Source organism: Synechococcus sp. H70.2 (assembly GCF_047462275.1).
GTDB lineage: Bacteria > Cyanobacteriota > Cyanobacteriia > Thermostichales > Thermostichaceae > Thermostichus.
On sequence record NZ_JANSIU010000002.1, the window covers coordinates 223093 to 277433 of the forward strand.

Below are 54341 nucleotides of genomic sequence, written 5' to 3' on the forward strand. Positions count from 1 at the left end.
GGCCAACTGGCGGCCTTGATTGCTGGCTCCACTCTGCTGCTGTGTACTGATAGCGCCCCCATGCACCTGGCGGTGGCTACGCAAACTCCGCTGGTGGCTCTGTTTGGCCCCACCGATCCAGAGCGGCTGCTGCCTTCTGAAGGGCCCTTCCGCGCCGTCAAGGCAGCCAAGGGGGTGATCGGCTCGATCCCTCCTGAGCAGATTCTGCAGGTAATCTTCCCCGGATAGAGGGCTTGCCATGCGGACGAAGGGACTTGAACCCTTACGCCTTGCGGCACTAGATCCTAAGTCTAGCGCGTCTGCCATTCCGCCACGTCCGCAACGGCGGGATCCCGCTCACCTATGCTAACCCAAGCTGGCTCCAGCTAGCTCGGCAACTGGCTAACGGCAACCTTCAGTTCTTCTGTGGCGTCCAAAACCCTCCAGCTCTGCCCCGCTGTCCGCTGCCACAGCTCAAAGTGCAGGTGCGGCCCGGTAACTGCTCCTGTCGCCCCTACATAGCCAATGATGGATCCCTGCCGAACCACTTCTCCTGGGGTGACAGCTACTTTAGACATGTGACCATAGCGGGTGCGCCGGCCACCGGCATGCTCCAGGACCACCGTGATCCCCAGATCTCCTAGGGATCCGGCACTCACCACCTTACCAGTCAGGGCAGCTAGGATTGGCGTACCCAGGCTGGCCCCCAGATCTACGCCGGCGTGAAACTCCAGCTGACCCTTGAGGGGGTGAATCCGCAAGCCAAAGCCAGAGGTGATCGGCACGGGGTGGGGCAGAGGATAGAGCAGTTGCTCCTCACTTGGGATCGATGGGGGCCAGGTCGGCGGTGGCGGCTCAGGGGTTGGGGGCGGGCTGGGATCCTCAATGCGAAGCTCTTCCCCTGGCAGGAGAAGGATGCGGCGACCGGAGCTGCGCTCCAGCAGCACTACTGCTACCCCACTTTCCGGCTGAGTCTCGGTAACCTTTGTTGGCTCGATAACGATTTCCCGGCCCACCTCGGTGCGGAGAGCCTCGCTGGGTTGCAAGAGCAAGCCTGGGGTTCCTGGGCTAGTTTGCGGCAGGGGAATGGCGCCATCCAGGACCAGGGCCTTTGCTGCAGGGGTATCCAGCGCTGGCCCGACGGGGGGAGGAGGGGGTAGGCGCGTCTGTGCCAACAACGCTGGGGGAGAAAACCAGAGCAGGCTTAGCCCTAGGCCTAGAGTTAGCCCCAGCCGTCGCAGCTGTCGCCCTCTGGCGGCCCAACTGCTGCCTAGCCAAGAGAGAAGACGCTGCCCAAAAGAGGTGGAATCCATCACGCAAAGGAGGAGCTGCTGGCAAGAGACACTTGATAGCTTAGGCGCACCTGCTCGGGAGAGAGGACGAGGATCTGTCCCCCCTGAGTTTGTACCCGCAGCCTGCCATCCTCGGCAAGGCCCAAAACCGTAGCCGACGCCTCCCCGGGGAGCGATTGAATTTGCGGCTGCACTGTCCAGGCTTCGTACTCGGAGCGCACAGGAGCAAACCCCTCCTGCAGCCAGCTCTGAAACCCCCGCTCCATCCCCTGCAAAACCCAGGCAGCAACGGCAGTGCCATCCTGGCGGGATCCCAAGATTTCGGCCAAATTGATTCCCTCAGCGGGCACGGGATTGTTGATATTTACACCCACGCCAGCCACCAACCCCAGCAACTGTCCCCTCTCCCCAAAGCGGCTTTGCACCAGGATCCCCCCTAGCTTGCGCAGAGAACCAGGTCGCTGCTTGTCCGGCACCACCAGGTCGTTGGGCCATTTCAGCCGCAGCGGGATCCCCAGTCTCTGGCGCAAGCTGCCCGCTATACCCCAGGCCAAGGTTAGGGTCAGTTCCAGCAAAGAATGCCGCAGGGGAGGGGATCCCAGCCAGACCGACAGGTACAACCCCCCCGCTGGCGATTGCCATACTCGCCCATGCTGGCCCTGTCCTGCCCGCTGGCGGGTACTCACCAAAACCGTGCCCAGGGGCAGCGGCTGAGGGAAGCGACGACCCCAGTCCAAGAGCAGCCGGTTGGTGGAATCGGTTACTGCCACCTGGAGAAGGTGATGCCCCCAGGCCCCCCGACCCACCAGGGATCCCAGCCGCGCAGGGGAAAGCATGGCTCGGCCCTAGCTCAACACAATGTCTTCTGCGGGGCGCTGGGCCAGCCGCTTCAGGTTTTGGTAGCGCAGCATGTCCAACAGGTCGTTGCCAGAACGCCCCTCCAGACGGGCCTCTAGGTGCAGCGCCTGCCCTAAGGCCTCCACCGCCTGCAGCCGCGGAACTCCGCGCAAGACCAGCCGGTCCACAGCGTAGGCATCGGCAGCCAAAAGACGGCGGTCGTTGGTCTGGTCGCGGCGCAACTGCCAGAGAGCCAAGCCGCTCAAGCCACCGGAAACCGTTGCCCCCACCGGATCCTGCTGCACCGCCTCGAAGATTAGGCTCAAGCCTCCCAAGGCAGCAATAGCCAGGTAAAAGTCAATCTGTCGCGAGGCCGCCCGGCTGTAGTAGCCTACTTTGTGCAGAAACAAGCTGGCCCGCTGCAGCGGGGTAAACTGCCGCCACTCGTAGGGCTTAACAAAAAGCCGCAGCTGCCGCTCCCAGGGCAGTTGCCGGCGGCCTTTGATTACGACTGTCTGCTGCTCCGAGGCCGGCAAGATCTTGACGCTCTCCCGCATGCTGGCCGGCAGCAGATCCAGCAGGCGGTCGATCTCAGCCTGGTCGAGAACGTAGTTATCGTAGCCGTTGTCGTAGCCGTAGTACTCCGAGTTCATGCCGGGCCTACTCCTAATCCCATCGCCTGACGCATCTCCCGCACCGCCCGATCCAACCCCACCAGCACCGCTCGACTGATGATGCTATGGCCAATGTTTAGCTCCTCCATGCCCGGGATCCGCGCCACCGGGCCCACATTCCAGTAGGTGAGGCCGTGCCCAGCATTGACCCGCAGCCCCAGTTGAATGGCCTGCTGGCTGGCTTGCTGCAGCTGGGCCAGCTCCACCTCCCGTTGGGCTTCTGAAGAGGCCTCGGCATAGCGCCCGGTGTGCAGCTCCACCCAGCGGGCCCCCACCTGGGCAGCGGCGGCAATCTGGATGGGATCTGGATCGACAAACAAGCTGACGGGAATGCCGGCTCCTTGAAGTCGGTCAACCACTTCACTTAGGCGCGAAACCTGACTGGCCACATCCAGTCCCCCTTCGGTGGTAATCTCTTCCCGCCGCTCAGGAACCAGCGTGACATAGTCGGGCTTGATCTCTAAGGCAATGGCCACCATCTCATCCGTTGCCGCCATCTCCAAGTTCAGGTGGGTGCGCACCGTCTGCCGTAGCAGCCGCACATCCCGTTCCTGAATGTGGCGGCGATCCTCGCGCAGGTGCACCGTGATCCCATCGGCGCCTGCCAACTCGGCAATTACAGCCGCGGCCACTGGATCCGGTTCGACGGTGCGGCGGGCTTGGCGCAGCGTGGCCACGTGGTCGATGTTAACTCCAAGGCTGACCAAGGCTACCGTTCTCTCGTTGCAGAAGATCCTAAGGGATGCTTCTAGTATTACATTATTCAATTTTGGACTGCTTGGGGGAGGGCAAGACAGAAACCCCGCAGGCCGAGGGCCTATGATCAAAGACGACGCTTTCCCCCTCCTGGATCCCCTTCAGGCTTGCCATGACCAATCCAGATGCCTCTTTGGCGGTGGAACACCCCTCTCTAATTGACCGGGCACGGGTGGCAGCCCTGATTGCCCAATACTTGCCGGTGGAGATTTGTATCTACTACCAGGTGGTGCCTTTGGCACTGGATATGGACAGCTTGATCCTGGGCATGGTGGATCCCCAGGATTTGGCAGCCCTGGACTACGTGAGCAAGATGCTGGCCTATTCCCAGATTACGGTTGAGCCAGTTCCAATTACGCTCGAGCAGCAGCAAGAGTTAATTGCCTACTACTTCAGTCATCCCCCTAGCCCGGCAGAGGTGGAGCGGCTGCGCCTCCAGGCCCACGCCAGCCGTACCACTCGGGAAGTCCCTGCTCCCGTAGCTGAGCCGCCCAGCCGACCAACTCCCACCCAGCCGCTGCCGGCACGGCCAACTGCTCCGCCTGTTCCTGCTGACGAAGCGGAAGAGACCGTGCAGCAGCTGCTGAACTCGATGCTGCGGCGGGCTCTAGACGAGAAAGCAGAGCAAATTTTTGTGGAACCCCAGGAGGGAGTGGTGTGCCGAGTGCGCTATCGCCAGCAAGGGATCCTGCGGGATCTGTTCAAGGATCTCTCAGAACCGATCCGGGCTAGGCTGATTGCCGCCATGAAGCGGATGATGGCTCTCGATCCTGCCCTCATCGGAGAGCCGCAGCAGGCGGAGGCGGAGCGGCTGTACCGGGGGGAGCCGCTGGTACTGCAGTTGCGCATCATTCCCCAGCCCTCTAAAACCGGACCGGGCTCCCCTCCTAGGGAAGGAGCCATCCTCAGCATTCTGCGAGGAGAAGCCCTCCAGAAGTATCAGCAAAGCCAGAACCGCCTCCGCGTCTCCGAGACCCTGGCCTTGGCCCAACAGACGCACCAACTGCTGCAGCAACTGCAAGTGGCCCTCAGCAGCACTCTCGGGAAGCTCAAGCAGTATCCCACTCCCCCTGACAGCAACTGGCCCCTGATGGCAGAAACGTTGGCGGCCATTCAGGCCCAGGCCCAAATGCTCGCCATCCACCAGCAGGACTGGGAAAAACTTAATTGCGGCAGTTGAGCCGCTGGTTGACACTCCCCTGACTAGAGTCGGGGGATGCTTACGCAGTCCACCGTTGGACTCGTAAGGGCGCTGTCAAGACGCCCCTAGACGGTTCCTAGTTCCGCTTACTTACTGGCTTTCGGCACTGTCCGGGGTAGCGGGACGGAGGGTTACCAAGCTACTCTGCTGGGTTACCGGAAAGGGGAAAGATAGACGGGACAAGCTGCTTCGCTACAGAGTTGTGGTGGCAGGCGCTTTGTACAAGCAGGCTGTAGCTGCGGCTGCCAGGATTGCAAACCACTGTTATCGGTAGCAGGCCACTGCCTCGATTTCCACCAAGGCATTCAGGGGCAGGCCAGCTACTTGCACGCAAGAGCGGGCCGGCGCCGGCTCAGTGGCGAAAAACTCTCGATAAACCTCGTTCATGGCAGCAAAGTCTTTCATATCCGCCAAGAAAACCGTGGTCTTCACCACATTGGCCAAGCTCGTGCCCCCTGCTTCCAGCACTGCCTTCAGGTTCAGCAGCGCCTGGCGAGTTTGCGAGGCAATGTCTTCCCCCGCCAGCTTGCCGGTTCTGGGATCCAGGCCCACCTGGCCAGCAGCAAACAGAAAGGGCCCCGAAGCGACAACGCCCTGGCTGTAAGGGCCGACAGGAACAGGAGCAGCCTCGGTTTGCACCTCCCGAGGGCCTGGCCTGGTTTGACCCTGGGGGTGGCCCATCTCTGCCCTAGCCAGATCAATCGGCTCCATAGAGGTTTGCCCCAGTGAAGAGAAGCTCTTCCGCTACGCTACCACAGGCGGATCCCAGAGAAGACGAACCCGCAATGCCAAAATAGGCTTGTCGGGAAGAAAAAGTACTCATGCCTTTGATCAAGTTGCAAACCTCTCTGCAGCCAGAACCTGCCGCCGTGGCAGACCTACTCAAGTTCCTCTCTGCTGCTCTGGCCAAGCAGTTGGGCAAGTCGGAAGCCTACGTGATGACTGCTTTTGAAGGAGGGATCCCGATGACCTTTGCCGGCAGCGCCGATCCCTGCTGCTATGTAGAGATCAAGAGTATTGGGCAGTTTTCCGCCGATCAAACCCGATCCCTGAGCGAGTTTTTTTGCAGCACCATCGAGGACAAATTGGGGATCCCCAAGAAGAGGATTTACATTGAGTTCGGCGATGCCAAAGGCTATCTTTGGGGATGGAACGGCACGACCTTTGGGTGAAAGCTACTTCGCACAAGTCAAGCCTCTCCTCGCCTGGCTGCTCCAGCCTATCCAACAAAGCGGCAGCTTCTACTGAAGTTTGCCAGTAATTTGGGTGTGTCCGTTCTTGTCTTTTGGGCAGCCCATCGATTGGGATGCTTTGCAAGACTGATTTGCCGGGGCCCTGGTGGAAGACTTGAGGCCGCTGGGGCCAATGATTGTGGCGACGGTGCCGCCTCTGCCGGCTTCGCTACTGACTTGGACGCAGGAGCTGTGGGGCTCGGCAAGCCCTACGGGAAGTGGTGAAGCAGGGCTAGGCCAACCTAAGTCAAAGTGGCCTTGTGCAGAGGCTTAGCCAACCAGTTGGCAGAGGGTCTCCTGCCTTTCTCGGTCTTGTTCGGCCAGTTCCTGGATGGCCCGTTGGTACACCTGGGCGGGTGTGGATCCCTGGTTGACCTGCTTCAGCCAGCGCTGGGCTTCATTGCCTTCCTGGAGCAGGGTTTGCAAGGGAGCCAAGAAGCAACCCAGCCCTTGGGGCTGGCCCAGGCGCCACGCTTCAGTCAGCAGCTCTTCAATCCACTCCTGGGCTAAGCGTTCGCGGCCGGTGCGCCAGTCAATCAGCCGAGCTTGCAGAGACTCACGGGCAGCAGCCTGCTCGTTGGCCTCGCAAAGACTCTCCAGCTCCGCTGGGGTAAAGGGCCCCCCCAAGGGATCCAGGGCCTCCGGGTGGGACAGCAATTGCCAAAGGCGGGCCTCCACTAAGGCGGCGATGGCCAGGATCATCACCGGATCTGCCACCAGGTCGCAGATGCGCAGCTCCACTCGGTTGAGGTGATAGGGCCGCTCCGGGCCGTTGGGCCGTACAGAAGTCCAGAGGTGGCGCACATTCTGCATCGTGCCCAGGGCCAGTTGCTCCTGCATCCAGGCGATGTAGTGGGCGTGATTCCGGAAGAAGGGCACCTGGGCCGGCGTTTTAGGAAACACCTGCCAACGGCTGGAATGATAGCCCGTTACCTGGCCGTCCAGGAAAGGAGAAGAAGCGCTCAGGGCCAAATAAAGAGGGGCTTCCGCCCGCAGCAGGCGACAGGCGAGGAAAATGGCCTCCGTATCTGGCAGACCGACATTGATGTGGATGCTGGCGGTCACCACCCGCGTGCCGTAGGTGCGCTCGATGTAGTCGTGGTAGGGGTTGCCCGGATCCGAGCGCTCGAAGTGGTCGCTGCCGCCCAGAGCCAGGGTGCTCCCCGGCAGCAAGGTGTAGGGGCCAAGACGGCGCAAAAACTGCCGCAGTTGCAGGCGAGGCCGAAGCAGAGCACAGAGCAGGTCTTCGTAGCGGCGAAGGGGCGGGGTGATGTACTCGACGTTGCGCCGATCTGGTTCTCGCACAAACTCCGGCAAAGCTTGGCAGATGCGATCCGATAGGCCCACCACTTCCCCGGCGGCGGTGCCGGTGTACATTTCTACCTCAAAGCCCTTGGTCAACAGCACAGGCCAGCCTCCAGCCTCAGCCTCCTCAGTCTACCTTTTTCCTCCTCTACCCATTTTCCCAGTCTCGCCCCACATTACAATGTCGGCAGCACTTGAAGGCAGAAGTAAGGCGAGATGCGGGATCCCATCTATATCCTAGGGGCGGGGCCGGCGGGCATGGCGGCTGCCTATCGCCTGACCCAGCTAGGCTTCCCCGTGGTGGTGGTGGAACGAGAAGACAGGGTCGGGGGCCTGGCCAAAAGCATTCGCTACCAGGGGTTCATTCTCGACTATGGCCCGCACCGGTTTTTTACCAAGATCCCAGCGGTGCTGGAGCTGTGGAACCAGGTTTTGGGATCCGAACAAGTGACTGTCCGGCGGCTTACCCGCATCTACTACCGCAAGCAATACTTTCAGTACCCCATCCAAGCTTGGGAAGTCCTGCGCAAGGTTGGCTGGTGGGAAAGTTTGCTCATTGTCCTTTCCTACCTCTGGGCCCAACTCATCCCCCGCCCAGCTCCCCAGAACTTTGCCGACTGGGTCAAGGGAAAATTCGGCAGCCGGCTTTTTCAGATGTTCTTCAAAGGCTACACGGAAAAGCTGTGGGGGATCCCTTGTACCGAAATCAGCGCCGATTGGGCTGCCCAGCGCATCAAAGGTCTCAGCCTTGGGCAAGCCATCCGCAAGGCGCTGGGGTGGAAGCGCGGCTCCGTCAAATCACTAATTGAGCAATTTCAGTTTCCTCGTCTGGGATCTGGTCAGCTCTACGAAAAAATGCAGGAGTTTTTGCTGGCCGAGGGTCAAGAAGTTTGGCTAAATACGGAGGTCATCGCCCTTAGGCATGAGGGATCCCGGATTGTCGAGCTGCAACTGCGCCATCTTCAGGATGGAAGTGAAACCTGGGTCTCCCCCTCCCACGTCATCTCTTCGATCCCTCTGACAGTGTTGGTGCAGAGCCTGCGGGAACTGCCTCCCCCAGAAGTGCTGCAGGCAGCCCGCAACCTCAAGTTTCGCAACACGGTTTTGGTTTACTTGATTGTGGAGGGATCCCAGCTTTTCCCCGACAACTGGCTGTATATCAACGACCCAACAGTGCAGGTTGGTCGGGTAACCAACTTTGCCAATTGGTCACCGGCTATGCTCCCCAACCGGGAACAAACCCCCTTGTGCTGTGAGTATTGGTGCAACTTTGGGGATCCCTTGTGGCAAGCCCCTGAGGAGGAATTACTGACTTTGGCTGAGAAGGAGCTACGCCAAATTGGCCTGCTGCAAGGCCAGAAGATCTGCGGCGGCTTTGTGGTGCGCCTGCCCCGCACCTATCCTATCTATGCCGGCAGCTACAAAGAAGATCTAGCCATTTTGCAGAAGTATCTTGGCCAGTTTGAAAACCTGCAACTGGTGGGTCGCTACGGCTCGTTTAAGTACAACAACCAGGATCACAGTTTGCTGATGGGCCTATTGGCGGCGGAAAACGTCCTCCGCCCCGGCAGCCACGATCTCTGGCAGGTGAACTCCGACAGTGATTACCAAGAAGAGATCAAAGTGCCACCCCCACCTGCGAAGGTCCGACGATGAGTTTCTCTCTTAGCCATCTGTTGCAGCAAAGCCGGCAGTGTCTTACCCCTTTCTGTACCCAGGTTCTGCTGCCAAGCTTGGCCTTGACAGGGTTGCAGATCTTCTTAATCTCCTTTTGGAGCGAGGAGGATGACTATGCTTCCATCTTTAAGGGTTTAACCCAGTGGGATAGCCATTGGTATTTGGGGATTGTGCGGCAGGGCTATCAGTTTGTGGGCTTTGACAAGATTGCCTACGAGCAGAGCAATGTGGCCTTCTTTCCTGGCTACCCTCTAGCCGTTGCTGCCCTTAGGCGCTTGTTGCGGGTTGAGCCTGAGTTAGGGCTTTACCTGACCGCCCAGCTCTTTTGCTGGCTGATGTGGGTTTACCTTTTCCTGTTTTACCATCTCTGGCAGATCCCCTTGCTTTGGCAAGTCCTGGCAAGCTTGATGATCTTGGTCTATCCCAGCAGCTTTTACCTTGTCGTAGGCTACAGCGAGTCCCTCTTTACGGCCAGCCTGCTGGGTTTTTTCTATTGGTCGGCCCACTTGAATTCAATGAGGTCAGGGCTCCTAGCCGGGATCCACGGTCTGGTGATGAGTGCCACCCGCATTGTGGGTTTGCCGGTGGCGCTGGTTCCTCTACTGCGGCTATCCCGCCCTTGGTTTTGGACAGCCAGCGCCGTTGTTTTGGCCTTGTCGGGCGGGCTGAGTTTTTTCCTCTACTGTCAGCTCCGCTTTGGCCGCTGGGATCTCTACATAGAAATGCAGCGCTACTTTGGCCCCAGTTCTTTCGATTACCTGGCTATTATTCAACCTCGTACTTATGCCCCCCTCTTTTCTCTTGGGTACTGGCAGTCTTTGTTTTCCTTTTCCGAGGCTTTGGGGGATGGGATATGGGCCATTTCCCTCAGTCAACTGTTTGTTCCCCTCACCCTGGGATCCCTAGTTGTTACAGGCTTGCTGGATGGGTGGAGTGTCCTGGCCGGCAAGAGCCGGCGCTGGCAGGAGCGGCTGGGGCTCCATTTGGCTGCCTGGATTATGTTCTCCATTTCCGTGGCTGGCATGAGTGCCGTGGCCCAGAGAAGTATGATCCGCTACTGTCTGCCGATTCACACCCTGCAGGTGCTGGCCTGGTTGCATGGGATCAGATACACCGATTTCAGCTTCATTCCCCAACAGGTGCGTTTCTATCTTGGCAGTGTCCTGAGGCTGGGCTACTGGATCTTGGCTTTAGTCTTCTTTGCCCTAAACCAAATCCTCACCTGGCGCTACGTCCAGCATCTTTGGGTGGCTTGATCGAACCTTGGTGGTGAAGCTGATGAGTCTGCGTCCTGGCCCTCTGCTGCAGCAGATTCGCAAATGTTTAGTTGGCTTTTCTACTCGGATTTTTTTGCTGGGCTTAGCGCTGACTATCCTGCAAGTGTTGGCGATATACCTCTGGACAAAACGCGGCAGCTATGCTTCTGCTTTTATAGCCCTGAGCCAGCGCGATAGCTATTGGTACCTGAGCATTGTGGAGCGGGGGTATCAGTTTGTGGGCTTTGACAAGATTGCCTACGAGCAGAGCAATGCAGCTTTCTTTCCCGGCTATCCTCTGGCAGTGACCATAATGAGCCGCCTATTAGGAGTTGATCCGGAGCTGGGGCTTTATCTCACTGCTCAGTTCTTTTGTTGGCTGATGTGGGTTTACCTTTTCCTATTTTACCGCCGCTGGCAGATCCCCTTGCTTTGGCAAGTCCTGGCAAGTTTGATGATCTTGGTCTATCCCAGCAGCTTTTACCTTGTCGTGGGCTACAGCGAATCCCTCTTTATGGCCAGCCTGCTGGGTTTTTTCTACTGGTCGGCCCACTTGAATTCAATGAGGTCAGGGCTCCTAGCCGGGATCCACGGTCTGGTGATGAGTGCCACCCGCATTGTGGGTTTGCCGGTGGCGCTGGTTCCTCTACTGCGGCTATCCCGCCCTTGGTTTTGGACAGCCAGCGCCGTTGTTTTGGCCTTGTCGGGCGGGCTGAGTTTTTTCCTCTACTGTCAGCTCCGCTTTGGCCGCTGGGATCTCTACATGGAAATGCAGCGCTACTTTACTGGCGTGCAGGCCAATTACCAAGCCCTTTTCCAAGCTTCTACCTATGTTCTTTCCCCTGAGCGATGGCAAGTCTTGCGCTCTCCTTCTGCACCCGTGAAGGATCCTGGCCTGTGGTCTGATGCTCTCAGCCAACTGTTTGTGTCTGTTACGTTGGGATCCCTAGTTGTTACAGGCTTGCTGGATGGGTGGAGTATCCTGGCCGGCAAGAGCCAGCGCTGGCGGGAGCGGCTGGGGCTCCATTTGGCTGCCTGGGCCATGTTCTACATCGCTGTAGCCGGCATGAGTCCCCTGGGCCAGCGAAGCATGATTCGCTACTGCCTGCCGGTTCACGTCGTACAAGTGCTGGCCCTCCTGCACTGGGCCAAGCACACCGATTTGGGCTTTCTTCCCCTCTGGGCCCGTCCCCACCTGAGCAGAGTTCTCAAGCTGGGCTATGGGCTTCTGGCTCTCATCTTCCTCGTTCTCAACCAAATCTTGACCTGGCGCTACACCCAGCATCTCTGGGTAGCTTGACTCCACTTTCTTGAAGATAGGATGTGAAGGATCCCGACTTCTCCCCAACCAGGAGCTGTGGCCTTTTCTTCTCCTCGCAAGTTGCCTCGGCAGAAATCGTCCCTGCGGGTGGCTCAGCCCATTGAGCCCACCAAGATCTACCCCTGCCCGTGCTGCTACCAGGGTCAGTTGCGCCTGATTACCCTGACTGAGGCTTTTGGCTGTAGTCGTTGCCAGCATATTTTTGCCATCACCCCCGACCGCCTGCACATTGAGCAACTGGCGGTTTCCTACCCCTACCGCAAAATGTGGTTCTGGAACGGCCATCAGTGGGTGTTGCGGCGGGAAAGCGCCTTCCAGGGATCCACGCTCTTGGGCCTTACCCTTGGCTTGGGAGTCGTTCTGGTGGTGGGGTTTGTCGGAGCGGTGCTCTTCCCCAGCCAAACCCAGTTGCTCAGTTGGCTCATGATTCTTTGCCTATTGCTAGCGCTGTTGGCAGTGACGGCAATCCTGCTGCTGCGGCGGCCTTGAGATGCTTGAGATTTTCGCCGGCCATCGCGCCCCTAGAACCCCCACTTTGGCTCTTGTGGATCTAGCCATTTCTTGTTAGCAGTGGTCAGGAGCAGATCCGTCGTCGGTCAGCCAGGCAGGAGGGAAGCGAGTGACCGATTTTGGTTCAGCCTTTGACCTCAGCACCACCCTGCGCCAGGTGCGCCGCTTGCTGCCTCAGCTCCAGCGCTTGAGCGGCGAAACCAAACGGCAGGCCCTGCTGGCCCTCTCGCGCCGTTTGCTGGAGCGCTCCGATCTGCTCTTGGAGGCCAATACCCTCGACCTGGAAAGCTGCCGCGAACAAACTGTGCCGGAGTGGATCCTCAACGGCCTCAAGCTCACCCCCGAGCGCCTGCAGCGGTCTGCCCAGTTGCTTGCTCTCTTGGCCCAACAGCCGGATCCCATCGGCAGCCTGGAGAGGGGGTACCGTCAGGACAACGGGCTGTTTATTGGCCGCTACCGCGTCCCCTTGGGGGTGGTGGCTTTGGTCTATGAGATCTACCCCGAGTTTGCCCTCAACGGCATTGGCATGGGTCTCAAGACGGGCAATGGTGTGATCTTGGCCGGCAGCGGCCCCATCCAGAAAACCCACCAGGCTTTAGTTACCCTATTGGCAGAAACAGCCTACGAGCACGGGATCCCGGAAGGGGCCATTCAAGCCTTGCCCACCCAAGACCGGCCGGCGGATCCCCAAGAGGACTCGCTGCTGCTACTGCTGCTGCAGCAAACCCGCTACGTGGATCTGGTAATCCCCTGTGGCCGCCCCGGCTGGGTGGAGTTTCTCCTACAGGCTAGCAAAGTGCCGATCCTGGCTACCCACCTGGGCTATGGCCATGTTTATCTGGATCGCACTGCTCCCTGGCCTTTGGTGAAGTCAGCTTTGCTAGATCCCTTGGCTCGCTATGGCCGAGAAGGGATCCCCATCTACCAGCCCCTCACCCTCTGGCTGCTGATCCACGCCGACTGGGCCGCCAGCCATCTGCCAGCGCTGGTCGAAGCTTTGCTCAGTCAGGGGGAGGTCGATGTCCAGGCGGCCGCCCCAATTCTAGAGCAATTTCCCCAGCTCCAGCCGCTGGGAGAAGAGTTTGACTCCACCCGGCGTCCCCATCTGCGCCTCCAGCTAGTAGCGGATTTAACGGAGGCTATCGCCTGGATTAACAAAAACGGTTACCATCAGTCGGAAGCCATCCTCACTGATAGCCAGGCGGCGGCCCAGCGCTTTCTCCAGGAGGTGGATGCGGCCCTTATCCACATCAACACTACGCCCCTCTCAGCGGGCCGCGGAAGCGGGATCCCTACCTTGGGGGCGATTCGCGACCTATCCCTGGGCATTTCTACCCAGCGGCTGCATGTGCGCGGGCCCATCGACCTGGAAGCCCTGACAACTGTAAAGGTGGTGGCCCAGGGCGGCCTGTAGCAGCAGGAAGGTGGGATCCCGCTGGCCAAATCAGGCGAGACTGAAGATAGGGATCCACTCCCAGCTTGTCATCCCACAGAGCCCAAGCGACTAGGGGGGAACTCCTTTGGGGATTGACCTACGCAGCTACGTGTTTTTGGATCGGCTCCAGCCCCAGTACGCCGCCTATCTGGGCACGGTGGCCCAGGGCTTTTTGCCCCTGCCGGGAGACACTTCCCTCTGGGTCGAGATTTCCCCCGGCATTGAGATCAACCGCGTCATGGACATTGCCCTCAAAGCCACCTCGGTAAGGCCAGGACTGCAGGTAGTAGAGCGCCTCTACGGTCTTTTGGAGGTTCACTCCAGCAACCAGGGGGATACCCGCACTGCCGGGCGGGCCATCCTAGCGGCTTTGGGGGTGAGCGAACAGGAGCGTCTCAAGCCGCGCATCATCTCTAGCCAGATCATCCGCAACATCGATCCCCACCAAACCCAGTTGATCAACCGTTTCCGCCGCGGCCAGATGCTTCTTGCGGGCCAAACCCTTTACATCCTGGAGGTGCAGCCGGCAGGTTATGCTCCCCTGGCCGCCAATGAGGCAGAAAAATCGGCCCGGATCAACATCCTCGAGGTGATGCCTTTTGGTAGCTTTGGCCGCGTCTACTTGGGTGGAGAAGAGCAAGATATCCTGGCCGCCTGTCGGGCCGCCGAGGAAAGTCTGGCTGCGATTTCTGGGCGGGATCCCTTGCTCTTGCCTGAAGAGGTATAGCCAATGGCGGAATCGGATCCCAAGTCTTCGCCCAAAGCCAGCTTGCCCCAGGATCCGACGGCGGAGCGGGCGAGGCTGCTGGCAGAAGTGACCGCTCCCTACCGCAGTTTGCGGCGCTTTGTCTACCTGGCGGTGGGTTTTTCGGCTGGCGTTGGGGCATTTGTGTTTTTCTTTCGGGCCTTGGCAGGGCGGGATCTGGAGACTACCCTGCCCAGCTTGGCTCTACAGTTAGGGATCCTGGCCGGCGCCCTTGGCCTAAACAGGCTGGAAAACCGCTCCCAGCAAAAGCTGGTCAGACAGATGAGGCAGCGCCTTAGCAGCCCAAAAGAGTCGCCCCCTCCACCCAAGGGTGATCCCCTGTACCAGCGCAGGGACAGTTAGCCCGTCAATCGTCCCAGTCCTCTCGGCGGGGATCGGGGTCGTCCTCCGCATCGGCGCTCGGCAGATAGTGGCGATCCCTGGCGGGGGCTGCCTGGGGCCATTTTTGAACCATTTGGATGGCGAGAAAGGCAACAACGGCAACCACAACTGCCCAGGTGAGAATTGGAATCGCCAGGATCACCACCGTACCCAACACGTAGATAGCCACCTTAGGCAAGGAGGGATCCACCCTCCAGCCGCGGCGGTATACCCAGTTGGTAAGCTGCCGATCCCAGCGGCGCAGGCGAGGGATGTTCTCCTCATAGATTTCCTGCAAAATGCCGGCCAAAACGGAGCCCAGGCGGCGCAGCTGGCTTCGAGTTTGCCTTCTCCAATTCCGCACCGAGCGTCCCATTCGTAGGATCCTTGCCCTGCTCTTCCTCAGGCGATCCTAGCCCAACCGCGAGGGCGACCTTCCCGTCGGGGCGGCAAGGGATCCCTGGGGATGTAAATTTGTTTGAACATTTGGATCGGAGATTGGGGTGGCTGGGCAGGACTACAGTACACTGAGGGCACCTGTGCAGTGGTGTGGCTGCCACGCCAGAGGGGTAAACCTTTTTTAACCTTTCAAAGAGCTCGACTGGAGAACGCTAATGGCTCACACGGTCAAGATCTACGACACTTGCATCGGTTGTACTCAGTGTGTGCGGGCCTGCCCTACCGATGTGTTGGAAATGGTGCCCTGGAAGGGGAACAACAAGGCCGGCATGATTGCTGCAGCCCCCCGCACCGAGGACTGTGTTGGCTGCAAACGCTGTGAGACCGCTTGCCCCACCGATTTCCTGAGCATCCGCGTCTATCTTGGGCCCGAAACCACCCGCAGCATGGGCCTGGCTTACTAAGCCGCCGGCAGCTTGGGTTGCAATTTTTTGCGATTGCCCGCCCACTCAAGGAAACAGCACCTTCTAACTTCACTCTTTAGCCTCTCCTCCCCGGGAAAAAAAGTTGGGCAGGCCGTTGCTGTAGCCAATGGGTTGATTGGAGAGGAGGGATCCCTCCTCTTTTTTTCTTCAAGGGTCGAGATAGAGTCGGTGTTGGCGAATGTAGTGCTCCACAGCGGGGGGGACCAAGTAGCGGATGGATCCCCCTTTTTGGATCTGCTGGCGTAGGTAGGTGGAAGAGAGCGTTAGGGTGGGGGCGTCCAAGAGTGTCGCCCGAATGGGCAGCTTCTCAGCCACCGACCGCAGCACCTGGGCGGCGTCGCCAGCATCGAGGCGGGGGGCAACAATCCAGTGACAGAGGCGGGCCAATTCTTCCGCCTGGTGCCACTGGGGCAGCTCCTGCAGGGCATCCACACCGATGATCCAGTACCACTGGGTGTTGGGTTGCTCCTGCATCAGGCAGCGTAGGGTCTCAATGGTGTAAGAGGGGCCAGGACGGCGGATCTCCAAGTCAGAGCAGGCAAAGCGCTCATGGTCGGCAATGGCTAGCTTCACCATGGCCAGGCGATCCTCTTTGCTGGCGCCCCCAGCTAAGGGCTTGTGGGGCGGATTCCCTGCCGGTATCCACAGCACCTGATCCAAGTTGAACTGCCAGAGGGCCTGCTCGGCCATGATTAAATGGCCGTGGTGGACGGGGTTAAAGGTACCGCCGAGAATGCCAACGCGGCGCTGCTTGGGGGCTGAGCCACTCATGGCTGTTGGCTGAGGTAGCTGATGGCCTCGCGCAGCCAGTCTTCTGTTTGCCGAGACTGGGGTGGCAAGGCTTGCAGGGCTGCTTGGATTTCCTGGGGGCTATAGCCAAGGGCCAGCAAGGCCATTTCCACCTCTTCGCGGATAGGGGAAGGTGGCCCGCTCGACAAAGGCTGATTGGCATTCTCCAGGCCTTTTCGCCAGTGGGCCAATTTGCTTTTCAGCTCCAGCGCCAGCCGTTGGGCAGTCTTTTGTCCTACCCCTGGAGCCAGGGAGAGGAGGCGGACATTTTCGGTTACCACCGCCTGCACCAGCTCCTGGAGAGTAAAGGTGTTGAGCAATGCCAAACCCAGGGCAGGTCCCACCCCTGGCACCTTAATTAGTTCCGCAAACAGATCCCGCTCCGCTGCCGAGCCAAACCCGTACAGCACCAGCTCAGTCTCTCGCACGAGCAAATGGGTGAACACCCGCACAGGCTCCCCTACAGGGGGCAGTTGCTCGAGAAAACGGGCCGGCGCCTGGATGCGATAGCCGATCCCTTGCACCTCCAGGGTGAGGCTGCTGCGCTCTCCCAGTTCTACAGCAACAAGATGACCTGTCAAAAATGCGATCATTTGCGTATCTAACCTGTGTTTTAGGATACCCTGCCCAGCAGCTTTCGGGGTCGGCCAGGCAAAATCTAAATCTAGAATTAGGAGGAGCTTGCGAGCGACTCTTATGGCTTCAACCTCGGCATTGGCTACTCCTATCTCAGCACGCTGGATTTGGCGAGGGCAGCCTGTCCATTATGTCAAACAGGGCGAGCAGGGACAGCCGCTGCTGTTGGTGCACGGCTTTGGAGCCTCCACTGACCACTGGCGCAAGAACATTTCCCAACTGGCGCAACACTACCAGGTCTATGCCATTGACTTGCTGGGCTTTGGTCGCTCGGCCAAGCCCAAGTGGAACTACTGCGCTGAGATCTGGCGGGATCAACTGCGGGACTTCTGTCAACAGGTGATCCGACAGCCGGTAGTGGCCATCGGCAACTCCCTAGGCGGCTATGTGGTGCTCAGCCTGGCAGCAGAGTGGCCTGAGTGGGTGCGGGGTGTGGTGCTGCTCAACGGAGCCGGTGGCTTTTCCACTGCTAAGGGATCCCCCTCCAACTGGCGGCAGGGGCTGGGCAAGCTGGTAGGCTGGAGTCTGCGCCAGCCCTTGGTGTCTTACCTGTTGTTTCAGTACCTGCGTCAGCCACAGGTCATCCGGGCCAAGCTCAAGCAGGTCTATTACAATCAGGCGGCAGTGACAGACCAACTGGTGGAGGACATTCACCGGCCCACGCGGGAGCCAGGAGCAGCCGATGTGTTTGTGGCTCTGATGCGAGGCGGGCAAAAAGGACGCAGCGTGGACGAGCTGCTGCGCAGCCTGGTGCGCCCCCTGCTACTGATTTGGGGAGAGCGGGATCCCTGGATGCGGGTCCGCGAGCGCTCGCAGCTCTACCGCACCTACTACCCCAAGGCAGTGGAATACTTCCTAGAGGCCGGCCACTGTCCCCACGACGAGTGCCCCGAAGAGGTTAATACCCTCATCCATCGCTGGATCGAGGCAGGGATCCCTTCTGCGCCAATCCCGCCATCTAACTGCCATTCCTAAAGCTCTAGATGAGATTATCCAATGGCTGGGGCAGCGAGGCTTCCTCCAGGCCGATGGTGTACTTCAGCCACTCCCGATAGGAGCCGCTGCTAGTAGCTTTGGCAATTTCCAAGTAGAGAGTGCTGTGGGGGCGGCGTGGCTGGCGCAATAGGGGCATGCCTGCCTCACGGGGGGTGCGATTCCCTTTTTTGAGGTTGCAGCGCACACAGGCGCTGACCACGTTTTCCCAAGTGTCACTGCCGCCGCGGGAGCGCGGGATCACGTGGTCTAGGGTAAGGTCTTCGCCATAGCAGCCGCAGTACTGACAGCGGTATCCATCGCGATGAAGGACATTGCGGCGTGTTAAGGGAATCTCTTTGTGGGGAACATGAACGTAGTGGCGGAGACGAATGACTGTAGGCAGAGGAATGTTGCCGTAGACTACTTTGCCGTTGTGCTCAATTTGCTCAGCCTTGCCCTTGAGCAAGAGCACGACTGCCCGGCGCCAACTGGTGATGTTGAGCGGCTCGTAGGAGGCATTGAGTACCAAAACCTTGCCCATACTGCTACGTCCGGCTGACGGGATCCCCACCCCGACCCACAAGGCGCCAGCTCTTCTGAAATTTAACACAGCCTTATTGGGTTGCGGTGGGAATCAGGTAAGTGCAGCGGTGCACTGTCTACTCTTGACCCTCCCACCGACTAATCGCGAAGCGGGACGTAGGGGAATGCTTCCGCAGTCCACAGTTGGACTCGCAAAGGCGCTGTCAAGACACCCCTAACTGGCTTTCGGCACTGTCCGGGGTAGCGGGACGGAGGGTTACCAAGCTACTCTGCTGTGTCCACTTCCACTTGGTTAGCTGGCCCCAGGCTGACGCGAAACTGCCTAGCCCCTCTCGGCAAGGGATCTGGCGCCACTTCAGGCAGGTTGGCAAAGGGAGTGGTGGCGCGACGCTCCCGAGCTAGCGCATTCTCTGGCTCAGCAGCCAAGGGAGATCCCGTCCCATCCACCGTTACCCGGTAGACTAAACGCTCCTGCAAACCTGGAGGGGACTGCCACTGCTGGGCCAGGGTGCTTTCCAGACGCCGCTGAGGATCTCCAGAGGCTTCCGGCACGGTAAGCTGCCCCTGTTGCGAGGAGGGGGGAGGGGAGGGATCCCTGCGGCTGAGCCAGAGCCCAACCCCGGCCACTAGGGCAATCCCGCCTGCCAGCAGGGCAGCAATGACAGGGGGCTGTCGATACCAAGCTGGCGCCGGCGGCGTTGCCAGTTTATCCAGTTGGGGCAGGTCCTCGGCCGCCTGAGAGAGGTTTTCTAGAAGGTCATACAACTGTGTCATTGACAGATCCACCTGGGCAATGCGATCCTCCCCCTGCCGCACTGTGAGGCGGTGGAAAATAAAATCCAGCGGACGGATGGCCACAGTCCCACTGAAAGCTCCCTTGGGCGTACCGCTGAGCTGGAATCCAACGTAGCGGTCGATCACCGTGATCAAATCCTTGAGCCAAACGCTGTCTCCCCGTAGAGTCTTGGTGGTCTCTCCCTGGCGAATTTCCAACTGACACTCAAAGTTGTTCTGAATCGCTTGCAGGGGCGGCGTAGCTGAGGCCTCGATACCCTGCCGAGGGAGGGGGGCTTCTCCTCGCACAGTGAGGGTAGAGGTGGGCTGGTGATAGGTTTGAGTGAGGGTGAGGCTGGGCATGGCAACTGGCAAGCAAAGGACGCCGGCAAGAACTCCAGGGTCAGAGGAAGAGCTCCGCCTTAGGAAGAGGGCAAAGCATCTGATTCCACCTTCCCTTCCTCGAGGTTGCTGCCAGCAGGCAGATCCATCTCAGGGCGGCTGAGCAAGGCTTTCCAGAGGCGCTCTGCTCCCCTGGGGCTACTGTAGAACAGTAGCTCAATCAAGATGCGCAGAGCCAGTTCGGCAAGGCTATCCTCATCGCGCACATCCCCATCCACCATACGGCTGCGGTAGTGGGAGATAAACTCGCCCAGGTAATCGCCCACCAGCGGCTGACGAAAGGGACTGAGCTCCTGTTTGAGGGCGGCTTCCAGCTGCTCCAGCGTGCTGCGGATGCGAGCCTGTTGCTGGGCTGCCAGATAGGCAATTACCTTGGCCAGGGCGCGGGCCTCTTCAATCTCAACTTTTTTGTGGCCACCGCTGGTGCGGCGGAGGGGATTGGCGTTGCGCAGACGCCAGAGGGCCACCCGATCGCCAAGGTGCTCCTCCAAGTTCAGGGTCTTGGCTGCTGCCAGAACGGCCTCGGAAATCTCCCCGCTCAGGGACTCCAGGCCCAACAACAGCAAATCCAACTGGGCTTTGATGGTTGCAGTAGCTGGGGTGAGGCTAGGAGCTTGAGGATCTAACTGAGTCTGCTTGGGTTCCACCGTCACGCTGTCAATGGGAACTTTTGGCTGGGATAGGACTCTATGATCTCCTGTCTGAGGCCAAGCTGCAACCTTCCCCTCCCGCGCTTGAGGGAAGAATTGCCCTGGGCAAGAGCTTCGCTGCCGGGATCTGGCAAGCGCTGTCCACCCCTTTCAAAGGGGCAGGGTATACTGTAGCAAAGACAAGGAGAGACAACCATCCTCCCTGCCTTTTCGGGCCGCGCTAGGCCCTGTTTCAGATGAGCATGGATGCTTCCCAGTCTGGCCCTCCTCGCCTCATCCTGATCCTTGAGGATCAAAGGGGTCAGCGCGGCGTTGTGTTGGACAAGATTTACTACTCAGTAGGGCGAGCAGCCAACAACCACATCCGTCTCTATGATCCTTTTGTGTCCCGCCGGCACGCTCTCATCATCCGCGTTCCTGAGGAAAACCAAGCGGGGTACAGCTACGTCATCTTTGATGGCAGCCCCGGATCCCGTCAAAGCACCAACGGTTTGTTCGTCAATGGGAAACGGGTTGCCTCCCATCGGCTGCAGCTTTTTGACAAGATCGGGTTTGGACCGAGGGTAACAGCCATTGTCAGGAGCACCGACCACTTCAGTCCCCAGACCTTGGCTGCTCTTTTGAAAACGCCGCCCAATGCTCCTGAGCCGGGATCCCAGCAAGACACTGAGAAAGTTAGCGAGAAGGAGGACTTCACCGCCATCCCCTGCCTTGCGGTATCCTGAGGCCAGCAGCCTAACAAGCTTTGGGTTCCCGTGCCTTCTATTCCTCCTAAGCTAAGCAACTACTGGCAAGATGCCTTTGACCTGGAAGCCCATCTGGGATCCTTCCTCGGCCTTGAGCCTGGCGAGCTGCGGGAGAAGCTGCGGGCGGGGCAGCAACAGTTGGCGGAACTGGGCCGGCGCGACTTCGAGTGGGATCAGGCAGACGCCTTTTACCGGGATCGGGTGGGATCCGCCTATTTGCTGGACTTGGCCGCTTGGCACCTGAGCAGCACCGACTACATCGGCAATACTCTGCGCCTGGTGGCGGATCAGGCTCGCGGGCTAGTGCTGGATTTTGGCGGTGGCATCGGCACCCACACCCTTGGGGCAGCTCTCTGCCCGGCGGTGGAGCAGGTGATTTTTTGGGATATCAACCCCATCCATCGGCAGTTTGTACAACTGCGGGCGGAAAAGCTAGGTCTAAGCGAACGGATCCACTGCCCGGAAACCTTCCCACAAGGGATCCTCTTTGACACCGTCATCTGCTTCGATGTGGTGGAACATTTGCCGGATCCGGCAGCGCAGTTGCGTCAGTTTTACGCCTGGCTTAAGCCGGAAGGCAAGTTGTTGATCAACTGGTACTTTTTCAAGGGGTTTAATGGCGAATTTCCCTTCCACCTAGACGACCCGCAAAAAGTCGAGCAGTTCTTTCAGGTGCTGCAAAGCCATTTCCTAGAAGTGTTTCATCCCTATCTCATCACCGCCCGCTGCTACCGTAAGTGGAATAAAAGCTGAGATTGGAGAGAGAACGAATGCTGCGCTACTTGCGGGTGCTGTGGCTGTTTTGGAGCACTTCTGTAGCAGCAGAAATGGAGTACCGCGCCAACTTCTTCTTTGCCAGCCTCAGCAGCTTAGGCGGTCTGGGGTCGGCTCTGTTTGGGCTTTCACTGTTCTATCAGCGGGGGCACCGCCTAGGGGGCTGGAGCTGGCCGGAGGCGCTCATCGTCTTGGGCATGTTCACTATCTTGCAGGGCGTGTCGGCCAGCCTCTTTAGCGTCAACTTAAACCGCATTGTGCAGCAGGTGCAGGAGGGCACCCTGGATTTTGTCTTGCTCAAGCCCATTAGTAGCCAGTTTTGGCTGTCAACCCGCGTGTTCTCTCCCTGGGGCCTGGTGGATATCGGCTTTGGCCTGGTGCTGATTCTCTCCGCCGGGATCCAGTTGCAGCTGCCGGCCTGGGCCTATGTTCTGGGTCTAGTGCCCCTTTTGCTGGGATTGGTCATCCTCTACAGCCTCTGGTTTATGCTGGGGGCCACCAGCATCTGGTTTGTCAAGATCTACAACGTTACCGAGGTGCTGCGGGGCTTGGTGGAGGCGGGGCGCTTCCCCCTGGTGGCCTATCCGGTGGCCTATCGGCTGTTTTTTACCTTCGTTGTGCCGGTGGCTTTCTTGACCACAGTACCGGCGGAAACCTTGTTGGGGCGAGCCCAATGGCCGTGGCTTGTGGGATCCGCCCTGCTGGCGGCGGGGCTGCTGTGGGGATCCCATCTGTTCTGGCGCTTTGCCCTGCGCTTTTACACCAGCGCTTCTAGTTAGGCTCCCCCATTCCACCAAGGCCGACAAAGTACCCCTAAACTTCAGCCGACCCAGCAGTTGCAACCCCACCAGCTAGGAGAGGCACAGAGGAATTAAGATGAAAGTCACGACTGGGCCAAAGCCATTGGAGGCCAGCCTATGGGCGAAGCAAAGCGCCGCAAAACCCGGAACAACCCCGATCCCGCCCAGGAGCTCCTGTTTCCCAACCTCAAAGATCTTCCTCTTACCAAAGCCCAGGCCCGCACAATCTACAATTGGACAACTCGGGGCGCTTGGGCCGGCATTATTCTCCTGGCCATTGTCTGGGTGGTGGTGCGATTTGTGGGGCCTGCTCTGGGCTGGTGGCACCTGGCGGGCTAGACGGCTGGATCTCTTGAGTCTCCTTGGAGTTTTCCTATGCAATCCTACTTGGCAGCCGCCATTCAGATGACCAGCACCCCGGATCTAGCCAGCAACTTGCAACAGGCAGAGGAGTGGATTGACTTTGCAGCGCGCCGGGGGTGTGAGCTGGTGACCCTGCCGGAAAACTTTGCCTTCATGGGGCCGGAGGCAGAAAAAGCCCGCCTTGCCCCGGAGATCGCGCAGCGGGCCGAGGAGTTTTTGGCCAAGATGGCCCAGCGCTACCAGGTATTCGTGCTGGGGGGGGGATACCCGGTGCCAGATGGACAGGGCAAGGTGTACAACACCGCCGCCCTCTACAGCCCCGAGGGCAAGGAGCTGGCCCGCTACCGCAAGATCCACCTTTTTGACGTCAACCTGCCCGACGGCAACACCTACCGCGAGTCCAACACGGTGGTGAGCGGCAAGGAGGTGGTGGTCTGCCAGGAGGAGCGGCTAGGCACTCTGGGTTTATCAGTCTGTTACGACGTGCGCTTTCCTGAGCTGTACCGCTCTTTGGTGGATCAAGGGGCGGAGGTGTTGCTGATCCCTGCCGCCTTTACCGCCTACACAGGCCGGGACCACTGGCAGGTTTTGCTGCAGTGTCGGGCCATTGAAAACACCTGCTACGTGATTGCGCCCGCCCAGGTGGGCACCCACTACGAGCGGCGGCAATGTCATGGCCACGCCATGATTGTGGATCCCTGGGGGACGATCCTGGCGGATGCCGGCGGCGAAAAACCAGGAGTGGCGATTGCCGAGATTGATCCGGAGCGGCTGCAGCTTATCCGGCGCCAGATGCCTTCACTGCAACATCGTCGTCTGGCCTGCGCTGTCCCTCGCTAGAGATCTCCTATGCCTTGGCCGCCCCTAATCCTCTACAGCAAGCCCGGCTGCCACCTCTGCGAGGACTTAGCCAAGAAGTTGCAGCAGATCCCTGAGATCGGCGAGCTGGAAATCCGCGATATTACTGCCAACCCCGCCTGGTGGGAGCGCTACCAGCTGGAGGTTCCCGTGCTGAGTTTGGCCGGGGATCCCGAACGGCCTTTGCCACGTCCCTCGCCGCGGCTGACGGTGGCGCAGTTGCGCACTTGGCTGGGACGCCAGTTGGGTTGTCTACCTTAGCGCTTCCCTGCGGGCGGTGTAGCCGGCTTGGCACAAAGCTGCCACGGTGGCCTCGGCATCTTTAACCCAAAATTGGGATCCCAGTCTTACCCAAAGGGTATGGGGATGGGCAACGATAGCTGCCACGACGGGAACGCGATTTTCTTCCTTGGCTTCCGAGCGTTGACGGGTAAGAACCGCCTGCAGACGGTGTCGCTCCTCTACAGTTCCGGCAGCCTCCAGAGGAAGTTCCACCGTAACCCAACTCACCAATTCAATTGGCTGTAAGTCTTCAACAATAAGCTGCAACTGCTCATCCCGCTGATCCAGCTTGGCCCACACCAATAGCCGTTGATCCACCTCTAGGCAACCGCGCAAACGCTTGTAAGTCTTGGGGAAGATTACCGCTTCGCAAGTGCTCGTCAGATCTTCCAGTTGCAAAATCGCCATGCGCTCCCCTTTCTTGGTGGTTGCGGTTTTGATGGCGGTCACCAGAGCTAGAATGCCAACTGAGGCATCAGGTGGATAGGCCTTCAAATCAGCAAGGCTAGCGAGAGCTAGTAGCCGTACTTGCTCTTGAATCCGCCGCAGGGGGTGGTCTGAAACGTAAAAGCCCAACAGCTCTCGCTCTAGCCTCAGCTTTTCTTGCGGTGGAAAATCCTCAGTAGCCGGCCCGCGCGGTACCTCAACAAATCCCTGGCCATTGCTGCTTTCGCCTCCTAATAAATCAAATAGGCTGGCCTGGCCAATGGCGTTAAACTTAGCCCGCTCTGCTGCCCAACTGAGGACGGGATCCAGATCCGCCATTAACTGTTTGCGGTTGCGGGAAATACAATCGAAAGCGCCTGCACAAATGAGTGACTCAATAGCCCGGCGGTTAACGATGCGCAGATCGACCCGCTGGCAAAAGTCGGCCAAAGAGGTGAAAGGACCACCAGCTTGGCGAGTAGCCAGAATGTTTTGAACGGCTCCCTCGCCTACATTCTTTACTGCCCCCAGACCAAACAAAATGCTGGATCCCTGAGGAGTAAAGTCCAGGCCGGAGCGGTTGATGTCAGGCGGCTCGATTTGGATTCCAATGGATAGACAGTAGGTAATGTAGCGCTGGACTTTATCCTGATCCCCACTTACAGAAGAAAGCAGTGCCGCCATGTATTCTGTTGGGTAGTTGGCTTTCAGGTAAGCAGTCTGGAAGGTAATCAATCCATAGGCCGTAGAGTGAGATTTGTTGAAGCAATACTCGGCGAAAGCAACCATTTGGTCAAATAGCTCCGTGGCTACTTCTTTAGCTACACCTCGCTCGACTGCCCCTTGGACAAACTGCTCGCGATGTTTCTCCATCTCGGAGACCTTCTTTTTCCCCATCGCCCGCCGCAGCAGGTCGGCCTGGCCCAGGGTATAGCCGGCCATGTCCTGGGCAATGCGCATGATCTGCTCTTGGTAGAGAATGGCGCCGTAGGTATCTTGAAGGATTGGCTTGAGGAGATCGTGGACGTAGGTTACTGGCTTGCGGCCATGTTTGCGATCGATAAAGTCTGGGATCATGCCCGTATCCAATGGCCCCGGTCGGTAAAGAGCCAGGACCGAGGAAATATCCTCCAGATTAGAGGGCTTGAGCTCTCGCACCACCTGCTTCATACCGGAAGATTCCAGCTGGAAGATCCCTTCCACCTCCCCTTTTTCCAAGAGTTGGTAAGTTTTTGGATCATCCAGGGGCAGGTTGTCCAGATCGATGGCAACACCTCTGTGTTCTCGAATTAGCTCCACAGTTCGTTGGATCAAGGTAAGGTTGCGCAGCCCCAAAAAGTCCATCTTCAACAGACCCAGAGACTCAATGTCTTCCATCGAGTACTGGGTAATGATTTGGCCTTCGTTGTTGTACTGCAAAGGCACAATTTCATCCAAGGGATCCTTAGAAATAACTACACCGGCAGCATGAACTCCAAAGGTTTTGTTGGTGCCCTCCAGCAATCGAGCTAGATCAATCCAGCGGCGAGTAGTTGGGTCTTTCTCGTATTTTTCCTTGAACTCTGGGGCAGGAGTATTCTCGCTGATCATCTCCTCTAATTTTGCTGGCTTGCCCCGGGACACTGGGATCAACTTTGCCATTTTGTCAGCTTCGGCATAGGGAATGTCCAGCACTCGGGCAACATCCTTGAGAATAGCTTTGGAAGTCATGCGGTTAAAGGTGATGATCTGAGCCACTCGCTCTTGACCATACTTGCGGGTTACGTATTCGATCAGCTCCCCTCGCCGCTCGATACAAAAGTCGGTATCGATATCCGGCATTGATTGCCGTTCTGGGTTGAGAAAACGCTCGAAGAGCAACCCGTATTTGACGGGGTCAATATTGGTAATCTGTAGGGCATAGGCCACCAGGGATCCGGCTGCTGAACCGCGGCCTGGGCCCACTGGGATCCCGTGTTCACGGGCATAGCGAACATAGTCCCAGACTACCAAGAAATAGCTGGAAAACCCTTTTTGCTGGATGATATTCAGCTCAAAGCGCAGGCGCTCCTGATAGTTTTGGGGAATCTGATCCGGATGGGCGACACCGCAGCGCTTTGCCAAGCCTTGCCAGGCCAACTCAGCAAGGTAGCTATCGGCAGAATAACCCGGAGGAACCGGGTAGTCGGGCATGCGTATTTCCCCAAACAGGTCATAATCCTCGATCTTTTCCAGCACTTTGAGCGTATTGGCAATTGCCTCGTCGATGACCTCCTGCTCGAGGTGATCGCGGCAGAGGCGGCGCATTTCTTCTGGACTTTTCAGGTATTCCGTCCCAGTGTAGCGAAGGCGATTTTTTTCGGTGAGAGATTTGCCTGTTTGGATGCAGAGCAGAGCATCGTGGGCCTCCACATCCCAGCAAGAAATAAAGTGAGTATCGTTGGTGAGGATGATCGGGATCCCTAGTTCGCGAGCAATGCGCACCAATTGCACGTTGACAAAGCGGTCTTCCCGGTAGCCGTGATCCTGGATCTCAATGTAGTAATCATCTCCAAACTGTTCCTGATACCAAGCAGCCACTTGGCGAGCAATTTCTGGCCGCCCCTGCAAAATGGCCTGGGGCACTTCCCCAGCTAGACAGCCGCTGGTCACGATCAACCCCTCCTTGTATTGGGCCAAATACTCTTTGTTGATGCAGGGGCGAGCAAAGATCCCCTTGCCTTGAACGCCGTGGAGATGGGAAATGGTGGTTAGCTTCACCAAGTTTTTGTAGCCCTGGGTGTTCTTGGCTAGGACCACTTGGTGATACTTGGGATACTTGCGGCTTTTGTCTCGAATATCGCCGTTGATCACATACATCTCGTTGCCAATGATTGGCTTGATCCCTTTGCTTTTACACAGTTTCACCAGCTCAATGGCCCCGTACATGACGCCGTGATCGGTTAGGGCCAGTCCTGGCAAACCCATCGCCACCACCTGCTCAACCAAACGCGGCAGTTGGCTAGCCCCGTCCAGAAGGCTGTACTCGCTGTGCAAGTGCAAGGGAACAAAGGCCATGGCAAGACTTCGGATAGAGGGATCCCTTCAACCTTAACCCAGCGCCCCTTTTTCCAGTTGTCGCCAGCTGCCGCTACAGTAAAGTCAGGCCGACGTTTTCTCCCTTTGCTTGAATGGAGACTCCCCTTCGCCTTACCCAGTACTCCCATGGTGGCGGCTGCGGCTGTAAGATTGCCCCAGCTCTGCTGCAGCAGATTCTCAAGGAGCTGCCCCTCCTCTGGTCGGATCCAGCCTTGCTAGTGGGGGCTGAAACGAGCGACGATGCCGCCGTCTACCAACTCAACGACGAGCAGGCTCTAATCCTAACCACCGACTTTTTCATGCCCATCGTCGACAATCCGGTGGATTTTGGCCGCATTGCTGCAGCCAACGCCCTCTCTGACGTTTACGCAATGGGGGGTAGGCCCATTCTCGCCCTCGCCATTTTGGGCATGCCGGTCAACACCCTGCCCCTGGCAGCCATTCGGGAGATCATGGCCGGGGGAATCCAGGTCTGCCAGGAAGCCGGGATCCCTTTGGCGGGGGGGCACTCCATCGATTCACCCGAGCCCATCTTCGGTCTGGTGGTGGCAGGGCTGGCCCACCCGCAGCACATCCGCCGCAACGCTACTGCCCAGCCCGGCGACGACCTCATCCTAACTAAGCCGCTGGGGATCGGGGTGATGACCACGGCCCTGAAAAAGGGCCAGCTCAGCGCAGCGGGCTATGCAGAAGTTTTGCAGGTGATGACCCAACTTAACCGCATCGGCCCACAACTGGCGCGGCGACCCCAGGTTCACGCCCTAACCGATGTAACGGGGTTTGGTCTTTTGGGGCACTTGCTGGAGGTCTGTCGTGGCTCAGGGGTAAGCGCTGAGTTAGATCTGGCTGCTATTCCCTTTTTGCCCGAGGCCCTCTCCTTGGCGGAGGCGGGGATCTTCCCAGGCGCAGCCCGTCGCAATTGGCAAAGCTATGAAGGCGTAGAGGCCGACTCTCTGCTGGAGTGGCAGCAGTTGCTCTTGGCGGATCCGCAAACCAGCGGGGGCTTACTGGTGGCGGTGGATCCCGCCTTCACGGCAGAGCTTTTGCAAGAGCTCCACAGCGCCGGCTACTCCTATGCCCGCCGCATTGGCCACTGCCAGGCCGGCGAAGGGATCGCCATTCGGGTTGTCGGCGAGATCCAAACCCCCCGCCAGTAGCTTGGGGGAAGGCCACGTTTGGCCCTCTCCCCCCAATCTATGAAGATTTGGTCAAGCAGAGCTGCGAAAGTTGAAGATCTCATGTAAGGGGAAGGGGAGCTGAGATATCTTAAAGAGGTATGAACGAGCCCTCTCCCAACAGCCACAGCCTGGTTCCCTGGGTTGAGCCAGGGCAGCTAATTCGCAGCCTCAGCAGCGGCCAACTGCTGATGGTAGACCCCCAGCGGCCCAATGCCTTGATCATCTGCAAGACGTTCCATGCTGAGTTTGCCGGGCCAGGGGCTGCAGTGGGAGGGCCCTTGGATGTGGAGTCGAGCAGCGTGATCCCAATTGGGGATGTGGCTCTGTTGCATCCCCAGGGCTATCAAGAGCGGCAAAACGCCTATGCCAAGCGGCTGCACTGGATGCGGTGGCTACAGCAGATTACCGACAATCCTCTGCCGGCCCGGCGGGCGCGGATCTTGCTCTTTAGCTTAGAAGAATTTTTCTCGGCGGAGCTGGTCAGCCAGTTGCCGGATGAGGTTTTGGCGCGGCTGGTAGGGGTGCTGCCCCAGACCATTGCTGCAGCCCGCAGGAAACTAACAGCCCTCGCTAGCCCCAGCTATTCTTTGACCGGCTAAGTTAGCTTCCTAGGGGTGCTGGTCTGGCCTCAGGGTTTTCCGTTGGGGTAGAGCCGGTTTAATCCTTTGCGAGCCTTGGCGTGGATATCCAGGGTGGTATTCATTTTTAGAATTTGCCGGTAAACCTGCTCAGCTCGAGCCGTTTCCCCCTCCTGTTCCAGCTTCTCGGCCAGCTTGAGCAAGCTCTGGGCTGAAGGATCGCCCAGGGATCCCCCCTGCAGTCGCTGCAGCTCTTCTAGGCGCTCCAGCACCATTGGCCGCAATAGCCAAGAGTGATCTAAATCCAACACTTCTCGGTAGTAGCGCTGCGCCTCTTTGAAGTTCTTTTGCTCGTCGTAGGCTTCCGCCAGCTGTAGAGCCAGCTCTGCAGTGGGCTGATCCTTAAACTGCCGATGCAGTTGGTGCAAACGCCGCAGGAAGGGGGATCCCTGCTGCGGGTTTTGCAAATCTGGGGCGTGTTGAACCGGCAGATAGTTGGCCTTTTGGGCGGAGTGTTCCCCAGAAGAGGCAGCCTCTGGTGCTAGCGGTTGCAGGGGTACCTGACGGCTAAGGCTTTTGGGAGCAAGGGGTTTGGAGACCCCAATTGGCTGATCCTGAGAAGAGGGGGAGGGGCTGGAAGGCGGGACCGGCTGCGGCAAGGGAACGGTCTTATGAGTTGGGGGTTGGGGGGGTAGCTGCTTCAGCTCCCCAGGGGTGGAGGCCTGAAAGGGAATTGCTTTGGGAGTCTCCTTGCGCTCTTGGGCCAGTTCTCGATAGAGAGCGGCTAGTTGAAGGTAGCCTGCTTCCTCGTAGGCAGTGGCCAACCAACGGGCATTTTCAGGGCTAGGATCGGCGCGATATGCTCGCCGCAACAACTGCAAAGCAGTGCCATAGTTGCGCTCTCGAATGGCTGCCTGCCCCAAGCTGGCTGACCTGGCCCCAGTTGTATCGCTAGCCATACCTGTTGCGCCTCCCTGTGTGCCGATTCCTTGGCCTTAGCATAACGTTGACTGCTAGGAAAGAGGTCTCTTGTTGGCAAACACTTTTAGCCAATAGCCAATATTGACTGGCTGGAATGTTGGGGCAAGGAGATCTGGATGTAAGGCGTACTTTCAAGCTAGCCTGTAGTCAAGGCTTCAGCAGCAACAGATGCCGGCGGCAGGATGATTCAAGACTTTCGAGAGCGGTACCCCATGGGCAGCTTGCTCACTGATCTGTTGCGCGTGGAGGAAGGGATCTACATCGTCAAAGCCCAGGTGGTGGTGAACAACACCGTTTTGGGCAGTGGCATGGCCGGCTCGAACACTATTGAAGAAGCGGAAGATGCTGCCTTAAAGCGTGCTCTTCAGCATGCAGGATTTGGTCGCCCTACCTCCTCCCTGAGTTTGGGGCTGGACGCCGCCACGTCGAGGACCCCCTATCTGCCCACTCCCAGTTGGCCAGCTCCTAACCTGGGCAATGGACAAGCCCCCCCTTCCCCTACCCCTTCAACCCCTGAAGCAGCAGGGATCTCAGCCCGATCCCAGTCGCTTGCAGAGCTGTCCAACCTCAAGGAAGCGGAGACTCAAAGCGACGATCTGTCGGATCTCATCGCGCAAACAGACGTGGAGATGCAGCGCATTGGCTGGGGTCGCAAAGAGGGCCAAGAGTTTTTGGAACGTCGCTTCCAGAAAAAATCTCGCCACCAGCTGACTGAGGCTGAGCTGCGGGAGTTCTTGCGCTATCTCAAACAGCAGCCCTCCCGCCTTAGTAGTGAGCCCCGCTTCTAGCCTGCCTCTCTTTAGGCGCAAGCTAGGGCGCTCCCACAATCACTGTTGTATCCTGCATTGTCTTGACCACCGTCTCTCCCCCTTCTAGGAGCACCACCTGCCGCTCTGGCACCGATACCCTGGCCACTTGGGCAGTTTGGTAGTCTTGCCCAGTCTGCACAACTGCAGGAATGGTGGCAGGGGCAGAAATGAGAGCAAAGGACTCGCCGCCAATTTGGATAAACCCAGAAACCTGCACGCTGCGGGCAAAAGCAGCCGGATCTGGGGTGGGGGTGGGAGGCGGCGTGGCCCCTGCTGTAGGTACTTCACCTTCGGGTGGAGGGGGAGGCAGTTCTGGAAGGGGCGGCAGATCTGGGAGCGGCTCAGGAGCCCGCACGTTCTGGGGCACAAAGGGATCCGCCCGTCCCGCTCCGCTCAAAGCCCGCTGCGTTTCCTGCTCCCGGTCCGCCGGTCGGATCAGACTGGAGGCAGGTGGGAGGGAGGCCGGCGGAGGTTGGTCAGGGGCAGTTTGGCCAAAACCTGCAGGCAGACCTGCTGCCTGTTGCCGGGCAAGAGCCTGTAGCTGGCTGGCTCCACGGGCCAAGGTGGCGTTTAGATCCTGCTCCCAGCGGCCGGCAGCATTTAGCCGCATGATCACAGGGCTGCTGCCGCCGCGAAACTCCACCCAGACTTCTGCTTCTGTGTTACTTAGCCGACGGGAGCGGAGGATGCGGGATCCCGGCGGCAAAAGTGGCTGCAGGGCCAGCTCTGCGTCCGGCACCGCCGAGGGGGCGTTGGCCAAAGCGGGAGACAAGCAAGGGGATAGGCACAACAGGCCCACCGTCGACCCCAGAAGGATTCCAAGCAAAGCCAGTTGACGAGCCATAAAAACCATTGGGGGAGAGCCTCACGTCTAAAGTATCCAAAATCCTCGCCCTAGGGCCAACTCAACTTGCCTTCAAGGCAGCAAAGTTTGCCATAATTAAGTGGGAATCCGTAACATTTATTAACAGCATGACCCTTCCCACTTTGGATCCCACCAACCCTACCCACTTGCAGGAAATTGCCGAGCGGCTGCGCAGCCCACGGGCAGCGGATCGGATGCTGGCCTTGGCCCAGCTGCGGGACGTGCCAGCAGAGCAGGCAGTGCCCCTGATTTTGCAGGTCATTGATGATGAAAACTTACAAGTGCGCTCTTTCGCCGTTTTTGCGCTAGGGGTCAAGCAAACTGACGCCTGTTTGCCCAAGTTGGTGGAGATCCTCACCCAAGACCCCGACTACAGCATTCGCGCCAATGCAGCAGGCGCTTTGGGCTACCTAGAAGACCCGCGGGCCTTTGAGGCGCTGGTGCACGCCTTCTACGAAGATGTGGAATGGCTGGTGCGCTTCAGTGCTGCCGTGGCTTTGGGCAACTTGAAGGATCCACGGGCCTACGACGTCTTGCTGCAGGCCCTAGAGGGACCGGAGGTGTTGCTGCAGCAGGCAGCCATTGCTGCTCTGGGAGAACTAGGGGATCTGCGGGCTTTGGATCACCTCCTGCCCTTTGTCCAATCGGAGGATTGGCTGGTGCGGCAGCGGCTGGCCCAGGCCCTGGGGAATCTGCCCTCGCCCAAGAGCGTTTCCGCTCTCCACTATCTGGCGAGAGATCCCCACGATAGTGTGGCGGCAGCAGCTTTAGATTCCTTGCGGCGTCTGCAGCAAAGGGGGTTCTCGGAAACTCCACCACCGCCTCAGGCGGAGGCAAGTTAGCGTGAAGGTAGCCCTGCAGTTGACAAGCCAACGGCCTCTCTCCATCACCCGTAGACCGGGCGAGGGAGGACGGGGCGAATTTACAGCCGCCGCAAGGAGTAGAACACCGCTCCATTTTGGCAGGCGGCTGCTGTCAGCCCAAGCAGCAGGAGAAAATCCGCGCAGGCGGGTGGCTTTGACAGATCCTTGCTAGGTCTTTGCGGTTGCAGCTCCTTGAAGGTTAGGGTGACTCTTAGAGCAACCTCCTCCCGGAGGGTTAACTTGCAGACTAGGCCAGGGGTTGTTGCATAGTGGTAGTAGGGTCGTTCTTTACTCGAGAGCCGTGCTTCCTCCCCAGTTGCTTGCTCCTGCAAAGCAGGAGGGAAGGGTTACTGTGCGGCGTTTCTCGGTGAGGATCAAGAGGGTCTGAGAGTTTCGGGAACTGCGGGACTTTTTGGCAGGGGATCCTCATGGTAACTGGTGCTTCAGAAGGAACTGGCTCTCGCTCGCGGCCCCGCATTGTGGCAGCCCTTTCCGGGGGAGTGGACAGCTCCACCGTGGCAGCTATTCTTCATGAACAGGGCTATGCCGTCGAGGGGGTAACTCTCTGGCTAATGCGGGGGAAGGGCCAGTGCTGCAGCGAGGGCCTGGTGGATGCTGCTGCCATTTGTGAGCAACTGGGGATCCCGCACCACATTGTGGATAGCCGTGAACTCTTCCAAACCAACATTGTTGATTACCTGCTGGCTGGCTATGCGGCTGGGATCACACCGCTGCCCTGCTCTCGCTGCAACAAGCTGGTCAAGTTTGGTCCCTTGCTGAGCTATGCGCAGGAGAAGTTGGGCATCTCCCAGATTGCCACTGGCCACTACGCGCGGGTACGTTTCAACGCTGAGCTGGGACGCTACCAACTGCTGCGGGCGGTGGATCGCCAAAAGGATCAGTCTTATTTTCTCTACGATCTCAGCCAAGAGCACCTGGCCCATAGCCTCTTCCCCTTGGGCGAGTACACCAAGGCCCAGACCCGCCAGATTGCTGCGCGCTATGGTTTGGTTACAGCGAATAAGCCTGAAAGCCAGGATCTGTGCCTAATCGAGACCTATGGCTCGATGCGCAACTTTTTGGAGCAGCACCTAGGGGAGAGGCCGGGGGAAATTGTCGATACCCAGGGGCGAGTTTTGGGATACCACCAGGGCATTCACCACTACACCATTGGCCAGCGCAAGGGGCTGGGCATTGCTGCTCCTCGTCCGCTCTACGTGGTGCGCATTGATGCAGAGAGGAATCGCGTGGTGGTGGGAGAACGGGAGGAGGCCACCCAAGGAGAAGCCTGGGTGCAGCAGGTCAACTGGGTGTCAATCCCAGCGCCCACAGAACCCTTAGAGGTAGAAGTGCAGGTGCGCTACCGTACCCCTGCTGTGCGGGCTACTTTGATCCCAGAATCGTCGGAGCGCGTAAAGTTGCAATTTGCCGAGCCGCAGTTTGGCGTCACTCCCGGCCAGGCCGCTGTTTGGTACCAGGGGGATCTCCTGCTGGGAGGTGGCATTCTGGAGCGCCCTTCTTCCTAGCTGAGAGTTTGCCGGAGCAGAGAGAGGGGCAGCCGCGGCTAGAGTCGGTCGGTTGTGGCTAGGGAGGCCCATGCGTTTGGCTCTCTACCTGCGCTTGCTGCTGTTGTTGGCGCTGCTGGCCCTGTTTACAGGCCTGATTGTTTGGCTAATTCAGTCGTTTCTCGATCTCTACTACGCCACCCGCTACCACCCCCTTTTAGGAGGTCTGTTGGTTGGGGTGCTGACACTGCTGCTGCTGGTGTTTCTGGCAGCTTCAGTCTACTACTTGTTCCTCTTTGGCCGAGCTTCCTCCCCCCCACCTCCGGGCCTCCCTAAGCCAGCCCCACCGGCAACTCCAGCCGAAAAGTGGGAGGCGGCCCGGCGCAACCTAGCCCAGCTGGAAGCTCAAGTAGCCCAGATTCAGGATCAGGTGGCCCGAGCAGCGCTGGCAGAACGGTCGGCCCGTTTAGCCCAGCAGTTAGCCCAGCCTCAACTGAAGGTGGTAGTGTTTGGCACTGGCTCAGCGGGCAAAACCTCCCTGGTGAACGCTCTGCTGGGGCAGCAGGTAGGAGCAGTAGGGGCTACCCTAGGCACCACGCAAGCGGTGACCGTCTACAACTGGAACTTGCCTGGGATCCTCCACCCAGTGCAGATCGTGGACTGTCCAGGCATTCTGGAAATTGGGCCAACAGGAGTAATGCGGGAAGAGGAGGCCCAGGCTCAGGCCCGGGCTGCTGAGCTGCTGTTGGTGGTTGTGGATGGGGATCTGCGCCAGTCGGAGGCGGAGCCCCTGCGCCGCCTTCTGGCCCTGGGCAAACGGGCCCTACTGGTGCTTAACAAGATTGACCGCTACACCCCTGAGGAACAGCAGCTTCTGCTCCAACGGCTGCGGGAGCGGGTTTACCCCCTTATCCAACCGGAAGATGTGCTGCCAGCTGCTGCCAATCCGGCCCCCGTGCGCCTGGGATCCCAAATCTGGCAGCCGCAGCCCGAGGTAGCAGCGGTGCGGGATCGCGTCCAGGCGGTGCTCTATGCTGAGGGGAGATCCCTGGCCTTGGACAATGCCCTCCTGCAATCCCAGCAATTGGGCGAGGAGGCCAAGCGCATTCTCCAGGCGCAGTTGCGCCGCCAGGCCGAGGAAGTGGTCGATCGCTTCCAGTGGATTGTAACGGGGGTGGTCTTTGCCAACCCAATCCCAGCGCTGGATCTGCTGGCCATTGCCGCCCTCAACGCCCAAATGGTGGTGGAGCTGGGATCCCTCTACGGCTGCAAGATGAACCTCCAGGAGGGGCGGGAGCTGGCCTTGTCCCTGGCTAAGACCCTGGCCGGCTTGGGCCTAGTGGAAGGGGCGATCCAGCTCACCACCGGGATCCTAGCTACAGTGGCTGAGGTTAGCGTCGTTGGCTTTTGGCTGACGGCACCCATCCAGGCGGCCAGTGCTGGCTACCTCACCCGCATTGCCGGCAAAAGTTTCATTGAGTACTTCCAGCGCAACCAAAGCTGGGGAGAAGGAGGCATGCAGGCGGTGGTCAGGGCCCAGGTGGAGAGCGCCCAGAAATCCGGCTGGCTCAGGGAGTTTGTCCGCCAGGCCTGGGAACGGGTTTTCCGCTCTCGCTAATCCCTGCCGGCAATAAGCCAGCTCCCTCTGCCCCAGGTAGTGGGAACCGCCCGTGGGCAGCAGCAAGTTGGGGAGCACCCCGCAAGTGGCTTCGCGCTGACCCGGGGAAAGGTGGCACAGCCAAGCTTAGCCCTGCACCAACTTGCCCTGGGAAGGGGGAAGTTAGATGGCTCCCGACCCCTTGCTGTAGGGTGTTGCTTCTCGTTATCCTAGTAAAGCTGAAAAATTGGGGAAGTAGCTGAGGTGAGCCGTGGCTAAAAAGAGCATGATCGAGCGGGAGAAAAAGCGCCAGCGCTTGGTTGAAAAATATCGCGAAAAGCGTCAGCAGTTGAAAGCGGCGCTGGCTGATCCCAACCTCGACCAGGCCACCCGCATGGAGCTGCATGCTCAACTGCAAAAGCTGCCGCGCTCCAGCTCACCCACTCGCCTACGCAACCGCTGCTGGAAAACCGGCCGTCCTCGGGGCTACTTCCGCGACTTTGGCCTCTGCCGCCATAGCTTGCGGGAGATGGCTCACCGCGGCCTCCTACCAGGCGTGGTCAAAGCCAGCTGGTAGCCGCCGGCAGCCGCTTGTAACTGGTCTGAAAAAGCAAGCGCTTTCTTCGCCCCCTTAGTGAGCTCCTCGTGGCCCTAAAGCCCTTCCAGATTTGCGACGACGATCTCACCCCCGACCTGGTCAAAGACCTGGCCGGAGAAGCCTACCTGGCAGTGGACACAGAGACAATGGGCCTAGTCCCGCAGCGGGATCGGCTCTGTGTGGTGCAAATGGCCAACGCGGCCGGTGAAGTGGTGCTGCTGCGGCTCAACCGTGGCGTCAAGCAGGCCCCCCGCTTGGCCAAGCTGCTGACGGATCCCGGGATTGAGAAGATTTTCCACTATGCCCGTTTTGACCTGGCCATGCTGCGCTACCACCTGGGGATCCAGGTGTGGCCGGTCTTCTGCACCAAGATTGCCAGCAAACTGGCCCGCACCTACACCAGCAAGCACAGCCTCAAAGATGTGGTGAGCGAGCTGTGTGGGGTTGAGTTGAACAAGGCAGCCCAGAGCTCCGACTGGGGAGCTGTCCACGCCCTCTCAGCGGAGCAGTTGGAATATGCAGCCAACGATGTCCGCTACTTGATCCCGGTGCGCCACAAGTTGGCCCAGATGCTGCAGCGGGAGGAGCGCTGGGAGCTGGCGCAGCGTTGCTTCCACCACCTTCCCACCCTGGTCGAACTGGACTTGCTGGGGTATAGCAACGTCTTCGAGCACCAGTAGCTGCAGCCCCCGCAACTGAATTAGTTGGCCAGGTCGGGGAAAGTAGCCCGCAGGGCTGGGTGGATGAGCTTGCCAGAGCGGATGTTGAGCCCTTTGGCCAACGCTGGATCCTGCTCCAGGGCAGCGCTCAAGCCAAGGTTGGCCAACTTGAGGATGTAGGGGAGCGTGGCGTTGACCAAAGCCTGGGTTGAGGTCCAGGGGACAGCGCCCGGCATGTTGGGAACGCCGTAGTGCAACACGCCGTAGGCTTCGTAAACCGGCTGGGCATGGGTGGTGACCTTGGTGGTGGCAATGCACCCTCCTTGGTCCACTGCTACGTCCACAATCAGGGATCGGGGCCGCATCTGGGCCACCAGCTCCTCCCTCACCAAAATCGGCGCCCGCCTGCCCGGCACTAACACCGCTCCCACCACGAGATCAGCTTCGCGAACGCACTCCTCGATGCTTTGGGGGGTGCTGTAGAGCAACTCTACTCGCGATCCAAAAATGAGCTCCAGCTCATTGAGTCGCTGCAGGTTAATGTCCAGAATCTGGACCCGCGCTCCTAGGCCCACAGCTACCTTGGCCGCCTCGGTGCCCACAGTTCCTCCACCCAAAATTACCACTCGCCCTGGTGGCACGCCCGGGATCCCGCCCAGCAATACGCCCCGCCCCCCCTGTTGGCGGGTGAGGTAGTGGGCCCCAAATTGCACTGAGAGCCGCCCCGCAATCATGCTCATGGGCATCAGGAGGGGCAGGGAACCATCGGCCAGCTCCACTGTCTCGTAGGCCAGGCAGGTGGCCCCCGAACGCAACAGGACTTGGGTTAGCTCGCGGCTGGCCGCTAAGTGCAAGTAGGTAAACAGGATGAGATCTGGATGGAGCAGCGGGTACTCCGCAGGTAGGGGCTCCTTCACCTTCACCACCAACTGCTGCTGGTAGATCTCCTCAGGAGTGGCGGCCAGTCTGGCCCCCGCCTTCTCATAGTCCTCGTCAGTAAAGCCGGCCCCCCGGCCCGCTTGAGTTTCCACCCACACTTGGTGCCCCTGCTCAGTTAGAACCCGCACCGCCGCCGGTGTCAAGCCGACGCGGAATTCTTGCTCTTTAATCTCCCTGGGCACGCCAATGCGCATAGGGATCCCTGCAGGACTGCCTTCCAGTCTAGACAGACTCTCCCTGCAAAGGGATCCCCGCTCTGGCTAGGAAAGCAAGAATTGTAACTAGCGGGGTCAGCCATACTCCCTCGCCAGTGCCCCTTGAAAATCCCTCTACGCGCAGGGGGGTCTCTCTCAAGCCCCAATCTAGGGCAACTCAGAGAAAAAGCCTGCGCTTTCAGCGTAGGGAGGAAGCTACTAGAGTGTAAGCGTGGTTTATGGCACAGAATCTATGACCCCTGTCTCCGCTGCTGCTACGCCTACTGTTCCAAGGACAACCCTACTCGACGTCTGGCAGGTTCTGGCTGAAAAGTTTGCTGACCAGATTGCCCTCAGGGATCCCCATGCCCAGCCAGTCTTTGAGATTTCTTACGGGCAGCTGTTTCGTCGCATTCAGACCTTGGCTGCCGGTTTGCAGGCTTTGGGCATTCGCTCCGGGGATCGGGTGGCCATTTTTGCTGAGAATTCCCCCCGCTGGCTAATGGCGGATCTGGCCACGCTGTTTACGGGAGCGGTCAATGTGCCCCGCAGCGCCGTGGCGGATCCAGCTGAGCTGGGTTACATCTTGCGCCACTCCGGCAGCACGGCTTTGATTGCTCAGGATGTGAAGACCCTAAGGCGGGTGCAGCCGGTTGTGCAGGAGCTGGGCCTGGAGCGGCTGCTGCTGCTTTCTGATGAAGAAGAGGCAGGAGTATTGAACTTCTCTCAGTGGCTGCAAAAAGGGCAAGAACACCGCTACGAGCGGCCGCAGTTGGAGCGCTCCCAGTTGGCCACCATCATCTACACCTCTGGCACCTCTGGTCGCCCCAAGGGGGTAATGCTCAGCCACGGCAACCTCATGCACCAGGTGGAAAATCTGCAGGTGGTGGTGCAGCCCCGCCCGGGGGAGAAGGTGCTGACCATTCTGCCCACCTGGCACTCCTACGAGCGAACCTGCGAGTATTTTCTCCTCAGCCAGGCCTGTACGCTGATCTATACCAACCCTCGCTCTATCAAGCAGGATTTGCAACAGGAGCAGCCCCACTATCTGGTGGCGGTGCCCCGCATCTGGGAGACCATTTACGAAGGGATCCAGCGGCAATTGAGGGAAAAAAGCCCTTTGATGCAGCGGCTGATCCGCACCTTGATGGCAGCCAGCGAAAGCTACGTGCTTGCCGGGCGGATAGCCCGCAACCAGTCAATTTTGCATTACGATGTCAGCCCTTGGGTGCGCCTGCGGGCCCGCCTACAACAGGGGCTGCTCTGGCCAGTCCACCGCTTGGCCGATGCGCTCATCTACCGCAAGGTGCGGCAGGCTTTGGGCCCCAATTTTCAACAGGCCATCAGTGGCGGCGGATCCCTGCCCGCCTATCTGGATCTGTTTTACGAGGTGGTGGGCATTTCCATCCTCAACGGCTACGGCCTTACCGAAACCTCGCCAGTGCTGTGCGCGCGCCGTCCCGACAACAATGTGCGCGGCACGGCTGGGCCCCCCTTGCCAGGCACGGAGTTTCGCATTGTGGATCCGGAAACCCGGCAGCCGCTGCCGCCAGGAGAAAAAGGGTTGATCCTGGCGCGGGGGCCACAGGTGATGATGGGCTACTACAACAATCCAGAAGCCACCGCCCAGGTGCTCAGCCCCGACGGCTGGTTTGAAACAGGGGATCTGGGCTGGCTTACCCCCGACGGGCAACTGGTAATCACCGGCAGGGCCAAGGACGTGATTGTGCTGCTTAACGGAGAGAACGTCGAGCCGCAGCCCTTAGAGGATGCCTGCCTGCAATCCTCTTACATCAGTCAGATTGTAGTTGTCGGCCAAGACCAAAAGAAACTGGCCGCCCTCATCTATCCCAACCTGGACGCCCTCAAGGCTTGGGCCGCCGAGCAAGGGATCCCAACTGCTGAGGCCGAGCTGCTGGCCCATCCGCAGGTGCGGGCGTTGATTTTGCGGGAGGTGCGAACCCGCATCCAGGAGCGTCCCGGCTACCAAGCGCACGAGCAAATTGCTGACTTCCGCTTTTTGCCAGAGCCCCTGAGCGTGGAAAATGGCCTCCTGACCCAGACGCTGAAAATTAAGCGCAACCCAGTAGCCGAGCGCTATGCTCACCTCATCCAGGAGATGTATCCGACGGGGAGCTAAGTTTGGGATCCCCGTTGTTGCTCCAGGTAGCGCCGGAAGCTCTCGGGAGGAATGGCCCCCCGGTAGGCACCGCAGTAGTAGAGGGTAAGCACTGCCTTGTAGGCCCAGTCGGTCGGCGCCACGTCCGGGAAGGGACTGGGCAGGGTGTCTGCTTGGTTGGCGGCGCAGGCCTGCAAGATCTGCTCCGTGGTGAGCTGTTCGGCCAGATCGGGGGGCAGCTCCCGCAGGTTGGCCTGGGCAAAAGCAGCACTGGGCAGGCAGAGAGCAGAAAGAGCCGTTGCCCAAAAACTAGGAGTGAGGAGGGATCGCCAGTTCATGGTTTTGGATGGGTCGGCAAGTGTCTCTTTTCCAGGGTAATACGGGCCAACAGGGCGCTTGGAGGCTGTTCTGAGGTTAAGATGCAAAGAACCGGGGAGCGGCACTAGCGAAGATCCGGTCGAGTCTTTGCGGCCAGTGCTGGCCTTTCTCCAAGAAGGCGACAACCCGATCCCTGCTGGGGGCCGCTGGTCTCAAAAACTGGCTGGGTGCAGCAGGAGAAGGGATTCCTGAGGTGCCCCTCCCCTTCCTGGGGGGTGGATGTGAGAGCGCGATAGATCAAGGCCAATGAGCTTATCCAAAGGGCCAAGTTTTGACAGCCTGGATCCGCCGGATCCCAAGCTAATTGATGCCTGTGTGCACTGCGGCTTTTGCCTGACCACCTGCCCCAGCTACCGGGTCCTTGGCAAGGAGACGGACTCGCCGCGAGGGCGCATCTACCAGATGGACGCCCTCAATCAGGGCCAAATCTCTCTCTCGGCAGCAGTGGTTTCCCATTTCGATACCTGCTTGGGCTGCTTGGCCTGTGTTACCGCCTGCCCCTCGGGGGTGCGCTACGACCGGCTGATTGCCGCCACTCGCCCCCAGATCGAGCGCAACTACCGCCGCAACCTGTGGGATCGCCTGTACCGCCAGTTCATCTTCTTTCTCTTCCCATACCCAGAGCGGCTGCGGCCTCTGCTCTGGCCCCTTTGGCTCTACCAAAAAATGGGGATCGGCGCCTGGATCCGGAAAGGGTTGGAAAAAGTCTCCCCGCGCCTGGCGGCTATGGAAGCCCTCTTGCCCCCTCTGGAGGTGGAGCAACTGCTGCCCAAGCGCTACCCGGAGCGGATCCCGGCGGTGGGCAAGCGCCGCTTTCGCGTGGGGCTGATCCTCGGCTGCGTGCAGCGCCTGTTTACCCCCCAAGTGAACGAGGCCAGCATTCGCGTGTTGACCCACAACGGCTGTGAGGTGGTGATCCCGCCGGCCCAGGGCTGTTGTGCGGCCTTGCCCCACCACCAAGGGCAACTGCAGCAGGCAGAAGCCCTGGCCCGCCGGATGGTGGATGCTTTTGCCGGCTACGAACTGGATGCCATCTTGGTGACCGCCTCCGGCTGCGGCCACACCCTCAAGGAGTACGGCCACCTTTTGGCCAGGGATCCCGACTACCAAGAGAAAGCGGCCCAGTTTGCGGCTAAAGTCAAGGATATCCAGGAGTTTCTGGCGCAGGTGGGGCTAACCGCCCCGCTGCAGCCGCTGCAGCCGCATCCCTTGGTGCTGGTCTATCAGGATGCCTGCCACATGCTGCACGGGCAACGGCTCAGCCAGGAGCCGCGGCAACTGCTGCGGCAAATTCCGGGGCTGGAACTGCGGGATCCTGTTGATGCCGCCCTCTGCTGTGGCAGCTCCGGTGTCTACAACCTGCTGCAGCCCCAGATAGCAGACGAACTGGGATCCCAGAAGGTGGTCAACCTGCTCAACACCGGCGCCCAGGGGATCGTCTCTGCCAATATCGGCTGCCGCCTGCAAATTCAGAAGCACCTGCGCCTGCAAGGCAAGGCTGGGATCCCCATTTATCACCCGATGGAGCTTTTGGATCGTGCTCTCCAATTGTCTGGCTAGAGCTTGAGGGCGGCGCGGGGATCGTAGGACTGGATTCGCTGCAGCTTTTCGTAGAGCTCCCGCTCCTCCTCCGAAACACGGGTGGGCAAATAGATCTGCACTACCGCGTAGAAGTCGCCCCGCTCCCCATTGCCCTTGGGAAAGCCCCGCTCTGCCAGGCGCAACTTCCGCCCTGGCTGCATTCCCGGTGGAATGCGCAGCTTCACCACTCCATCCAGCGTGGGCACCTCCACCTGGGCACCTAAAACCGCCTCGCTGGGACTAAGCGGCAGGTTGCAGTAGACGTCGAACCCCTCTAGGCGGTAAAAGGGATGCTCCTTCAACTCAATCTTGAGGTAAAGATCGCCAGCACCCCCGTTGGGTTTGGGGTGGCCCTGGCCGCGCAGGCGAATCCGCTTCCCCGGTGTAATCCCTGGTGGGATGTTCACCTCAAGCACGCGATCCCCGCCCACCCGTAGGCGGCGCTTCCCCCCCTCAAACGCTTCAGCAATGGTGAGCTGGAGGGTGGCCTCTGCATCGTAGTTGGCATTGGCAGAAGCACTGCTGCGGTCTTTGCCGGAGCTGCGCACTCGCCCCAGCAGTTGATCGATAAAATCTTGAAAGTCTTCAAATTGGTCGAAATCGACGCCTCCTCCCGCCCCTCCAAAGTCATTGCCGAAGGAACTTTCGCCAAAGGGGCTGCTGTAGGTCTCTCGCCGGTAGCGAAAGCCGCCCTGCTGGTGGTACTGGCTGAATTGGTCGTACTGCCTGCGTTTGCTGGGATCCGAGAGAACCTCGTAGGCTTCGTTGATGTCTTTGAACTTTTCCTCAGCAGTTTTGTCGTTTGGGTTGACGTCGGGGTGGTATTTCCGCGCCAAGCGACGATAGGCCTGCTTGATCTCTTCAGCAGTGGCCGTCTTGCTGACCCCCAAAATCTTGTAGTAGTCCTTGAAGTTTTGCATGGAGGCGTCCGCAGGCAGAGGGCTAAGGGGTTTTTCCCATCACGAAGAAGAAAGGAGGCGGGCTAGAGACCATCGCCCATCCCCTCCCTCCTCCGTGTTGGCAATAGAAACAGGATCCCTCCGGGCGGGAGGGATCCCCCAGCGGTTACTTGGCCTCCGTGAAGTCGGCGTCAATGACGTCATCGCTGCCGCCAGTGGCTTTCCCTGCGCTGGAAGTGGAGCTAGCGGAAGCGCCAGCTTGCTGATAGAGCTCGCTGCTCATAGCGTAGAGAGCCTCCTGCAGCTCCCGCTCCTTGCTCTGGATGGCACTGTCGTCGTCGCGCTGGATGGCCTCCCGTAGCTCGCGCACCAGGGTCTCGATTTGGCTGCGCTTGCTAGAGGAGATCTTATCTCCCAGCTCCTTCAACTGCCGCTCGGCCTGGTAGGCCAGTGAGTCGGCCTTGTTGCGACGCTCGATTCTCTCGCGGCGGGCACGGTCTTCGGCGGCGTATTTTTCCGCCTCGGCAATCATCCGCTCCACCTCTTGTCTATCGAGCGTGGAGGCGCCGGTAATGGAGATGCTCTGCTCCTTGCCGCTCCCCTTGTCTTTGGCCGTTACCTTAAGGATGCCATTGGCGTCGATATCAAAGGTTACCTCGATTTGCGGCACACCGCGAGGAGCCGGCGGGATCCCTTCCAGCCTAAAGCGGCCCAGAGATTTGTTGTCACGGGCCAACTCCCGCTCCCCTTGGACCACGTGGATTTCCACCGAGGTCTGCCCGTCTTCCGCTGTGGAGAAGATCTCCGACTTGCGGGTGGGAATGGTGGTGTTGCGCGGGATGATCTTGGTGGCGATACCGCCCAGGGTTTCCACCCCCAGCGACAAGGGAGTGACATCCAGGAGCAGCACGTCTTTGACCTCGCCTGCTAGCACGGCGGCTTGAATGGCAGCGCCAACCGCCACCACCTCGTCGGGGTTGACAGTTTGGTTGGGCTCTTTGCCCAGCAGTTCCCTCACTAGGCGCTGCACTGCCGGAATGCGGGTGGATCCTCCCACCAGCACCACTTCGTTGATGTCGGCCTTGGTGAGCTTAGCATCCCGCAGAGCTTGCTCTACCGGTCCTTTGCAGCGCTCCAGCAGGTCGGCACAGAGGTGCTCAAAGTGGGCGCGGGAGAGCTTCAGCTCCAGGTGCTTCGGGCCATCGGCAGTGGCAGTGATGAAGGGCAGGTTGATGGTGGTCTCTGAAACACTGGACAGCTCAATCTTGGCTTTCTCAGCCGCTTCTGTTAAGCGCTGGAGGGCCTGCCGGTCTTGCCGCAGGTCGATCCCTTCCATGCGCTTGAACTCTTCAGCCATCCAGTCGACAATCTTCTTGTCGAAGTCGTCGCCGCCCAACTGCGTGTCGCCGCTGGTGGCCTTCACTTCAAAGACCCCATCTCCCACCTCGAGAATGGAGACATCGAAGGTACCACCGCCCAGGTCAAAGACAAGAATGGTCTCGTTGGTGCGCTTATCCAAGCCGTAGGCCAAGGAAGCCGCCGTCGGCTCGTTGATGATGCGCAGCACCTCCAAGCCGGCAATGCGGCCTGCATCTTTGGTGGCCTGCCGCTGCGAGTCGTTAAAGTAGGCAGGGACAGTAATGACGGCTTGGGTGACCGGTTGTCCTAGGTAGCGGCTGGCATCTTCCACCAGCTTGCGCAGCACCATGGCCGAGATTTCCTCGGGGGCAAATTCTTTGTTCATGCGGGGTGAGTACAACTTGACATTGCCCCGCTCATCCCGCCGCACCTGGTAGGGAACTCTCTTGGCCTCGGCGCCCACCTCATCGTACTTGCGCCCAATGAACCGCTTGACGGAGTAAAAGGTGTTTTCGGGGTTAAGCACCGCCTGGCGACGGGCCATCTGACCCACCAGGCGCTCCCCGTCTTTGGTAAAGGCGACTACCGAGGGTGTGGTGCGGCTCCCCTCGGCATTGGGAATAACCGTGGGGACACCCCCTTCCATTACGGCGACAACCGAGTTGGTTGTGCCCAAGTCAATTCCTACAACTTTTCCCATCGGCTCCTTCTTCTCCTCTTTGTGTGTACACTACTTCGGTTACCGCCGCCAGCCCATCCGCTTTTGGGGTAGCTTGGCCAGCCAACTTGCGAAAATCTGGCAAATGTTTAGCCATTTCCTGGGTTGATCTTAGCGAGTTGTCTGCCGGCGCCAGGGCGAGAATGCCGCCCATTTCTTGGGGTTGAAAAGCCGACCTATTACGGATCTCCGTACCTGCGGGGTCAAAAAGCCAGATGGCTGCAGCTTTGGCAGTTAGCTTTGGATGAGCTGCAGCGCCTCTAGGCTGCGGGCTACAACGGTTTCAGCTAGGGGCAAGTAGCCCATCTCTTTAGCCAGCGCTTGTCCCTTGGTGAGAGCCCAGCGCAGCACCGCCCGCAGGGCTTCTGCCGCAGCAGCTTTCGGGTACTGGCGGTAGGTCAGGATCCAGCTGTAGGTGACGATGGGATAGGCCCCCACGCCAGCAGGATCCGGCTCAAAGGCCCGCAGGTTCTCAGGCAGCTTGATTTCGCTTAGGGCCAAGGCCGAGGCTTGGGGGGTGGGGAGCACAAACTCGCCGCGGCGGTTTTCCAGGGCCGCCACCGACAATTCAGGTTGCGGGCATAGACTGACTCCCCATAGCCAATCACCCCTTCGCTATAGAGCATCTGGGCGCTCATGTACCCCAATCCCCACCGGCCACTCCAGGGACATGCTGACACCGATCTCAGCAGCCCAAGCGGGGTCGATGGCAGCTAGGTGGCGGGTAAAGGTGTCGGTGGTGCCGCTGCCGTCAAAGCAGACGGTGATGGGCAGGTCAGGGATCTCCAAATCAGGGTTGAGAGCCAAAATCTGCGGATCCCGCCACTGGGTGATTTGGCCGCGGAAGATCTGCACCAACACCGAGCGGGACAGCTTGAGGCCGGAGCGGATCCCGGGCAGGTTGTAGCCCACGGCAATGCTGCCTGCCGTCATTGGAATCATGACTACACCCCACTTCACCTCGGCAATTTCGGCATCGCTCATGGCCACATCGCTGGCGGCAAAGTCCACCGTTTGGTCGATAAATTGGCGGATGCCGGTGGCGCTGCCTACCGGCTGGAAGTTGATTTCGACTCTGGGATCCACCTGGCGGTAGTCGGAAAACCAGCGCAGATACAGAGGCCCTGGAAAGGTGGCGCCGGCCCCGTTGATCAACAAGGTCTTGCCGGCAAACTGGCTGTCAGCACCAGGGACAGCCTCGCTGGGTTGGCTGGAGCGGGATCCCTGCTGGCAGGCACTCAGGCCGGCAGCCGTGGCCAGCAACGACAGCAGCATTTCCCAACGGCGGCAGCGAGGCGGTGGAACCATGGCTGGGGCACTCTAAGCTCACCGCCCCGATCCTCCGTCTTGCCCACAGGGTCCTGTCAAGGGTTGTCCTCTGGAGTTCTGGGAAGCACCGGCGGGGGCAAGTTGCCGCAGGGTTGGCTGGGATCCAGGCGGTCGCCTCTAGCCCCAGACCACAGACAGAGCCCAAGCAAGAAGCGGCAATTTTCAAGGCTTATCCGGTGTCCCTGCTTGGGAAAAATCTTGACGCCTTCTGAAATAGGGAAATAGTATTGTGGGTTCTGTGCAGAAATCCTGCGCTGTTCACATCTCGGTATCTGGGGGACTACTATGCCAACTTTGACTCGTTCTCCCTGGACACTGCGAGACAGCGAAAAGCTCTATCGCATCTCCTACTGGGGGGAGCCCTACTTCCGTATCAACGCCGCTGGTCATGTGGAGGTGACCCCACAGGGCCTACAGCAGCAGGAACCGGGCATTGACCTGTACCACCTGGTGAGGGATCTGGTGGCGCGGGGTTTGCAGTTGCCCCTGTTGATTCGCTTTCCCGAGATTGTGGCCGACCGCATGCGGCAGCTTTGCCAGAGCTTTCAGCAGGCCATCGAGCGCTTTGGCTACCCCAACGTCTACCGGGGGGTCTACCCGGTCAAGGTAAACCAGCAGCGCCACCTGGTGGAAGAGGTGGTCAAGCACGGTCGCGCCTACCACTTTGGCCTGGAGGCGGGCTCCAAGCCGGAGCTGTTGATTGCCCTGGCTTTGCTGGATACGCCTGGGGCTTTGTTAATCTGCAACGGCTACAAAGACCGCGATTTTATGGAAACGGCCCTCTTGGCTCAGCGGCTAGGGCGTACCCCCATTATCGTTCTGGAGCGGCTGCAGGAGCTGGAGCTAGTGCTGCAGGCTGCTCATCACCTAGGCATTGATCCCATGCTGGGGGTGCGGGCCAAGCTTTCTACCCAAGGCAGCGGGCGCTGGGGCACCTCTGCCGGGGATCGGGCCAAGTTTGGTCTTACAGCCACGGAGATGTTGCAGGTGGTGGAACGGCTGCGGGAGGTTGGCAAGCTGCACTGTCTGCGCCTGCTGCACTACCACATCGGCTCGCAGATCTCAATGGCCAGTGTCCATGGGCGGGCCGTGCGAGAGGCCAGCCAGATCTACATCGAACTGGCCAAGCTAGGGGCACCAATGGGCTACCTGGACATCGGCGGTGGCTTAGGGGTTGACTACGACGGCTCCCAGTCCCCCAGCCATTTTTCCCAGAACTATAGCATCGAGGACTACGCCGCCACTGTGGTGCAGACGGTGCTGAGTGCCCTGCAGCCACACGGGATCCAGCCGCCGGTGCTGGTTACTGAAAGTGGGCGGGCCCTGATGTCCCACCAGTCGGTGTTGGTCTTTGACGTGCAGGATGTCAACGCTGCTAGCCCTTACCCCATGCCCACCCAGCTCACCTCCGATGCAGAGGTGATCCGGAAGCTAAACCAGCTTTACTACGAGATTCGGCCCGAGACCCTAGTGGCCGATTACCGTCGCTGCCAGGAGCTCAAAGAGGCCGCCCTGCGCCAGTTCATCGAGGGATCCCTCAGCTTGCAGGAGCGGGCTGAGGTGGAGCGGCTGTTTTGGAACTGTTCCGACAAGATCTGTACTTTGGCCTACGAGCAGTACCAGGCAGGCCAGCCGGTGGCTGTAGATCTCCTGGATCTGGACGAGATGCTAGCCAGCATCTACTACGGCAATTTCTCCCTCTTCCAGTCCCTGCCGGATAGCTGGGCCATCGGCCAGGTTTTCCCCATCATGCCCATCCACCGTCTGGACGAGGAGCCGCGCCAATGGGCTACCTTGGCAGACTTGACCTGCGACAGCGACGGCAAGATCAACCGCTTTTTTGGCGAGGACGGGCAGATCACCTCGGTCTTGCCGCTCCACGATCCCGACGGGCAGCCCTACCTGCTAGGGGTGTTTCTGGGGGGCGCCTACCAGGAGATCCTGGGAGACCTGCACAACCTGTTTGGGGACACCAACGCCGTGCACGTCCGCACCCGTCCCGGCGGTTACCAGGTTACCCAAGTCATCAAGGGGGACACAATTGCCGAGGTGCTGAGCTGGGTGCAGTACAACAGCGAAGACCTGGTGGAAACCCTGCACCACGCCACCGAAGCCGCCCTGCAGCGGGGGCAGATCAGCCTGGACCAGGCCCGCGCCCTGCAGCAACACTTTGAGGACAACCTGCGGGCCTACACCTACTTGCACCGCTAGGTTAGACCAGGGGATCCCGGTTCTGGACCGGGATCCTTTTTTTAGCGATGATGATAGGGACAAAAAAGACTGGCGGCATTCAATCCACCAGTCTTACTTGGTTCCCTGGGAGTGAGCTGATGCCGTCGTTGCCAACGTCTTCAACCCAGTTCCAGTCTCTGCCCTTTTCCCTCCTCTCGAAGTGATCCGGATCACTGGGCAAGAACCCCTCAGCTAGCGGCAAAGGTTAAAACAAGGGCAATTGCTGCTCTTCCCCCTCAGCAAGGCTTGCAGGCTCCGGCTCCTCCCCGTTGGCATTTCCCTCCAGCAAGGGATCTGAGGCTTCCGATAGCAACTGACGAGCGGCCGCTAGCAACTCGTTGCGCAAGGGGGCCAGATCGCTGCGGTCAGCCAGATACTGCTCTAGAGCCGTCAGAGGCTCAAGTCGGTTGGGATCCAAGCCGGGCAAGCGGATGCGCTCAGGGCTGACCACCTCCGGGGCAATGGTATAGCTAAAGGCAGAGGCAAGAGCCTGGTGGAGGGCCCGCTCGTCGAGGCAATCCAGTTGGTCGGGGCGGAGGCGGTAGATGAGGCGCAGGATGGAGCCGGCTACAGGGGCTTTGGCGATAGCCTCTAGCAGCTTGGCCTGCACCTGCTGGGGGGGATAGGGGGTGAGATCAAGGCGAATGGTGTGAAAGGTACGGGTAGGCAAGGGCCAAAACTCGTAGCTGGCCCCCGTGGGCGTAACCTCTGCCAATACACAGCCTTTTTCCTCCTTTTCCTCGCCGAAGTCCAACCGCTCGATGCTGCCGGGATAGATCACTAACGGCTCCCGACAGAGCACCTGGTGGCAGTGGACATGCCCCAAAGCTACGTACTGGTAGGCCGGCCGCGCCAGCAGCGACAGGGGCACCGTCAGTCCTTTACCCAGCGAAAGATGCCGCTCGGCCCCGTGGCGGGCTGTATCCACCATTACATGAGCCAGCAAAATCGCCGGGATCCCTGGCTGCAACCTGCGGGTCTCGCCTTCCAGAGCCAAATCCAGGCGCCGCAGAAGCTCCTGGACCAACACTTCAGGGTCAAGGCCCCAGGCCTCCTGGTGGGCCAGCAGGGTGGAGCGGTTTAGCCAAGGCAGGGTGGTTACCTGAACCGGGCCGCTGCGAGTTTCAATCCAATGGGTCTGCAGCCGATCCCCCACAACGAACCCTGCCACCCCCAGGGCTCGGTAGATGGCTAGGCTGTTGCCCTCCTGGCCCTGCCCGTATTGGTCGTGGTTGCCTACCAGGAGAACGGTCGGGATGCCGGCATCGGCCAAGCGACGAAACTGTTGGGCAAAGAGTTCTTGGTGCCGAGGGGGCGGCGTCGCATCAGGAAAGGCATCTCCCCCAAACAGCACTAAATCCACAGCTTGATCGAGGGCAAGGTCAATGCACCGCTGTAAGGAAGCCACAAAATCCTCCAAGCGGGTGTTCAATCCTGTGGCCGGGTTGATGGAGCCATGGGCTAAACCACCGCCCAAATGGATATCAGAAAGATGCAGCAGCTTCACCATCTCAGCAGCCCCTCTCTCACCTCGACTCCTGGCTGCCAAGTTCCACGCCCAAGCCGCGATCCCTGCCTAAGCTAAGCTTCTCGGCGCGGTCGGGCCCACTCCAGCCGTAAGGGCCGACCCATAAACTCCTGACCGTTGGCAACGTCAATGGCTTCTTCTTCCTCTGCCTTGGTGGCCAACTCCACAAATGCAAAGCCACGTGTCTGGCCCGTTTCTCGGTCTACTGGGATGGTAACCGACTTAACGTTCCACCGCTGTTGGAAGAAGGCTTTGAGATCTTCAGGTGAGGCTTTATAGTTTAGGTTTCCCACAAAAATGGTCATAGCAATGGAAGCAAAGCAAGGCCCAGGTCAGCAAGAGCAGCAGCCCCAGCTCAAGGTACTTCACTTCTACCACGGCGCCTTGCCCGCTTGCCCAAAATAACAAGACGTAAAGGAATCCTTGCTTAAAAATCTTCGCATTTCCCTATCCAAAATACACCCTTGTCAAACTCTGGGGGACCGGACTTTTTCTGCAGCCTTGTTGGGATCTCCAAGAGTTTCCTCCCCCGCCTAGCTACCGGGGCTTGACATCTTGTTGCAGCTTGTTAAGGAGGATTGTTAAAATATGTGTTGTCCTGCCTTACCCGTCAGGATCAAGGCGGGAACATCACCTACCCCGAAGCCTCTTGAGGTGACGATAATGGAAGAAACGCCAGGTCTTCCCTTGGAGCAAGAATTTCGCCAGCGGGCTTTTGAGATGTTGGTGGCTCGCATGAGCCCCGAGCAAGCTAAGGACATCCTGGTCAAGCTGCACAAGCAGATGCTACTGCAGGAGGTTACCTATCGCCAGTTGCTGCGCCACTTCCTCAACGCCTAGGGGTATATGAATGCCCTTTCGCTGCCTACCTGGTGGATTCACGTGGCCAGCGTCTTGGAGTGGCTAGCGGCCATTGTTTTGGTTTGGCAGTTTGGGGAGCGAATGGGGCGGCCAGAATGGCGAAGTTTAAGCTGGGCGATGCTGCCGGCGCTGGTGGGGGCCATGTGTGCCATTACCTGGCATTGGTTTGACAATGACCCCACGTTAGAGTGGGTAGTAACTGCCCAGGCGGGGTTTACCCTGCTGGGCAACTGTACGCTGGCAGGGGCAGCCTACCACATTTGGCGGGCTGAGCAAGCAGATAAGTGATGAACAGCTTGTTTGCCCTCTCTTTGTTCCCCTACTTGCTCTTTTTGTTTTTCCTGTCGCGGCTGCGTCGGATCCCGCGCCTGGCGTTGGTTGGCTTTTGGCTGCTGCTGCTTTTTGTGGCTGTCAGCATCCCGGCAGGGTTGTACGCCCAGAGGCATTACGGTACTTCTTTAGCCAATGTGGATCTCCTCCATGGAGGGGCAGAGGCTTTCCTCACCCTCTCCAACATTTTGGTGGCTCTGGGCTTCAAGCAAGCCCTTGACCAGCACGCTCAGGGATCCCCGAAGAGCCCAGAGTAGTCGTGATCCCTCAGGCCTCCGCCAGGCCTCCCTTGGAGTTGGAGGGCAATTGCAAGCAGGTGTAGAATGAAGCTACCAGCTAGCCTAGTTCCCTGGAAGAGACCTGCCTGATGGTGGCCACACTTTCTGTCCCCAAAGTTAAACTCAAAAACCCACCGCTGCGCATCTACCGCATGGGGGACAAGGTGCTGCGGCAACCAGCCAAGCGTATTAGTCAAGTCAACGACGAGATCCGCCAGCTGGCGCGAGACATGCTGCAGACCATGTACAGTTCTGATGGCATTGGTCTAGCGGCGCCGCAGGTGGGTATTCACAAGCGCTTGATTGTGGTGGACATCTATCCCGATAAGCCAGAGGTGCCGCCGCTGGTACTGATTAATCCAGAGATTCGGGAGTACTTTGGCGGGATGGTGGCCGCTCAGGAGGGGTGCCTAAGCATTCCAGGTGTCTTCTGGGAGGTTCTGCGGCCGCAGGGAGTGGTGGTGTCGTTTAAAGATGAAACCGGGCGGCCCCGCACAATCCAAGCCGATGACCTGCTAGCGCGGGTCATCCAACACGAAATTGATCATCTCAACGGCGTGCTGTTCGTAGATTACGTGGAAAACGAACTGCTGCTGGATCAGGAGCTGCGCAAGCACGGCTTCCAGATGCAGGATGTGCAACGCAGAGCTAGCCCAGCTGTTACTCCCTCCCTGAACCCTTGCTAGGATTTCCGCAGGCGCTGCGCTAAGAGCTGTTCCTCCAGAGCGGCAATGCGGCTATAGGCAGCAGTTAGCTGCGCACTCAAGCGCTGAATCTGGGCCTCAGGGGCAAGATCATAGGTTGGCTTGCAGTTGCTTACAGGCGGGTCCTCCTCCAGCAAAAGGTTACGGCTTCCATCTCCAACTAAGTCGGAGTTGAGAGCGCTGTAGTAGGAGGAGGCGGGTACAGCTTTTTTGGCCTCCTGCCGCGCCAGGAGGGCAGCAACCACCTGCTCTGGCATCCGCTCAATTGCAGCTTTCAGCTCCTGAATTTGCAACTCCAGACGCTCAAAATAGTGCTGCAAGGTTTCGCTCATAGCCACCCTGCTTTCAACTCTTTACTTTCATTGAAAGAGACAAGGTCCGCTCCTCCCTCTCTTTCCCCAGATCATTTAACGATTGAACAAAAATGCAGAATTCCCCTCCTCCCCCCTCCCTACAAGGGGGTTACACTTTGCCAGTGTTCGCAGTGGCTGCCGCTAAGGCTGCCCTTCACCACCTGCTCAAGATTCCCTTGCCGCAGGAGGGCGGTTGCCCGGCCGTGGCAGTGCAGGTGGAGCCGGAGGGGGGATCCCCTACGGCCGGGATCAGGATCCCGGTGGAGCAAGTGGCGGCTTTGTCGGAGGACACGGCGTTGGCCATCACCCGCTCGGATCCTGGCCCCCACCTGGATCTCACCCGCAATACACCGGTCTGGGGGTGGGTGGCTCTGGAGGAAAAAGATCCCACTGCTTCCCCTTTGCTCCTAGAAGCTGGAGAGGGGCTGGGACGACGCGCCGACGGCAGCCCGGCCATCTCTGCCTACGCCCGGCGCCTGTTTGAGATCAATCTTTTGCCCGGGATCCCGGATGGGTATCGCCTACGGGTGCGCATCATCTTGCCGGAAGGCAAGCTGCTGGCAGAACGCACCTCGAATGCCGCTTTTGGGGTGCTGGAGGGGCTGGCTCTCTTGGGGACGCGAGCAGAGGTGGAGCCTTCTGCCACTGCCGAGAGCCTGGAGCGGGCCCGCTGCGAATTGCAGCAGAAGTTGGAAAAGCACAGGCATCTGGCCTTTTGTGTCGGCAGCCACGGGCAGCAGGTGGCGCTGCAACAAGGGATCCCGGCAGAGCAGATCCTACTGGTGGCCAACTGGATTGGGCCGCTGCTGGTGGAAGCAGGGTTGCGGGGGGCGGAGTTGGTTCATCTAATCGGCTACCACGGCAAGCTAATCAAGCTGGCGGGGGGCATCTTCACCACCTCCAGCCATGTGGCTGATGCTCGTCTAGAGATTCTGGCGGCAGCTCTAATCCGCAGCGGGGGAGCAGCTGAACAGGCGCGGCAGGTGCTAGAGCTAAGGACGGTGGAGGCGGCGGTGCAGTATCTCAAGGAGCTGGGCTGGGCAAAGCCGGTGCTGCAGGAGCTGGCCCGCCAGATCCGCGAGCGGGCGACAGCCTATGTGCAAAAGTATGCTGGCCGCTCCCTAGAGCTGGCGGTAACGTTGTTTGATCGGCAGGGGCAAGTTTGCGCCCAGGTAGGGCAGGGATTTGGGCCTCAGTTTGCCGAGACCCTCTAGCTCAAATCTCGCGGTTTTCAGCGACTCTGGGAGTTGAGCTAAGTTGGATCCAAAGCTACTCAGGGATCTCACCAGTGGCCACTGCTTCCGCGGCTTCTTCCCAGCCTGCTCTCCTGGAGATAGTGGCTTGCT

59 protein-coding genes and 1 tRNA gene (2 of these 60 only partly in view) are annotated in these 54341 nt (G+C 59.3%); 35 read left to right on the plus strand and 25 right to left on the minus strand.

What is annotated here, in order from left to right:
* Positions 1-228, plus strand: partial view of a glycosyltransferase family 9 protein gene (locus tag NW822_RS03300; RefSeq protein ID WP_414403509.1) — the final stretch only. Its footprint begins 786 nt before the window's first position; the window shows 228 of its 1014 coding nt (coding positions 787-1014); the start codon falls outside the window, past its left edge; the stop codon is at positions 226-228.
* Between the two features lie 11 nt (positions 229-239).
* Here the strand turns inward: NW822_RS03300 and NW822_RS03305 are convergent.
* The 5 genes from NW822_RS03305 to NW822_RS03325 form a co-directional block, all read right to left on the minus strand.
* A tRNA-Leu gene (locus NW822_RS03305) sits at positions 240-320 on the minus strand.
* 45 nt (positions 321-365) lie between these two features.
* Positions 366-1292, minus strand: coding sequence for a M23 family metallopeptidase (locus NW822_RS03310; RefSeq protein ID WP_414361020.1), 927 nt, complete (start codon positions 1290-1292; stop codon positions 366-368).
* Positions 1292-2107 (minus strand): biotin--[acetyl-CoA-carboxylase] ligase, encoded by an 816-nt coding sequence (locus NW822_RS03315; RefSeq protein WP_414403510.1) that lies wholly within the window; start codon positions 2105-2107, stop codon positions 1292-1294. Before NW822_RS03315 ends, NW822_RS03310 begins: the two co-directional genes overlap by 1 nt.
* Positions 2108-2116: 9 nt before the next feature.
* A complete protein-coding gene (locus tag NW822_RS03320) occupies positions 2117-2761 on the minus strand; it encodes a DUF3318 domain-containing protein (protein ID WP_414403511.1) in 645 nt (214 codons plus the stop codon).
* Positions 2758-3489, minus strand: a complete 732-nt coding sequence (locus tag NW822_RS03325) for a pyridoxine 5'-phosphate synthase (RefSeq protein ID WP_414403512.1) — start codon at positions 3487-3489, stop codon at positions 2758-2760. Before NW822_RS03325 ends, NW822_RS03320 begins: the two co-directional genes overlap by 4 nt.
* A gap of 161 nt (positions 3490-3650) precedes the next feature.
* Between NW822_RS03325 and NW822_RS03330 the strand changes: the two genes are divergently transcribed.
* Entirely contained in the window at positions 3651-4718 is a 1068-nt protein-coding gene (locus NW822_RS03330) for a hypothetical protein (RefSeq protein ID WP_414403513.1), read from the plus strand.
* Between the two features lie 285 nt (positions 4719-5003).
* Here NW822_RS03330 and NW822_RS03335 read toward each other — a convergent pair whose 3' ends face one another.
* The gene (locus NW822_RS03335) at positions 5004-5378 is read right to left on the minus strand and encodes a RidA family protein (RefSeq protein WP_414403561.1); all 375 of its coding nucleotides are present in this window, start codon (positions 5376-5378) and stop codon (positions 5004-5006) included.
* A gap of 182 nt (positions 5379-5560) precedes the next feature.
* Here NW822_RS03335 and NW822_RS03340 point away from each other — a divergent pair, with 182 nt between their 5' ends.
* On the plus strand, positions 5561-5911 hold the full coding sequence (locus NW822_RS03340; RefSeq protein WP_414361033.1) for a phenylpyruvate tautomerase MIF-related protein: 351 nt from the start codon (positions 5561-5563) through the stop codon (positions 5909-5911).
* 330 nt (positions 5912-6241) lie between these two features.
* Here the strand turns inward: NW822_RS03340 and gshA are convergent, their stop codons facing one another.
* Complete coding sequence (gene gshA, locus NW822_RS03345; protein ID WP_414403514.1) at positions 6242-7378, minus strand: glutamate--cysteine ligase; 1137 nt, start codon at positions 7376-7378, stop codon at positions 6242-6244.
* A gap of 114 nt (positions 7379-7492) precedes the next feature.
* Here gshA and NW822_RS03350 point away from each other — a divergent pair, with 114 nt between their 5' ends.
* The 7 genes from NW822_RS03350 (at position 7493) to NW822_RS03380 (ending at position 14583) form a co-directional block, all read left to right on the plus strand.
* Positions 7493-8932 (plus strand): NAD(P)/FAD-dependent oxidoreductase, encoded by a 1440-nt coding sequence (locus NW822_RS03350; RefSeq protein ID WP_414403515.1) that lies wholly within the window; start codon positions 7493-7495, stop codon positions 8930-8932.
* Positions 8929-10209 carry a hypothetical protein gene (locus NW822_RS03355; RefSeq protein ID WP_414403516.1) on the plus strand — a complete coding sequence of 427 codons (1281 nt, stop codon included), beginning with the start codon at positions 8929-8931 and terminating at the stop codon, positions 10207-10209. Before NW822_RS03350 ends, NW822_RS03355 begins: the two co-directional genes overlap by 4 nt.
* A gap of 22 nt (positions 10210-10231) precedes the next feature.
* Positions 10232-11509: a hypothetical protein gene (locus tag NW822_RS03360; RefSeq protein ID WP_414403517.1), complete on the plus strand. Its 1278-nt coding sequence runs from the start codon at positions 10232-10234 to the stop codon at positions 11507-11509.
* Positions 11510-11566: 57 nt separating this feature from the next.
* Positions 11567-12019, plus strand: a complete 453-nt coding sequence (locus tag NW822_RS03365; RefSeq protein ID WP_414403518.1) for a hypothetical protein — start codon at positions 11567-11569, stop codon at positions 12017-12019.
* Positions 12020-12149: 130 nt separating this feature from the next.
* Positions 12150-13454, plus strand: coding sequence for a gamma-glutamyl phosphate reductase (locus NW822_RS03370; RefSeq protein WP_414403519.1), 1305 nt, complete (start codon positions 12150-12152; stop codon positions 13452-13454).
* A 106-nt stretch (positions 13455-13560) separates the two neighbouring features.
* Positions 13561-14202, plus strand: a complete 642-nt coding sequence (locus NW822_RS03375) for a hypothetical protein (RefSeq protein WP_414361048.1) — start codon at positions 13561-13563, stop codon at positions 14200-14202.
* A gap of 3 nt (positions 14203-14205) precedes the next feature.
* The gene (locus tag NW822_RS03380; RefSeq protein ID WP_414403520.1) at positions 14206-14583 is read left to right on the plus strand and encodes a DUF3493 domain-containing protein; all 378 of its coding nucleotides are present in this window, start codon (positions 14206-14208) and stop codon (positions 14581-14583) included.
* Positions 14584-14587: 4 nt separating this feature from the next.
* Here NW822_RS03380 and NW822_RS03385 read toward each other — a convergent pair whose 3' ends face one another.
* A complete protein-coding gene (locus NW822_RS03385; RefSeq protein WP_414403521.1) occupies positions 14588-14977 on the minus strand; it encodes a hypothetical protein in 390 nt (129 codons plus the stop codon).
* Positions 14978-15215: 238 nt separating this feature from the next.
* Between NW822_RS03385 and psaC the strand changes: the two genes are divergently transcribed.
* Entirely contained in the window at positions 15216-15464 is a 249-nt protein-coding gene (gene psaC, locus NW822_RS03390; protein WP_011429399.1) for a photosystem I iron-sulfur center protein PsaC, read from the plus strand.
* 168 nt (positions 15465-15632) lie between these two features.
* Here psaC and nadD read toward each other — a convergent pair whose 3' ends face one another.
* Positions 15633-16256 (minus strand): nicotinate-nucleotide adenylyltransferase, encoded by a 624-nt coding sequence (nadD, locus tag NW822_RS03395; RefSeq protein WP_414403522.1) that lies wholly within the window; start codon positions 16254-16256, stop codon positions 15633-15635.
* Complete coding sequence (ruvA, locus tag NW822_RS03400) at positions 16253-16867, minus strand: Holliday junction branch migration protein RuvA (RefSeq protein WP_414361059.1); 615 nt, start codon at positions 16865-16867, stop codon at positions 16253-16255. The genes nadD and ruvA overlap by 4 nt, the downstream gene beginning before the upstream one ends.
* A 103-nt stretch (positions 16868-16970) precedes the next feature.
* Here ruvA and NW822_RS03405 point away from each other — a divergent pair, with 103 nt between their 5' ends.
* On the plus strand, positions 16971-17885 hold the full coding sequence (locus NW822_RS03405; protein ID WP_414403523.1) for an alpha/beta fold hydrolase: 915 nt from the start codon (positions 16971-16973) through the stop codon (positions 17883-17885).
* A gap of 4 nt (positions 17886-17889) precedes the next feature.
* Here NW822_RS03405 and NW822_RS03410 read toward each other — a convergent pair whose 3' ends face one another.
* The 3 genes from NW822_RS03410 to NW822_RS03420 form a co-directional block, all read right to left on the minus strand.
* Positions 17890-18426 (minus strand): HNH endonuclease, encoded by a 537-nt coding sequence (locus NW822_RS03410; RefSeq protein ID WP_414361065.1) that lies wholly within the window; start codon positions 18424-18426, stop codon positions 17890-17892.
* 266 nt (positions 18427-18692) lie between these two features.
* Positions 18693-19565, minus strand: a complete 873-nt coding sequence (locus tag NW822_RS03415; RefSeq protein WP_414361067.1) for a DUF4335 domain-containing protein — start codon at positions 19563-19565, stop codon at positions 18693-18695.
* 59 nt (positions 19566-19624) lie between these two features.
* Positions 19625-20257, minus strand: a complete 633-nt coding sequence (locus NW822_RS03420) for a DUF3038 domain-containing protein (protein ID WP_414403524.1) — start codon at positions 20255-20257, stop codon at positions 19625-19627.
* A 239-nt stretch (positions 20258-20496) separates the two neighbouring features.
* Here NW822_RS03420 and NW822_RS03425 point away from each other — a divergent pair, with 239 nt between their 5' ends.
* The 6 genes from NW822_RS03425 (at position 20497) to NW822_RS03450 (ending at position 24056) form a co-directional block, all read left to right on the plus strand.
* Positions 20497-20979 carry an FHA domain-containing protein gene (locus tag NW822_RS03425; RefSeq protein ID WP_414403525.1) on the plus strand — a complete coding sequence of 161 codons (483 nt, stop codon included), beginning with the start codon at positions 20497-20499 and terminating at the stop codon, positions 20977-20979.
* 30 nt (positions 20980-21009) lie between these two features.
* The gene (locus NW822_RS03430; protein ID WP_414361073.1) at positions 21010-21753 is read left to right on the plus strand and encodes a class I SAM-dependent methyltransferase; all 744 of its coding nucleotides are present in this window, start codon (positions 21010-21012) and stop codon (positions 21751-21753) included.
* A 17-nt stretch (positions 21754-21770) separates the two neighbouring features.
* Positions 21771-22553: an ABC transporter permease gene (locus NW822_RS03435; RefSeq protein ID WP_414403526.1), complete on the plus strand. Its 783-nt coding sequence runs from the start codon at positions 21771-21773 to the stop codon at positions 22551-22553.
* 138 nt (positions 22554-22691) lie between these two features.
* Complete coding sequence (locus tag NW822_RS03440) at positions 22692-22913, plus strand: DUF2839 domain-containing protein (RefSeq protein WP_414403527.1); 222 nt, start codon at positions 22692-22694, stop codon at positions 22911-22913.
* Between the two features lie 36 nt (positions 22914-22949).
* A complete protein-coding gene (locus NW822_RS03445) occupies positions 22950-23777 on the plus strand; it encodes a carbon-nitrogen hydrolase family protein (RefSeq protein ID WP_414361078.1) in 828 nt (275 codons plus the stop codon).
* Positions 23778-23786: 9 nt separating this feature from the next.
* Positions 23787-24056, plus strand: coding sequence for a glutaredoxin family protein (locus tag NW822_RS03450; protein WP_414403528.1), 270 nt, complete (start codon positions 23787-23789; stop codon positions 24054-24056).
* On the opposite strand, the gene NW822_RS03455 is transcribed toward NW822_RS03450, so the two are convergent.
* Positions 24048-27539, minus strand: a complete 3492-nt coding sequence (locus NW822_RS03455) for a DNA polymerase III subunit alpha (RefSeq protein ID WP_414403529.1) — start codon at positions 27537-27539, stop codon at positions 24048-24050. The two genes, NW822_RS03450 and NW822_RS03455, sit on opposite strands and share 9 nt — an antisense overlap.
* 113 nt (positions 27540-27652) lie before the next feature.
* Between NW822_RS03455 and selD the strand changes: the two genes are divergently transcribed.
* Entirely contained in the window at positions 27653-28717 is a 1065-nt protein-coding gene (gene selD, locus NW822_RS03460) for a selenide, water dikinase SelD (protein ID WP_414403530.1), read from the plus strand.
* 119 nt (positions 28718-28836) lie between these two features.
* Positions 28837-29337, plus strand: coding sequence for a hypothetical protein (locus tag NW822_RS03465; protein WP_414403531.1), 501 nt, complete (start codon positions 28837-28839; stop codon positions 29335-29337).
* Positions 29338-29366: 29 nt separating this feature from the next.
* On the opposite strand, the gene NW822_RS03470 is transcribed toward NW822_RS03465, so the two are convergent.
* Positions 29367-30275: a hypothetical protein gene (locus tag NW822_RS03470; RefSeq protein ID WP_414403532.1), complete on the minus strand. Its 909-nt coding sequence runs from the start codon at positions 30273-30275 to the stop codon at positions 29367-29369.
* A 204-nt stretch (positions 30276-30479) separates the two neighbouring features.
* On the opposite strand from NW822_RS03470, the gene NW822_RS03475 reads away from it, so the two are divergent.
* A complete protein-coding gene (locus tag NW822_RS03475) occupies positions 30480-31085 on the plus strand; it encodes a hypothetical protein (RefSeq protein WP_414361089.1) in 606 nt (201 codons plus the stop codon).
* Between the two features lie 22 nt (positions 31086-31107).
* Here NW822_RS03475 and NW822_RS03480 read toward each other — a convergent pair whose 3' ends face one another.
* Positions 31108-31950, minus strand: coding sequence for a hypothetical protein (locus tag NW822_RS03480; protein ID WP_414403533.1), 843 nt, complete (start codon positions 31948-31950; stop codon positions 31108-31110).
* Positions 31951-32078: 128 nt separating this feature from the next.
* On the opposite strand from NW822_RS03480, the gene NW822_RS03485 reads away from it, so the two are divergent.
* The 5 genes from NW822_RS03485 (at position 32079) to NW822_RS03505 (ending at position 37214) form a co-directional block, all read left to right on the plus strand.
* Positions 32079-32813, plus strand: coding sequence for a HEAT repeat domain-containing protein (locus NW822_RS03485; RefSeq protein WP_414403534.1), 735 nt, complete (start codon positions 32079-32081; stop codon positions 32811-32813).
* Between the two features lie 449 nt (positions 32814-33262).
* Entirely contained in the window at positions 33263-34360 is a 1098-nt protein-coding gene (gene mnmA, locus NW822_RS03490) for a tRNA 2-thiouridine(34) synthase MnmA (RefSeq protein WP_414403535.1), read from the plus strand.
* 70 nt (positions 34361-34430) lie between these two features.
* A complete protein-coding gene (locus NW822_RS03495; protein WP_414403536.1) occupies positions 34431-35957 on the plus strand; it encodes a DUF697 domain-containing protein in 1527 nt (508 codons plus the stop codon).
* Between the two features lie 250 nt (positions 35958-36207).
* Entirely contained in the window at positions 36208-36513 is a 306-nt protein-coding gene (rpsN, locus tag NW822_RS03500; RefSeq protein ID WP_414361099.1) for a 30S ribosomal protein S14, read from the plus strand.
* A gap of 68 nt (positions 36514-36581) precedes the next feature.
* Complete coding sequence (locus NW822_RS03505) at positions 36582-37214, plus strand: ribonuclease D (protein ID WP_414361101.1); 633 nt, start codon at positions 36582-36584, stop codon at positions 37212-37214.
* Positions 37215-37234: 20 nt separating this feature from the next.
* On the opposite strand, the gene ald is transcribed toward NW822_RS03505, so the two are convergent.
* Positions 37235-38326, minus strand: a complete 1092-nt coding sequence (ald, locus tag NW822_RS03510; RefSeq protein WP_414361103.1) for an alanine dehydrogenase — start codon at positions 38324-38326, stop codon at positions 37235-37237.
* A gap of 253 nt (positions 38327-38579) precedes the next feature.
* Between ald and NW822_RS03515 the strand changes: the two genes are divergently transcribed.
* Positions 38580-40466, plus strand: coding sequence for an AMP-dependent synthetase/ligase (locus NW822_RS03515; protein WP_414403537.1), 1887 nt, complete (start codon positions 38580-38582; stop codon positions 40464-40466).
* Here NW822_RS03515 and NW822_RS03520 read toward each other — a convergent pair.
* Positions 40463-40783, minus strand: a complete 321-nt coding sequence (locus tag NW822_RS03520; RefSeq protein WP_414403538.1) for a hypothetical protein — start codon at positions 40781-40783, stop codon at positions 40463-40465. The two genes, NW822_RS03515 and NW822_RS03520, sit on opposite strands and share 4 nt — an antisense overlap.
* A gap of 286 nt (positions 40784-41069) precedes the next feature.
* On the opposite strand from NW822_RS03520, the gene NW822_RS03525 reads away from it, so the two are divergent.
* Positions 41070-42383: a (Fe-S)-binding protein gene (locus NW822_RS03525; protein WP_414403539.1), complete on the plus strand. Its 1314-nt coding sequence runs from the start codon at positions 41070-41072 to the stop codon at positions 42381-42383.
* On the opposite strand, the gene NW822_RS03530 is transcribed toward NW822_RS03525, so the two are convergent.
* The 4 genes from NW822_RS03530 to NW822_RS03545 all read right to left on the minus strand — a co-directional run bounded on the left by NW822_RS03530 (position 42380) and on the right by NW822_RS03545 (position 46688).
* The gene (locus tag NW822_RS03530) at positions 42380-43324 is read right to left on the minus strand and encodes a DnaJ C-terminal domain-containing protein (protein ID WP_414361111.1); all 945 of its coding nucleotides are present in this window, start codon (positions 43322-43324) and stop codon (positions 42380-42382) included. The two genes, NW822_RS03525 and NW822_RS03530, sit on opposite strands and share 4 nt — an antisense overlap.
* Before the next feature lie 145 nt (positions 43325-43469).
* Entirely contained in the window at positions 43470-45362 is a 1893-nt protein-coding gene (gene dnaK / locus NW822_RS03535; RefSeq protein WP_414361113.1) for a molecular chaperone DnaK, read from the minus strand.
* Between the two features lie 252 nt (positions 45363-45614).
* On the minus strand, positions 45615-45947 hold the full coding sequence (locus tag NW822_RS03540) for a hypothetical protein (RefSeq protein WP_414403540.1): 333 nt from the start codon (positions 45945-45947) through the stop codon (positions 45615-45617).
* Between the two features lie 48 nt (positions 45948-45995).
* A complete protein-coding gene (locus NW822_RS03545) occupies positions 45996-46688 on the minus strand; it encodes a phosphate ABC transporter substrate-binding protein PstS (protein ID WP_414403541.1) in 693 nt (230 codons plus the stop codon).
* A gap of 306 nt (positions 46689-46994) precedes the next feature.
* On the opposite strand from NW822_RS03545, the gene speA reads away from it, so the two are divergent.
* Positions 46995-48920 (plus strand): biosynthetic arginine decarboxylase, encoded by a 1926-nt coding sequence (speA, locus tag NW822_RS03550; protein ID WP_414361119.1) that lies wholly within the window; start codon positions 46995-46997, stop codon positions 48918-48920.
* 226 nt (positions 48921-49146) lie between these two features.
* On the opposite strand, the gene NW822_RS03555 is transcribed toward speA, so the two are convergent.
* Both NW822_RS03555 and NW822_RS03560 read right to left on the minus strand, forming a co-directional pair.
* Positions 49147-50451 (minus strand): metallophosphoesterase family protein, encoded by a 1305-nt coding sequence (locus NW822_RS03555; RefSeq protein ID WP_414403542.1) that lies wholly within the window; start codon positions 50449-50451, stop codon positions 49147-49149.
* Between the two features lie 71 nt (positions 50452-50522).
* Complete coding sequence (locus NW822_RS03560; protein ID WP_414361123.1) at positions 50523-50774, minus strand: RNA recognition motif domain-containing protein; 252 nt, start codon at positions 50772-50774, stop codon at positions 50523-50525.
* Between the two features lie 358 nt (positions 50775-51132).
* Between NW822_RS03560 and NW822_RS03565 the strand changes: the two genes are divergently transcribed.
* The 4 genes from NW822_RS03565 to def all read left to right on the plus strand — a co-directional run bounded on the left by NW822_RS03565 (position 51133) and on the right by def (position 52624).
* Positions 51133-51309, plus strand: coding sequence for an NblA/ycf18 family protein (locus tag NW822_RS03565; RefSeq protein WP_414361125.1), 177 nt, complete (start codon positions 51133-51135; stop codon positions 51307-51309).
* A 6-nt stretch (positions 51310-51315) separates the two neighbouring features.
* Positions 51316-51618: a DUF2499 domain-containing protein gene (locus NW822_RS03570; RefSeq protein WP_414361126.1), complete on the plus strand. Its 303-nt coding sequence runs from the start codon at positions 51316-51318 to the stop codon at positions 51616-51618.
* On the plus strand, positions 51618-51917 hold the full coding sequence (locus tag NW822_RS03575; protein ID WP_414361128.1) for a DUF3593 domain-containing protein: 300 nt from the start codon (positions 51618-51620) through the stop codon (positions 51915-51917). Before NW822_RS03570 ends, NW822_RS03575 begins: the two co-directional genes overlap by 1 nt.
* Before the next feature lie 110 nt (positions 51918-52027).
* Positions 52028-52624 carry a peptide deformylase gene (gene def / locus NW822_RS03580; RefSeq protein ID WP_414361130.1) on the plus strand — a complete coding sequence of 199 codons (597 nt, stop codon included), beginning with the start codon at positions 52028-52030 and terminating at the stop codon, positions 52622-52624.
* Here def and NW822_RS03585 read toward each other — a convergent pair.
* A complete protein-coding gene (locus tag NW822_RS03585) occupies positions 52621-52974 on the minus strand; it encodes a hypothetical protein (RefSeq protein WP_414403543.1) in 354 nt (117 codons plus the stop codon). The two genes, def and NW822_RS03585, sit on opposite strands and share 4 nt — an antisense overlap.
* A gap of 92 nt (positions 52975-53066) precedes the next feature.
* Between NW822_RS03585 and cbiD the strand changes: the two genes are divergently transcribed.
* Both cbiD and NW822_RS03595 read left to right on the plus strand, forming a co-directional pair.
* On the plus strand, positions 53067-54209 hold the full coding sequence (gene cbiD / locus NW822_RS03590) for a cobalt-precorrin-5B (C(1))-methyltransferase CbiD (protein WP_414403544.1): 1143 nt from the start codon (positions 53067-53069) through the stop codon (positions 54207-54209).
* A 74-nt stretch (positions 54210-54283) separates the two neighbouring features.
* On the plus strand, positions 54284-54341 hold the beginning of the coding sequence (locus tag NW822_RS03595; protein ID WP_414361134.1) for a hypothetical protein. Its footprint extends 647 nt past the window's final position; only the first 58 of its 705 coding nucleotides appear in the window; it begins with the start codon at positions 54284-54286; the stop codon falls past the right edge of the window.

What these genes read in the sequence shown, in the direction of transcription:
- NW822_RS03310 (WP_414361020.1), bottom strand. Translation starts at nt 1,292, where the DNA reads ATGGATTCCACCTCTTTTGGGCAGCGTCTTCTCTCTTGGCTAGGCAGC.
- NW822_RS03315 (WP_414403510.1), bottom strand. Translation starts at nt 2,107, where the DNA reads ATGCTTTCCCCTGCGCGGCTGGGATCCCTGGTGGGTCGGGGGGCCTGG.
- NW822_RS03320 (WP_414403511.1), bottom strand. Translation starts at nt 2,761, where the DNA reads ATGAACTCGGAGTACTACGGCTACGACAACGGCTACGATAACTACGTT.
- NW822_RS03330 (WP_414403513.1), top strand. Translation starts at nt 3,651, where the DNA reads ATGACCAATCCAGATGCCTCTTTGGCGGTGGAACACCCCTCTCTAATT.
- NW822_RS03340 (WP_414361033.1), top strand. Translation starts at nt 5,561, where the DNA reads ATGCCTTTGATCAAGTTGCAAACCTCTCTGCAGCCAGAACCTGCCGCC.
- NW822_RS03350 (WP_414403515.1), top strand. Translation starts at nt 7,493, where the DNA reads ATGCGGGATCCCATCTATATCCTAGGGGCGGGGCCGGCGGGCATGGCG.
- NW822_RS03355 (WP_414403516.1), top strand. Translation starts at nt 8,929, where the DNA reads ATGAGTTTCTCTCTTAGCCATCTGTTGCAGCAAAGCCGGCAGTGTCTT.
- NW822_RS03360 (WP_414403517.1), top strand. Translation starts at nt 10,232, where the DNA reads ATGAGTCTGCGTCCTGGCCCTCTGCTGCAGCAGATTCGCAAATGTTTA.
- NW822_RS03380 (WP_414403520.1), top strand. Translation starts at nt 14,206, where the DNA reads ATGGCGGAATCGGATCCCAAGTCTTCGCCCAAAGCCAGCTTGCCCCAG.
- NW822_RS03385 (WP_414403521.1), bottom strand. Translation starts at nt 14,977, where the DNA reads ATGGGACGCTCGGTGCGGAATTGGAGAAGGCAAACTCGAAGCCAGCTG.
- psaC (WP_011429399.1), top strand. Translation starts at nt 15,216, where the DNA reads ATGGCTCACACGGTCAAGATCTACGACACTTGCATCGGTTGTACTCAG.
- nadD (WP_414403522.1), bottom strand. Translation starts at nt 16,256, where the DNA reads ATGAGTGGCTCAGCCCCCAAGCAGCGCCGCGTTGGCATTCTCGGCGGT.
- ruvA (WP_414361059.1), bottom strand. Translation starts at nt 16,867, where the DNA reads ATGATCGCATTTTTGACAGGTCATCTTGTTGCTGTAGAACTGGGAGAG.
- NW822_RS03405 (WP_414403523.1), top strand. Translation starts at nt 16,971, where the DNA reads ATGGCTTCAACCTCGGCATTGGCTACTCCTATCTCAGCACGCTGGATT.
- NW822_RS03410 (WP_414361065.1), bottom strand. Translation starts at nt 18,426, where the DNA reads ATGGGCAAGGTTTTGGTACTCAATGCCTCCTACGAGCCGCTCAACATC.
- NW822_RS03415 (WP_414361067.1), bottom strand. Translation starts at nt 19,565, where the DNA reads ATGCCCAGCCTCACCCTCACTCAAACCTATCACCAGCCCACCTCTACC.
- NW822_RS03425 (WP_414403525.1), top strand. Translation starts at nt 20,497, where the DNA reads ATGGATGCTTCCCAGTCTGGCCCTCCTCGCCTCATCCTGATCCTTGAG.
- NW822_RS03435 (WP_414403526.1), top strand. Translation starts at nt 21,771, where the DNA reads ATGCTGCGCTACTTGCGGGTGCTGTGGCTGTTTTGGAGCACTTCTGTA.
- NW822_RS03440 (WP_414403527.1), top strand. Translation starts at nt 22,692, where the DNA reads ATGGGCGAAGCAAAGCGCCGCAAAACCCGGAACAACCCCGATCCCGCC.
- NW822_RS03445 (WP_414361078.1), top strand. Translation starts at nt 22,950, where the DNA reads ATGCAATCCTACTTGGCAGCCGCCATTCAGATGACCAGCACCCCGGAT.
- NW822_RS03450 (WP_414403528.1), top strand. Translation starts at nt 23,787, where the DNA reads ATGCCTTGGCCGCCCCTAATCCTCTACAGCAAGCCCGGCTGCCACCTC.
- NW822_RS03455 (WP_414403529.1), bottom strand. Translation starts at nt 27,539, where the DNA reads ATGGCCTTTGTTCCCTTGCACTTGCACAGCGAGTACAGCCTTCTGGAC.
- selD (WP_414403530.1), top strand. Translation starts at nt 27,653, where the DNA reads ATGGAGACTCCCCTTCGCCTTACCCAGTACTCCCATGGTGGCGGCTGC.
- NW822_RS03465 (WP_414403531.1), top strand. Translation starts at nt 28,837, where the DNA reads ATGAACGAGCCCTCTCCCAACAGCCACAGCCTGGTTCCCTGGGTTGAG.
- NW822_RS03470 (WP_414403532.1), bottom strand. Translation starts at nt 30,275, where the DNA reads ATGGCTAGCGATACAACTGGGGCCAGGTCAGCCAGCTTGGGGCAGGCA.
- NW822_RS03475 (WP_414361089.1), top strand. Translation starts at nt 30,480, where the DNA reads ATGATTCAAGACTTTCGAGAGCGGTACCCCATGGGCAGCTTGCTCACT.
- NW822_RS03480 (WP_414403533.1), bottom strand. Translation starts at nt 31,950, where the DNA reads ATGGCTCGTCAACTGGCTTTGCTTGGAATCCTTCTGGGGTCGACGGTG.
- NW822_RS03485 (WP_414403534.1), top strand. Translation starts at nt 32,079, where the DNA reads ATGACCCTTCCCACTTTGGATCCCACCAACCCTACCCACTTGCAGGAA.
- mnmA (WP_414403535.1), top strand. Translation starts at nt 33,263, where the DNA reads ATGGTAACTGGTGCTTCAGAAGGAACTGGCTCTCGCTCGCGGCCCCGC.
- NW822_RS03495 (WP_414403536.1), top strand. Translation starts at nt 34,431, where the DNA reads ATGCGTTTGGCTCTCTACCTGCGCTTGCTGCTGTTGTTGGCGCTGCTG.
- ald (WP_414361103.1), bottom strand. Translation starts at nt 38,326, where the DNA reads ATGCGCATTGGCGTGCCCAGGGAGATTAAAGAGCAAGAATTCCGCGTC.
- NW822_RS03515 (WP_414403537.1), top strand. Translation starts at nt 38,580, where the DNA reads ATGACCCCTGTCTCCGCTGCTGCTACGCCTACTGTTCCAAGGACAACC.
- NW822_RS03520 (WP_414403538.1), bottom strand. Translation starts at nt 40,783, where the DNA reads ATGAACTGGCGATCCCTCCTCACTCCTAGTTTTTGGGCAACGGCTCTT.
- NW822_RS03525 (WP_414403539.1), top strand. Translation starts at nt 41,070, where the DNA reads ATGAGCTTATCCAAAGGGCCAAGTTTTGACAGCCTGGATCCGCCGGAT.
- NW822_RS03530 (WP_414361111.1), bottom strand. Translation starts at nt 43,324, where the DNA reads ATGCAAAACTTCAAGGACTACTACAAGATTTTGGGGGTCAGCAAGACG.
- dnaK (WP_414361113.1), bottom strand. Translation starts at nt 45,362, where the DNA reads ATGGGAAAAGTTGTAGGAATTGACTTGGGCACAACCAACTCGGTTGTC.
- NW822_RS03545 (WP_414403541.1), bottom strand. Translation starts at nt 46,688, where the DNA reads ATGGTTCCACCGCCTCGCTGCCGCCGTTGGGAAATGCTGCTGTCGTTG.
- speA (WP_414361119.1), top strand. Translation starts at nt 46,995, where the DNA reads ATGCCAACTTTGACTCGTTCTCCCTGGACACTGCGAGACAGCGAAAAG.
- NW822_RS03555 (WP_414403542.1), bottom strand. Translation starts at nt 50,451, where the DNA reads ATGGTGAAGCTGCTGCATCTTTCTGATATCCATTTGGGCGGTGGTTTA.
- NW822_RS03560 (WP_414361123.1), bottom strand. Translation starts at nt 50,774, where the DNA reads ATGACCATTTTTGTGGGAAACCTAAACTATAAAGCCTCACCTGAAGAT.
- NW822_RS03565 (WP_414361125.1), top strand. Translation starts at nt 51,133, where the DNA reads ATGGAAGAAACGCCAGGTCTTCCCTTGGAGCAAGAATTTCGCCAGCGG.
- NW822_RS03570 (WP_414361126.1), top strand. Translation starts at nt 51,316, where the DNA reads ATGAATGCCCTTTCGCTGCCTACCTGGTGGATTCACGTGGCCAGCGTC.
- NW822_RS03575 (WP_414361128.1), top strand. Translation starts at nt 51,618, where the DNA reads ATGAACAGCTTGTTTGCCCTCTCTTTGTTCCCCTACTTGCTCTTTTTG.
- def (WP_414361130.1), top strand. Translation starts at nt 52,028, where the DNA reads ATGGTGGCCACACTTTCTGTCCCCAAAGTTAAACTCAAAAACCCACCG.
- NW822_RS03585 (WP_414403543.1), bottom strand. Translation starts at nt 52,974, where the DNA reads ATGAGCGAAACCTTGCAGCACTATTTTGAGCGTCTGGAGTTGCAAATT.
- cbiD (WP_414403544.1), top strand. Translation starts at nt 53,067, where the DNA reads ATGCAGAATTCCCCTCCTCCCCCCTCCCTACAAGGGGGTTACACTTTG.